This window comes from Nocardioides sp. OK12 (assembly GCF_024341885.1).
Lineage (GTDB): Bacteria > Actinomycetota > Actinomycetes > Propionibacteriales > Nocardioidaceae > Nocardioides > Nocardioides marinisabuli.
In genome coordinates this window covers 425201-482871 of sequence record NZ_BNET01000003.1, presented here as the reverse complement: position 1 = coordinate 482871, position 57671 = coordinate 425201, and the positions used below count along the sequence as shown (strand labels likewise).

Annotated in this window: 52 protein-coding genes (2 of these 52 running past the window's edge); 31 read left to right on the top strand and 21 right to left on the bottom strand. The window is 74.2% G+C overall.

Going from position 1 to position 57671, the window contains the following annotated elements; translation table 11 throughout:
* Positions 1-520, top strand: the 3' portion of a protein-coding gene (locus tag OCU29_RS09760) for a helix-turn-helix transcriptional regulator (protein WP_261819747.1). 473 nt of this gene lie to the left of the window's left edge; the window shows 520 of its 993 coding nt (coding positions 474-993); its start codon lies off the left edge, out of view; the stop codon is at positions 518-520.
* Positions 521-532: 12 nt separating this feature from the next.
* Here the strand turns inward: OCU29_RS09760 and OCU29_RS09755 are convergent, their stop codons facing one another.
* Positions 533-1459 carry a diacylglycerol kinase family protein gene (locus OCU29_RS09755; protein WP_261819746.1) on the bottom strand — a complete coding sequence of 309 codons (927 nt, stop codon included), beginning with the start codon at positions 1457-1459 and terminating at the stop codon, positions 533-535.
* A 140-nt stretch (positions 1460-1599) separates the two neighbouring features.
* Between OCU29_RS09755 and OCU29_RS09750 the strand changes: the two genes are divergently transcribed.
* The 4 genes from OCU29_RS09750 to OCU29_RS09735 all read left to right on the top strand — a co-directional run bounded on the left by OCU29_RS09750 (position 1600) and on the right by OCU29_RS09735 (position 6598).
* Entirely contained in the window at positions 1600-2883 is a 1284-nt protein-coding gene (locus OCU29_RS09750) for an adenylosuccinate synthase (RefSeq protein ID WP_306799016.1), read from the top strand.
* A gap of 53 nt (positions 2884-2936) precedes the next feature.
* Entirely contained in the window at positions 2937-4202 is a 1266-nt protein-coding gene (purD, locus tag OCU29_RS09745; protein ID WP_261819891.1) for a phosphoribosylamine--glycine ligase, read from the top strand.
* Between the two features lie 152 nt (positions 4203-4354).
* A complete protein-coding gene (gene purB / locus OCU29_RS09740) occupies positions 4355-5794 on the top strand; it encodes an adenylosuccinate lyase (protein WP_261819744.1) in 1440 nt (479 codons plus the stop codon).
* Positions 5795-5902: 108 nt separating this feature from the next.
* Complete coding sequence (locus tag OCU29_RS09735) at positions 5903-6598, top strand: type 1 glutamine amidotransferase domain-containing protein (RefSeq protein ID WP_261819743.1); 696 nt, start codon at positions 5903-5905, stop codon at positions 6596-6598.
* A gap of 44 nt (positions 6599-6642) precedes the next feature.
* Here the strand turns inward: OCU29_RS09735 and OCU29_RS09730 are convergent, their stop codons facing one another.
* Positions 6643-8136, bottom strand: coding sequence for an MFS transporter (locus OCU29_RS09730; RefSeq protein WP_261819742.1), 1494 nt, complete (start codon positions 8134-8136; stop codon positions 6643-6645).
* A 121-nt stretch (positions 8137-8257) separates the two neighbouring features.
* On the opposite strand from OCU29_RS09730, the gene OCU29_RS09725 reads away from it, so the two are divergent.
* From OCU29_RS09725 to OCU29_RS09700, 6 genes are read left to right on the top strand one after another with little or no spacing between them, the layout of a single operon-like run.
* The gene (locus OCU29_RS09725; protein ID WP_261819741.1) at positions 8258-8926 is read left to right on the top strand and encodes a CDP-alcohol phosphatidyltransferase family protein; all 669 of its coding nucleotides are present in this window, start codon (positions 8258-8260) and stop codon (positions 8924-8926) included.
* A complete protein-coding gene (locus OCU29_RS09720) occupies positions 8923-10179 on the top strand; it encodes an ABC transporter substrate-binding protein (protein WP_261819740.1) in 1257 nt (418 codons plus the stop codon). Before OCU29_RS09725 ends, OCU29_RS09720 begins: the two co-directional genes overlap by 4 nt.
* A complete protein-coding gene (locus OCU29_RS09715) occupies positions 10176-11036 on the top strand; it encodes an ABC transporter permease (RefSeq protein ID WP_261819739.1) in 861 nt (286 codons plus the stop codon). The genes OCU29_RS09720 and OCU29_RS09715 overlap by 4 nt, the downstream gene beginning before the upstream one ends.
* A complete protein-coding gene (locus OCU29_RS09710) occupies positions 11033-11830 on the top strand; it encodes an ABC transporter permease (RefSeq protein WP_218876234.1) in 798 nt (265 codons plus the stop codon). Before OCU29_RS09715 ends, OCU29_RS09710 begins: the two co-directional genes overlap by 4 nt.
* Positions 11823-12944: an ABC transporter ATP-binding protein gene (locus OCU29_RS09705; protein ID WP_261819738.1), complete on the top strand. Its 1122-nt coding sequence runs from the start codon at positions 11823-11825 to the stop codon at positions 12942-12944. Before OCU29_RS09710 ends, OCU29_RS09705 begins: the two co-directional genes overlap by 8 nt.
* Entirely contained in the window at positions 12941-13615 is a 675-nt protein-coding gene (locus OCU29_RS09700; RefSeq protein ID WP_261819737.1) for a TVP38/TMEM64 family protein, read from the top strand. Before OCU29_RS09705 ends, OCU29_RS09700 begins: the two co-directional genes overlap by 4 nt.
* On the opposite strand, the gene OCU29_RS09695 is transcribed toward OCU29_RS09700, so the two are convergent.
* From OCU29_RS09695 to OCU29_RS09685, 3 genes are read right to left on the bottom strand one after another with little or no spacing between them, the layout of a single operon-like run.
* Positions 13533-15074: an NAD(P)/FAD-dependent oxidoreductase gene (locus OCU29_RS09695; RefSeq protein WP_261819736.1), complete on the bottom strand. Its 1542-nt coding sequence runs from the start codon at positions 15072-15074 to the stop codon at positions 13533-13535. The genes OCU29_RS09700 and OCU29_RS09695 overlap by 83 nt on opposite strands.
* Positions 15071-15346, bottom strand: coding sequence for an anti-sigma factor (locus OCU29_RS09690; protein ID WP_261819735.1), 276 nt, complete (start codon positions 15344-15346; stop codon positions 15071-15073). The genes OCU29_RS09695 and OCU29_RS09690 overlap by 4 nt, the downstream gene beginning before the upstream one ends.
* Positions 15346-15966 carry an RNA polymerase sigma factor gene (locus tag OCU29_RS09685; protein WP_261819734.1) on the bottom strand — a complete coding sequence of 207 codons (621 nt, stop codon included), beginning with the start codon at positions 15964-15966 and terminating at the stop codon, positions 15346-15348. Before OCU29_RS09685 ends, OCU29_RS09690 begins: the two co-directional genes overlap by 1 nt.
* Before the next feature lie 62 nt (positions 15967-16028).
* On the opposite strand from OCU29_RS09685, the gene OCU29_RS09680 reads away from it, so the two are divergent.
* The 6 genes from OCU29_RS09680 to OCU29_RS09655 all read left to right on the top strand — a co-directional run bounded on the left by OCU29_RS09680 (position 16029) and on the right by OCU29_RS09655 (position 21713).
* The gene (locus OCU29_RS09680; RefSeq protein ID WP_261819733.1) at positions 16029-16622 is read left to right on the top strand and encodes an antibiotic biosynthesis monooxygenase; all 594 of its coding nucleotides are present in this window, start codon (positions 16029-16031) and stop codon (positions 16620-16622) included.
* A gap of 156 nt (positions 16623-16778) precedes the next feature.
* Complete coding sequence (locus tag OCU29_RS09675) at positions 16779-18434, top strand: M28 family metallopeptidase (protein WP_261819732.1); 1656 nt, start codon at positions 16779-16781, stop codon at positions 18432-18434.
* Positions 18435-18587: 153 nt separating this feature from the next.
* Complete coding sequence (locus OCU29_RS09670) at positions 18588-19460, top strand: phosphoribosylaminoimidazolesuccinocarboxamide synthase (RefSeq protein ID WP_261819890.1); 873 nt, start codon at positions 18588-18590, stop codon at positions 19458-19460.
* Positions 19457-19897 (top strand): SRPBCC family protein, encoded by a 441-nt coding sequence (locus OCU29_RS09665; protein WP_261819731.1) that lies wholly within the window; start codon positions 19457-19459, stop codon positions 19895-19897. Before OCU29_RS09670 ends, OCU29_RS09665 begins: the two co-directional genes overlap by 4 nt.
* A gap of 50 nt (positions 19898-19947) precedes the next feature.
* On the top strand, positions 19948-21519 hold the full coding sequence (locus OCU29_RS09660) for a long-chain fatty acid--CoA ligase (protein ID WP_261819730.1): 1572 nt from the start codon (positions 19948-19950) through the stop codon (positions 21517-21519).
* Positions 21516-21713, top strand: coding sequence for a hypothetical protein (locus OCU29_RS09655; RefSeq protein WP_261819729.1), 198 nt, complete (start codon positions 21516-21518; stop codon positions 21711-21713). The genes OCU29_RS09660 and OCU29_RS09655 overlap by 4 nt, the downstream gene beginning before the upstream one ends.
* A 147-nt stretch (positions 21714-21860) precedes the next feature.
* On the opposite strand, the gene OCU29_RS09650 is transcribed toward OCU29_RS09655, so the two are convergent.
* The gene (locus OCU29_RS09650; protein ID WP_179614536.1) at positions 21861-22364 is read right to left on the bottom strand and encodes a general stress protein; all 504 of its coding nucleotides are present in this window, start codon (positions 22362-22364) and stop codon (positions 21861-21863) included.
* Positions 22365-22467: 103 nt separating this feature from the next.
* Here OCU29_RS09650 and purS point away from each other — a divergent pair, with 103 nt between their 5' ends.
* From purS to OCU29_RS09635, 3 genes are read left to right on the top strand one after another with little or no spacing between them, the layout of a single operon-like run.
* On the top strand, positions 22468-22731 hold the full coding sequence (purS, locus tag OCU29_RS09645; protein WP_179614535.1) for a phosphoribosylformylglycinamidine synthase subunit PurS: 264 nt from the start codon (positions 22468-22470) through the stop codon (positions 22729-22731).
* On the top strand, positions 22728-23396 hold the full coding sequence (gene purQ / locus OCU29_RS09640; RefSeq protein ID WP_179614534.1) for a phosphoribosylformylglycinamidine synthase subunit PurQ: 669 nt from the start codon (positions 22728-22730) through the stop codon (positions 23394-23396). The genes purS and purQ overlap by 4 nt, the downstream gene beginning before the upstream one ends.
* The gene (locus tag OCU29_RS09635; protein ID WP_261819728.1) at positions 23393-23836 is read left to right on the top strand and encodes a DUF3817 domain-containing protein; all 444 of its coding nucleotides are present in this window, start codon (positions 23393-23395) and stop codon (positions 23834-23836) included. Before purQ ends, OCU29_RS09635 begins: the two co-directional genes overlap by 4 nt.
* Before the next feature lie 12 nt (positions 23837-23848).
* Here the strand turns inward: OCU29_RS09635 and OCU29_RS09630 are convergent, their stop codons facing one another.
* Positions 23849-25294 (bottom strand): glycoside hydrolase domain-containing protein, encoded by a 1446-nt coding sequence (locus tag OCU29_RS09630; protein WP_261819727.1) that lies wholly within the window; start codon positions 25292-25294, stop codon positions 23849-23851.
* A gap of 205 nt (positions 25295-25499) precedes the next feature.
* Between OCU29_RS09630 and purL the strand changes: the two genes are divergently transcribed.
* From purL to OCU29_RS09615, 3 genes are all read left to right on the top strand, one after another.
* Positions 25500-27830 (top strand): phosphoribosylformylglycinamidine synthase subunit PurL, encoded by a 2331-nt coding sequence (gene purL / locus OCU29_RS09625; RefSeq protein ID WP_261819726.1) that lies wholly within the window; start codon positions 25500-25502, stop codon positions 27828-27830.
* A 17-nt stretch (positions 27831-27847) separates the two neighbouring features.
* Positions 27848-28270, top strand: coding sequence for an alternative ribosome rescue aminoacyl-tRNA hydrolase ArfB (arfB, locus tag OCU29_RS09620; RefSeq protein WP_179614530.1), 423 nt, complete (start codon positions 27848-27850; stop codon positions 28268-28270).
* A gap of 139 nt (positions 28271-28409) precedes the next feature.
* On the top strand, positions 28410-29273 hold the full coding sequence (locus tag OCU29_RS09615; protein ID WP_261819725.1) for a S9 family peptidase: 864 nt from the start codon (positions 28410-28412) through the stop codon (positions 29271-29273).
* Between the two features lie 12 nt (positions 29274-29285).
* Here OCU29_RS09615 and OCU29_RS09610 read toward each other — a convergent pair whose 3' ends face one another.
* The gene (locus tag OCU29_RS09610; protein WP_261819724.1) at positions 29286-30098 is read right to left on the bottom strand and encodes a DNA-formamidopyrimidine glycosylase family protein; all 813 of its coding nucleotides are present in this window, start codon (positions 30096-30098) and stop codon (positions 29286-29288) included.
* 18 nt (positions 30099-30116) lie between these two features.
* Entirely contained in the window at positions 30117-30965 is an 849-nt protein-coding gene (locus tag OCU29_RS09605; protein WP_261819723.1) for a hypothetical protein, read from the bottom strand.
* Positions 30966-31018: 53 nt separating this feature from the next.
* On the opposite strand from OCU29_RS09605, the gene OCU29_RS09600 reads away from it, so the two are divergent.
* The 5 genes from OCU29_RS09600 (at position 31019) to OCU29_RS09580 (ending at position 37481) form a co-directional block, all read left to right on the top strand.
* Positions 31019-31378: a sterol carrier family protein gene (locus tag OCU29_RS09600; RefSeq protein ID WP_261819722.1), complete on the top strand. Its 360-nt coding sequence runs from the start codon at positions 31019-31021 to the stop codon at positions 31376-31378.
* A gap of 30 nt (positions 31379-31408) precedes the next feature.
* Entirely contained in the window at positions 31409-33049 is a 1641-nt protein-coding gene (locus OCU29_RS09595; protein ID WP_261819721.1) for a phospholipase, read from the top strand.
* Positions 33050-33099: 50 nt separating this feature from the next.
* Entirely contained in the window at positions 33100-34479 is a 1380-nt protein-coding gene (locus OCU29_RS09590) for a dipeptidase (protein WP_261819720.1), read from the top strand.
* Positions 34480-34622: 143 nt separating this feature from the next.
* Positions 34623-36989, top strand: a complete 2367-nt coding sequence (locus tag OCU29_RS09585) for a molybdopterin cofactor-binding domain-containing protein (RefSeq protein WP_261819719.1) — start codon at positions 34623-34625, stop codon at positions 36987-36989.
* A gap of 12 nt (positions 36990-37001) precedes the next feature.
* Positions 37002-37481, top strand: coding sequence for a (2Fe-2S)-binding protein (locus tag OCU29_RS09580; protein WP_261819718.1), 480 nt, complete (start codon positions 37002-37004; stop codon positions 37479-37481).
* Positions 37482-37496: 15 nt separating this feature from the next.
* Here OCU29_RS09580 and OCU29_RS09575 read toward each other — a convergent pair whose 3' ends face one another.
* Positions 37497-39281, bottom strand: coding sequence for a cell wall metabolism sensor histidine kinase WalK (locus OCU29_RS09575; RefSeq protein ID WP_261819717.1), 1785 nt, complete (start codon positions 39279-39281; stop codon positions 37497-37499).
* Positions 39282-39403: 122 nt separating this feature from the next.
* Complete coding sequence (locus tag OCU29_RS09570) at positions 39404-41161, bottom strand: ATP-binding protein (protein WP_261819716.1); 1758 nt, start codon at positions 41159-41161, stop codon at positions 39404-39406.
* Positions 41162-41276: 115 nt separating this feature from the next.
* Between OCU29_RS09570 and purF the strand changes: the two genes are divergently transcribed.
* The 3 genes from purF to OCU29_RS09555 all read left to right on the top strand — a co-directional run bounded on the left by purF (position 41277) and on the right by OCU29_RS09555 (position 44234).
* On the top strand, positions 41277-42824 hold the full coding sequence (gene purF / locus OCU29_RS09565; RefSeq protein WP_261819715.1) for an amidophosphoribosyltransferase: 1548 nt from the start codon (positions 41277-41279) through the stop codon (positions 42822-42824).
* 20 nt (positions 42825-42844) lie between these two features.
* The gene (purM, locus tag OCU29_RS09560; RefSeq protein WP_218877379.1) at positions 42845-43924 is read left to right on the top strand and encodes a phosphoribosylformylglycinamidine cyclo-ligase; all 1080 of its coding nucleotides are present in this window, start codon (positions 42845-42847) and stop codon (positions 43922-43924) included.
* 130 nt (positions 43925-44054) lie between these two features.
* Positions 44055-44234 carry a DUF3073 domain-containing protein gene (locus OCU29_RS09555; protein WP_179614518.1) on the top strand — a complete coding sequence of 60 codons (180 nt, stop codon included), beginning with the start codon at positions 44055-44057 and terminating at the stop codon, positions 44232-44234.
* Positions 44235-44472: 238 nt separating this feature from the next.
* Here OCU29_RS09555 and OCU29_RS09550 read toward each other — a convergent pair whose 3' ends face one another.
* From OCU29_RS09550 to OCU29_RS09505, 10 genes are all read right to left on the bottom strand, one after another.
* Positions 44473-45573, bottom strand: a complete 1101-nt coding sequence (locus OCU29_RS09550; RefSeq protein ID WP_261819714.1) for a Glu/Leu/Phe/Val dehydrogenase — start codon at positions 45571-45573, stop codon at positions 44473-44475.
* Between the two features lie 85 nt (positions 45574-45658).
* Entirely contained in the window at positions 45659-47098 is a 1440-nt protein-coding gene (locus OCU29_RS09545) for a hypothetical protein (protein WP_261819713.1), read from the bottom strand.
* 17 nt (positions 47099-47115) lie between these two features.
* Positions 47116-50418, bottom strand: coding sequence for a response regulator (locus OCU29_RS09540; protein ID WP_261819712.1), 3303 nt, complete (start codon positions 50416-50418; stop codon positions 47116-47118).
* Positions 50419-50526: 108 nt separating this feature from the next.
* A complete protein-coding gene (locus OCU29_RS09535; RefSeq protein ID WP_261819711.1) occupies positions 50527-50874 on the bottom strand; it encodes a hypothetical protein in 348 nt (115 codons plus the stop codon).
* Between the two features lie 79 nt (positions 50875-50953).
* On the bottom strand, positions 50954-51157 hold the full coding sequence (locus OCU29_RS09530) for a hypothetical protein (protein ID WP_261819710.1): 204 nt from the start codon (positions 51155-51157) through the stop codon (positions 50954-50956).
* 374 nt (positions 51158-51531) lie between these two features.
* Positions 51532-53982, bottom strand: a complete 2451-nt coding sequence (locus tag OCU29_RS09525; RefSeq protein ID WP_261819709.1) for a hypothetical protein — start codon at positions 53980-53982, stop codon at positions 51532-51534.
* A 10-nt stretch (positions 53983-53992) separates the two neighbouring features.
* Complete coding sequence (locus OCU29_RS09520; protein ID WP_261819708.1) at positions 53993-54856, bottom strand: hypothetical protein; 864 nt, start codon at positions 54854-54856, stop codon at positions 53993-53995.
* A 139-nt stretch (positions 54857-54995) separates the two neighbouring features.
* Positions 54996-56015 carry a hemolysin family protein gene (locus OCU29_RS09515; RefSeq protein ID WP_261819707.1) on the bottom strand — a complete coding sequence of 340 codons (1020 nt, stop codon included), beginning with the start codon at positions 56013-56015 and terminating at the stop codon, positions 54996-54998.
* A complete protein-coding gene (locus OCU29_RS09510; protein WP_261819706.1) occupies positions 56012-57427 on the bottom strand; it encodes a hemolysin family protein in 1416 nt (471 codons plus the stop codon). Before OCU29_RS09510 ends, OCU29_RS09515 begins: the two co-directional genes overlap by 4 nt.
* A gap of 51 nt (positions 57428-57478) precedes the next feature.
* On the bottom strand, positions 57479-57671 hold the final stretch of the coding sequence (locus tag OCU29_RS09505; protein WP_261819705.1) for a hypothetical protein. The gene runs 602 nt beyond the window's last position; 193 of the gene's 795 nt are visible here — the last part of the coding sequence; the start codon falls outside the window, past its right edge; it ends in the stop codon at positions 57479-57481.

Sequence of the window (57671 nt, the reverse complement as noted above, 5' to 3'; positions counted from 1 at the left end):
GCCCCGCGAGGACGCGATGGCCCACGTCGTGGGGGAGGCCATCCGCACCGGGCGCCAGTCGCGGGCGATCTACCCGGTCCGGGCGGTCAGCGAGGTGCCCGACACGCTGCGGCTGCGCGCCGAGGTGGGCGAGCAGATCCGGCTGCTGCCCGACCTGCCGACCCGGATGTTCATCATCGGCACCACCCACGTGATCCTGCCCGAGCCGCTGGGCTTCATGGACGAGCCGCGGACGCTGGTGCGCCAGCCGGGCTGGGTCGAGGCGATGATCCTGTGGTTCGAGTCGATGTGGGACCGCGCCGTGCCGCTCGACCTCGACGGTGCCCGCGACAACGGCCCCGACATGCGTGATTTCCTGCTCGAGCAGCTGGCCTCGGGCGCCCAGGACGAGCAGATCGCGCGGCGGCTGGGGGTCAGCCTGCGCACCGTGCGCCGCCGGGTCGCCGAGCTCCTCGCCGAGTTGGGCGCCGACTCGAGGTTCCAGGCTGGCGTCGAGGCGGCCAGGCGGGGCTGGCTCTGAGCCCCTGACGGCTCAGGAGGAGCGGCGCCGGGGCAGCACCATCGTGTACGCCGCCGGCTCCAGGCGCCAGGTGCGTCGCCGCTCGGGGCCGTAGATCTCCCCGTCGGCCGCGCACCAGAACTCCTCGCCCGAGACCGAGACCTCGGTGCCGCGCAGCGAGATCACGTCGTCGCGCTCGGGGTGGCGCCCGCGCACCAGCCCGGCGACGTACCCGAAGCGGGCCACGGGGCCGACGGCGCGCGAGATCATCACGTCGAGGCGACGGTCCTCGGTGTCGGCGTCGGGCACCAGCTCGGTGCCGCCGCCCACGCTGGAGCCGTTGCCGACCGCCACCATCAGCACCGGCTGGTCGAAGCCGATCACGCTGCGCCCGTCGACCTCGACGTGCAGGCGCACGTAGGGCGGCCGGAACGCCGCGAGCGCGGCGCCGACCGGGTAGCCGAGCTTGCCGAGGTTGACCCCCTTGACGCCGACCGAGCCCAGGCGCTCCTTCCAGCGCGCGCCGCGCCGGCTGGCCTGCGCCCCGGCGCCGACGTGGACGCTGTTGACCACGACCTCGCCCACCTCGTCGACGACGAGGTCGACCGGGCGCGGCTCGCCCGAGAGCACCAGGCGTGCGGCCTCCTCGATGTCGAGGGGGATGTCGTTGCCGCGGGCGAAGTCGTTGCCGGTGCCCAGCGGGAGCAGCGCGAGCGTGCGCTCCGCGAGCTCGTTGCGCCGGTGCAGCGCCGAGACGACCGCGTGCAGGCTGCCGTCGCCGCCCGCGACGACGATGCGTCGCGAGCCCGCCCGGTGCAGGACGCCGTTGAGCTCGCCGGGGTTCGACGTGCCGGCCACCTCGACGGAGGTGCGGGCGCGCAGGACCGCCAGGCCCCGCTCGAGCGTCTCCTCGTCGGCGGTGCCCGCGTCGCTGTTCTTGATGACGAGCAGGGGTTCCATCGCCGGTGACCCTATCCGCCCGTCCCGACGACCGGCGGCGAAAGGGGAGGCCGGCGCCCGTTTTGGTAGCGTGACTGCGCAAGAGGCCCCGGTGCGCTTGTGCCGGGGTTCTTCGATTTCCACGGAGAGTGAGCGAGCAGATGCCCGCTATCGCCATCATCGGAGCCCAGTGGGGCGACGAGGGCAAGGGGAAGGCCACCGACCTCCTCGGTTCCAGCGTCGACTACGTCGTGAAGTTCAACGGCGGCAACAACGCCGGCCACACCGTGGTCATCGGGGACCAGAAGTACGCCCTGCACCTGCTGCCCAGCGGCATCCTGACCCCGGGCTGCACCCCCGTCATCGGCAACGGGGTGGTCGTCGACCTCAACGTGCTGTTCCAGGAGATCGAGGGCCTCGAGGCCCGCGGCGTCGACACCGGCAAGCTGGTCGTCAGCGCCAGCGCGCACGTGATCGCCGACTACAACCGCACCGTCGATAAGGTCACCGAGCGCTTCCTCGGCTCGCGCCGCCTGGGCACCACCGGGCGCGGCATCGGCCCGACGTACGCCGACAAGATGAACCGCATCGGCATCCGGGTGCAGGACATCTTCGACGAGAAGATCCTGCGCCAGAAGATCGAGGGCGCCCTCGAGCTCAAGGGCCAGGTGCTCACCAAGATCTACAACCGCCGCGCCCCCTCGGTCGACGAGACCCTCGAGGAGCTGCTGCAGTACGCCGACCGGCTGCGCCCGATGGTCGCCGACACCGGCCTGCTGCTCAACCAGGCCCTCGACCGCGGCGAGACCGTGCTGCTCGAGGCCGGCCAGGCCACGCTGCTCGACGTCGACCACGGCACCTACCCCTTCGTGACCTCCTCGTCGGCGACCGCCGGCGGCGCCTGCACCGGCTCGGGCATCCCGCCGATGCGGATGGACCAGGTCATCGGCATCGTCAAGGCCTACACGACCCGCGTCGGCGAGGGCCCGTTCCCCACCGAGCTCTTCGACGACAACGGCGCCCACCTGGCCAGCGTCGGCGCCGAGTTCGGCACCACGACCGGTCGCCAGCGCCGCTGCGGCTGGTACGACGCCGTCATCGCCCGCTACGCCGCCCGGGTCAACGGCGTGACCGACTTCGTGCTCACCAAGCTCGACGTGCTCACCGGCCTCGAGACGATCCCGGTGTGCGTGGCCTACGACGTGGGCGGGGTCCGCCACGACGAGATGCCGGTCAACCAGACCGACTTCCACCACGCGCAGCCGATCTTCGAGGAGCTGCCCGGCTGGACCGAGGACATCAGCGGCGCGCGGACCATGGACGACCTGCCCGCCAACGCCCAGGCCTACGTGCGCCGCGTCGAGGAGCTGTCGGGGGCGCGGATCTCCGCGGTCGGCGTCGGTCCGGACCGTGAGGCCACCGTGGTCGTCCACCCGCTGATCTGAGAGAGTCAGGGCCCGTGAGCACCGCCCCCTCCGCGACCGCGCCGACCGGCCCCCTGACCGTCCTCGTCATCGGCACCGGTGGCCGCGAGCACGCGCTGTCGCGGGCCCTGGCCCACGACGCCGGCGTCGCCGCGGTGCACTGCGCCCCCGGCAACCCGGGGGTCGCGGCGGTCGCCGAGCTCCACGACGTCGACCCGATGGACGGCACGGCGGTGGCCGACCTGGCCGAGCGCCTCGGCGCCGACCTCGTCGTGGTGGGTCCCGAGGCGCCCCTGGTCGCCGGCGTCGCCGACGTCGTGCGCGAGCGCGGCACCGCGGTCTTCGGCCCCTCGGCCGCCGCGGCGCAGCTCGAGGGCTCCAAGGCCTTCGCCAAGGACGTGATGGCCGCCGCCGGGGTGCCGACCGCCGCCGCCACCAGCTGCACCACCGCCGACGAGGTCGCCGCCGCGCTCGACGCCCACGGGGCGCCGTACGTCGTCAAGGACGACGGCCTGGCCGCCGGCAAGGGCGTCGTGGTGACCTCCGACCGCGACGAGGCGCTGGCCCACGCCGCCGGCTGCGAGCGGGTGCTCGTCGAGGAGTTCCTCGACGGCCCCGAGGTCTCGCTCTTCGCGATCTGCGGCTGGGACGAGGAGCAGGGCGCCGTGGTGCACCCGCTGCAGCCCGCCCAGGACTTCAAGCGCATCCGCGACGGCGACGAGGGCCCCAACACCGGCGGCATGGGCGCCTACACGCCGCTGCCCTGGGCGCCCGAGGGCCTCGTCGACGAGGTGCTGGCCACCGTGCTGCGACCGACCGTCGAGGAGATGGCGCGCCGCGGCACCCCCTTCACCGGCCTGCTGTACGCCGGCCTGGCGCTGACCTCGCGCGGCGTGCGGGTCGTGGAGTTCAACGCCCGCTTCGGCGACCCCGAGACCCAGCCGCTGCTGGCGCTCCTCGACTCCCCGCTCTCCCCGCTGCTCCTCGGCTCCGCCACCGGCACCCTGGCCGACGTGCCCGCCCCGCAGTGGCGCTCCGGCGCGGCGGTGGGTGTCGTGATGGCCAGCGCCGGCTACCCCGAGTCCTCCTCGAAGGGTGACGTCATCGGCGGCCTCGAGGCCGCCGAGGCGCTGCCCGACGTGCACGTCATCCACGCCGGCACCGCGCTCGGCGGCGACGGCGAGGTCGTCACGGCCGGCGGTCGCGTGCTGGCCGTCGTCGGCACCGGTGACTCGCTCACCGAGGCCCGTGCGGCGGCGTACGCGGGGGTCGGGGCGATCTCCTTCACGGGCGCCCAGCACCGCACCGACATCGCGCTGAAGGCCGCCGAGCAGGGCTGACCCCCCTCGCCCGCCCTGCGTCGGGTCGTGGCCTGGGTCGTGGCCTGGGTCGTGGGTCCGGGCCGCGCCCTGGCGCGTCCTCAGGCACACGACCCGAGCCACGACCCGGACCACGACCCGCGAGTGGGAGCCGGCGCGGCGCATCGGTGAGAATGGGGCCCGTGACCGTCCCGAACGTCCTCGCCACCCGCTACGCCGCCGCCGACCTGGCCCAGATCTGGTCGCCCGAGCACAAGATCGTGCTCGAGCGCGAGCTGTGGGTGGCGGTGCTCAAGGCCCAGCGCGACCTGGGCATCTCGGTGCCCGAGGGGGTCGTCGAGGCGTACGAGCGGGTGGTCGCGCAGGGTGCCGACGCGGTCGACCTGGCCTCGATCGCCGCCCGCGAGCGGATCACCCGCCACGACGTGAAGGCCCGCATCGAGGAGTTCTCGGCGCTGGCGGGGCACGAGCACATTCACAAGGGCATGACCAGCCGCGACCTGACCGAGAACGTCGAGCAGCTGCAGGTCAAGCAGTCGCTCGAGCTGCTGCGCGACCGGGCCGTGGCCACGCTGACCCGCCTCGGGAGGCTGGCCGCCGAGCACGAGACCACCGTGATGGCCGGCCGCTCCCACAACGTCGCCGCGCAGGCCACCACCCTGGGCAAGCGCTTCGCCAGCGTCGCCGACGAGATGCTGGTCAGCCTCGAGCGGGTCGAGGACCTGCTGGGGCGCTACCCGCTGCGCGGCATCAAGGGCCCGATGGGCACCGCCCAGGACATGCTCGACCTGCTCGACGGCGACGAGGACAAGCTGGTCGACCTCGAGCAGCGCGTCGCCGCCCACCTCGGCTTCGAGCGGGTGCTGACCAGCGTGGGCCAGGTCTACCCGCGCAGCCTCGACTTCGACGTGCTCTCCGCGCTCGTCCAGCTCACCGCCGGCCCCTCCAACCTGGCCACCACGATCCGGCTGATGGCCGGCAACGAGATCGTCACCGAGGGGTTCAAGGAGGGGCAGGTCGGCTCCTCCGCGATGCCGCACAAGATGAACACCCGCTCCTGCGAGCGGGTCAACGGGCTGGCCGTCGTCACCCGCGGCTACCTCTCGATGGTCGGCGAGCTCGCCGGCGACCAGTGGAACGAGGGCGACGTCTCCTGCTCCGTGGTGCGCCGCGTCGCGCTGCCCGACGCGTTCTTCGCCGTCGACGGCCTCTTCCAGACCTTCCTCACGGTGCTCGACGAGTTCGGTGCCTTCCCCGCGGTGATCCAGCGCGAGCTCGACCGCTACCTGCCGTTCCTGGCCACCACCAAGGTGCTGATGGCCGCGGTGCGCAACGGGGTAGGTCGCGAGAGCGCCCACGAGGCGATCAAGGAGGCCGCGGTCGGCACGGCGCTGTCGATGCGCCAGGGCCAGGCCGAGAACGACGTCTTCGCCAAGCTCGCCGCCGACGAGCGGCTCGGGCTCACCGAGACGCAGCTCGAGAGCCTGGTCGCCGAGCCGATCGCCTTCACCGGCGCCGCGGTGGCCCAGACCCAGGCCGTCGTACGCCGCGTGGCGGCGCTCGCCGAGCAGCACCCCGTCGCGGCGGCGTACGCACCCGGCGCGATCCTGTAGGTCGCCCACGCAGGCTTTGCCCGGCCTCACCCCTGAGGTCGGAACACGTGCGTCGGGGCACCTGTTGTGACGGGGTACGCAACTTCAGCTGATCGAAGGAGCAACCCCATGAGCAAGATCCTCTTCGTCGTCACCGGCGCCCGTCACTGGACCCTCAAGGACGGCACCCAGCACCCCACCGGCTACTGGGCCGAGGAGCTCGTCGCGCCCTTCCAGGTCTTCACCGGCGCCGGCCACCAGGTCGTCGTCGCCACCCCCGGTGGCGTGCAGCCCGTGGTCGACGAGGGCAGCCTCGCCGCGGAGGTCAACGGCGGGCAGGAGAACGCCGACGCGCTGCGCAAGGCCATCGACGAGATCGAGCAGCTGCGCTCGCCCGAGTCGCTCGACCTGGTCGACCCCACCGCCTACGACGCGGTGTTCTACCCCGGCGGCCACGGCCCGATGGAGGACCTCTCCGGCGACGCCGACTCCGCCCGCCTGCTGGTGCAGACCCTCGAGTCGGGCAAGCCGCTGGGCATCGTGTGCCACGCGCCCGCCGCGCTGCTCGCGACCGAGGGCGAGGACGGCTCGCCCTTCTCCGGCTACCGGTTGACCGGCTTCACCAACGCCGAGGAGACCCAGGCCGGGCTGGCCGAGGGTGCGCCGTGGCTGCTGCAGGACCGGCTCGTCGCCCTGGGTGCCGACTTCCAGGAGGCGGACCCGTGGTCCGAGAACGTCGTGGTCGACCGCTCGCTGTTCACCGGCCAGAACCCCGCCTCGTCGGGGCCGCTGGCGAAGCGGATGCTCGAGTCGATCGGCTCCTGAGGGCCTGACGACGCAGTGACCGACCGGCGCGCCGGTCGCGGGGCTCAGGCCTCGCGGCCGGCGCGTTCGTCGCGCAGGGCCACGACCGCCGCGACCAGCGCCAGCGACACCAGCGCCGCCGAGGTCAGGAAGGCCGTGCGCAGCCCCGCGTCGGGGCCCCAGGTCCCCAGCGCCACCGTGTAGGCGGTGACGCCGAGGGCCGAGCCCACGGCCGAGCCGATCCGCTGACCGGTCTGCAGCGCGCCGCCGGCGGCGCCGCCCATCCGCGGCGGCACCCGGTCGAGGGTGAGGGTGAAGTTCGGCGAGATCACCGCGCCGCCACCCAGGCCGCCCACGAAGAGCAGCGGCGGCAGCAGCGCCCACAGGGCGGCCCCGTCGCGCCCGGGCACCAGCACCGCCATCACGAGCACCGCCGCGACGACGGTCACCAGCGCGGCGACGCTGAGCTGGCGACCCACCGTCGTCACCACCCGCCCCGCCAGCGGGGCCGAGATCGCCGAGCCGAGGGCGAAGCCGGTGAGCAGCAGCCCGGCCGTCAGCGGCGCGAGCCCCATCTCGGTCTGCAGGTGGATCGAGAGCACGAGCACCAGGCCGGTGAACCCGGTGAAGTAGAGGGTGCCGACCGCGATGCCGTTGGCGAAGCCGGGCGTGCGGCGCAGCAGGGTGACGTCGAGCAGCGGCGCGCCGCCCCGGCGTACGACGCGGTGCTCCCAGCGCACGAACACCGCGCCCACCACGGGCGCGAGCGGCAGCAGGAGCAGCCACAGGTAGTTGCCGCTCTCGGCCCGGACCACCGGGTAGAGCAGCAGGAGGACCGCGGCGCCCAGCAGCGCCGAGCCCAGCGGGTCGAGCCGCGGACGGGTCTCGCCGGCCCCGCGCGCAGGGGTGTGCGGCACCAGCCGCAGCACCGCCACCAGCGCCGCCAGCCCGATCGGCACGTTGACCAGGAAGATCCAGCGCCAGCCGTCCTCCTCGCCGAAGAGCGAGATGATCAGCCCACCCAGCACCGGGCCGAGGGCCGCGGAGACCGAGACCGTCAAGCCGAAGATCCCGAAGGCGCGCCCCCGCTCGCGACCCGAGAAGAGCTCCTGGATCAGCCCCGAGTTCTGCGGGGTCAGCAGGCCCGCGGCCGCGCCCTGCAGCAGCCGGGCCAGGATCACCAGCTCGACGCCGGGCGCGAGGCCGACGGCCGCGCTGGTGAGCACGAAGAGGCCCAGCCCGACCAGCAGCAGCCGCCGGCGCCCGTAGGCGTCACCGAGCCGGCCGCCGGTCACGAGCACCAGCCCGAAGCTCAGCGCGTAGCCGGAGACCACCCACTGCACGGTGCCGGTCGAGGTGTCGAGGCCCTCCTGGATCGAGGGGATCGCCACGTTGACGATGGTCACGTCGAGCAGCGCCATGAAGCCGACCACCAGCGAGACCGCGAAGATCCGCCAGCGCCGCGGGTCGGGCTCGTCCCCGCCGTCGCCGCCGGACCAGGGTGCGAGGGCGTCGCTGCGCCCCCTGGTGGCGCGCGGGACGTCCTGCTGCTCGACCATGCCCCCAGCCTGACGCACCACCCCAGACCCGCGGGGGTGTGCTGGGCGCGGGATGATCCTGGGGGTCCCACCGGGTTCCCGGTCCAGGACGCCCCCGATCCCGGACCCAGGAGGAGCCACCGTGCTCGACGCACCCGCGCGCCGCGCCCTCGGGCCGGGCCTCGACGCGGCCGCGGCCGGCCTCGACCGGCTGGGCGTGCGCCCGCTGGCCGTCACCGGTCTCGGCTGGCTGGTGGGCCTCGCCGCGTGCGTCGCCGTGGCCACCTCGCACTGGTGGACGGCGCTGGTCCTGTGGTTGGCCAACCGGCTCCTCGACGGCCTCGACGGCCCCCTCGCGCGCCGCCGCGGCGCCACCGACCTGGGTGGCTACCTCGACCTGCTCGCCGACTTCAGCGTGTACGGCGGCTTCGTGCTCGCCGTCGGGGTCGCCGTGCCCGAGGCGCGGCTCGCCTGCCTGCTGCTGCTGCTGACCTACTACGTCTCGGGGACCGCCTTCCTCACCCTCGCGCCGCTGCTGGAGAAGCGCGGCGCCCGCGGTGACGGCCGCTCCGTGCTCTTCGTCGGTGGCCTGGCCGAGGGCACCGAGACCGTGCTGGCCTACGCCGTGCTGTGCCTGCTGCCCGGCCACGCCGAGACCGTGCTGTGGGTCTTCGCCGCGATGGTCGCCCTGACCGCCCTCCAGCGCATCGCCCTGGGGGTGCGGAGCCTGGGTGAGCGGAGCCCGGGCATCCAGGACCGGCGGCCGCTCCGAACGACCCCCGAGACCCGCCCTGCCGAGGAGACCCCGTGACCCGCCCCGCCCGCGCCGCCGCCCTGACGGCGACGCTCGCCGCCACCGCCCTGCTCGCCTCCGCGTGCGGCGGCGGGCCGGAGGAGGCCGTCGCCGTGGACACCTCCGACTGGGACGCCGTCCTCGCCCAGGCCGAGGGCCAGAGCGTCGACTGGTACATGTACGGCGGCGACCAGCGGCTCAACGACTTCGTCAACGGCGAGGTGGCCGACCGGCTGGCCGCGCTCGGCATCACGCTCAACCAGGTCAAGATCACCGACACCGCCGAGGCGGTCAACAAGGTGCTCGGCGAGCAGCAGGCCGGACGCACCTCGGGCGGGTCGGTCGACGCGATCTGGGTCAACGGCGAGAACTTCGCCACCGGTGTGCAGGCCGACCTGTGGGCCTGCGGCTGGACCGCCGACCTGCCCAACGCCCGGTACGTCGACCTCGACGACCCGGCGGTCGCCACCGACTTCGGGGTGCCGGTCGAGGGCTGTGAGGCGGCCTGGCAGCAGGCCAGCTCGGCGCTGGTCTACGACAGCGCGGTGCTCGACGAGGCCGACGTCGAGTCGGTCGAGTCGCTGCTGGCCTGGACCGCCCGGGAGCCGGGGCGCTTCACCCACCCCGCCCCGCCCGACTTCACCGGCTCGATGGCGGTGCGCACCTTCCTCTACGACACCCTCGGCGCCGAGACGGTCACCGCCGCCGCCGAGGACGGCGGGCTCGACGACGCCGTCTACGAGCAGGCCCGCGACGAGACCTTCGACCGCCTCCTGGCGGCCTCCGACGGCTTCTGGCGCGGCGGCGAGACCTACCCGGTCAGCCAGGAGGAGGTCGAGAAGCTCTACGCCGACGGCGAGATCAGCGCCTTCCTGACCTACGGCCCCGGGGCGGTGAGCAGCCTGGTCGCCGACGGCGTCTTCCCCGGGAGCACCCGCGAGACCGTGCTGTCGGTCGGCAACATCTCCAACGTCTCCTTCGTCGGCGTGCCCGCCAACGCGGAGGACCGGGCGGGGGCGATGGTGCTCGCCGACGTGCTGCAGGACCCCGAGGTCCAGCTGGGGCTCTACGAGGCCACCGGCATCTTCCCGGTCGTCGACCTCGACACCCTCGACCCCGCCCTGGCCGAGCGCTTCGCCGCGGTCGACGCGGGCCCCTCGGTGCTGACCCCCGCCGAGCTCACCGCCGACGCCCTGCCCGAGCTCGACAGCACGACCCTCGCCCGCATCGAGGACGACTGGAGGGCACAGGTCCTGCGGGGCGAGGAGTGAGCCCACGCCTGCGCATCGCCCTGCTCCTGGCCCCGGCCCTGCTGGTGGTCGGCGTCTTCGTCGTGGGCGGGGTGCTCCAGGCCGTGCTCCAGAGCCTCGGGTACGCACCGGTCGTGGGGGAGTCGCAGTGGACGCTCGACGCCTACCGCCGCGTGGTCGCCGACCCGGCGGTGCGCGCCTCCCTGCTGCTCACCGCCCGGGTGTCGCTGATCTCGACCGCGGCCGCCGCCGTCCTCGGCACCGCGCTCGCCCTGCTGGTGCGCCGCCTGGGCGGACGCCGCCGGCTCGCCGCGCTGTTCCACGGCACCCTGGCGGTGCCGCACCTGGTGGGGGCGCTGGCCATCGGCCTGCTGCTCTCGCCCTCCGGCCTGCTCTCGCGGGCGGCGTACCGCCTCGGGCTGGTCGACTCGGTGCAGGACGTGCCCGCGCTGACCCAGGACGCCTTCGGCTGGGGGATCATCGCGGAGTACACCTGGAAGGAGACGCCCTTCGTCGCGGTCGTGGCGCTCGCGGCGCTGAGCCGCCGCGTCGGCGACCTCGAGGACGTCGCCGCGACCCTGGGCGCCACGCGCTGGCAGCGGCTGCGCGAGGTGACGCTGCCGGTGCTCGCCCCGCCGGTGGCGGCCGCCTCGGTGCTGGTGCTGGCCTTCGTCACCGCCTCCTACGAGGTGCCGCGGCTGCTGGGGCGCCCCTACCCGGCGACGCTGTCGGTGGAGGCCTTCCAGCGCTACCGCGACATCGACCTGACCTCGCGGCCCGAGGCGATGGCGCTCGCGGTGCTGATCGCGCTGCTGACCACCGTCGCGGCGCTGGTCTACCTGCGCCTCGTCGGCGGGCTCACGAGGCGGTCGCTGTGACCCGCAGCCCGTGGCGCGGCGCGGCCGTGGCCGTCGTCGCGGTCGTCACCCTGCTGCCGATGCTGCCCGTGGTGCTGTGGGCGGTGGCCGGCGCGTGGCGCTACCCCGACCTGCTGCCGCCCGAGCTGAGCCTGCGCGGCCTGCGGCTGCTCGGCAGCGAGGGCGTCGTGGGTGCGCTGGGCACCTCGGTGCTGGTCTCCACCAGCGTCGCGGCGCTGGCCTGCCTGGTCGGCCTGCCCGCGGGCCGGGCCCTGGGCCTGCACCGCTTCCGGGGCCGCCGCCTGGTGCAGTTCCTGCTGCTGGCGCCGATCATCGTGCCGCCGCTGGCGGTCACCCTGGGCCTGCAGGTCTTCTTCGTGCGCTACGGCCTCTCCGACACCGTCGCCGGCGTGGTGCTGGTCCAGCTCGTGCCGACCGTGCCGTACGCCGCCAGCCTGCTCGCCGCCGCGCACGCCGACCTCGACACCGACCACGAGAAGGCCGCCCGGGTGCTCGGTGCCGGCCCGGTGGCGACCCTGCTCCACGTGAGCCTGCCGCTGCTGCGCCCGGCGCTGGTGACCGCCTTCCTGCTGACCTTCCTCATCTCCTGGAGCGAGTACGTGCTGACCCTCCTCGTCGGCGGCGGCCGGGTCACGACCCTGCCGCTGCTGCTCTTCTCGGCCATCGAGTCCTCCGACCGCACCGCCGCCGCGGCCCTCGGGCTGCTCGTCGTGGCGCCCCCGGTGCTGCTCGTGCTGGCGCTGACCCGGGTGGCCGGGCGCGACGTCGCGTGGATGGGGGTCTCCCGTGCGTGAGCCCCGACCGCGTCCCGGCGACGCCTCCGCCCCCGCAGCCCGGGTGGTCGCCCGCGACCTGGTGGTCCGCTTCGGCGAGACCGTCGCCGTCGACCACCTCGAGCTCGACCTCGAGCCCGGCAGCTTCACCGCCCTGCTGGGCCCCTCGGGCTGCGGCAAGAGCACCACGCTCGGGGTGCTCGCGGGGCTGCAGCGCCCCGACTCCGGGGGCGTGAGCATCGACGGCGTCGAGGTGCTCGGCAGCCCGCCCGAGCGCCGCCCGGTCGGGCTGGTGCTGCAGAAGCCGCTGCTCTTCCCGCACCTCGACGTCGCCCGCAACGTGGGGTTCGGGCTGCGGATGGCCGGCGCCTCGAGGTCCCACGAACAGGCCGAGGTCGCCGACATGCTGCGCCGGGTCCGTCTCGACGACCTCGGGACCCGCCGGCCCCACGAGCTCTCGGGCGGGCAGGAGCAGCGCGTCTCGCTGGCCCGCGCCCTGCTGCGCCGCCCCCGGGTGCTGCTGCTCGACGAGCCCTTCAGCCAGCTGGACCCCGAGCTGCGCGCCGACATGCGCACCCTCGTGCGCCGGCTGCACGACGAGCTCGGGGTGACCACCCTCTTCGTGACCCACGACCGCGACGAGGCCGTGGACGTCGCCGACCGGGTGCTGGTCCTCGACCACGGCCGGGTCGTCGGGGGCGGCACCCCCGAGGAGGTCTACACCCGGCCCGCGACCCTGGCCACGGCGCGCTACTTCGGCCCGGTCAACGAGCTCGCCGGCGAGGTCGCCGACGGCTGCTTCACCAGCCCCGACGGCACGCTGCGGGTGCCGACCGGCGCCCCCGCCGGACCGGCGGTGCTCGTCGTGCGGCCCGAGGCGCTGCTCCTGGCAGACCCGACCCCCGGGGCCGCCCGGGCCGGTGTCGTCGACGCGGCCGTCAAGGAGGTCCGCTTCGCCGGGACCCACCTGGTCGTCGAGGTCGCCCTGGCCGACGGCACGCCGCTGCGGGCCCACCTGCCGGTGGGCTCCGCGGTCGTGCCGGGCGAGCCCGCGCGCCTGGTGCTGCCCCCCGACCGCTGCCACGTGCTGCCCCGGCAGCCCCAGCAGGCCCAGCAGGACGGAGGAGAGCGATGAACCGCGCGACCCTCGTCAAGGCCGGGGTGCTGCTCGCCCTCGTCGCGCTCGCCGTCGGGCTCCAGCTGAGCGTCGGCCTGCCCAGCCAGGCCGAGCTGCGCTCGACGCTCGACGGCCTCGGTGCGTGGGCGGTGCCCGCCTTCGTGGCGGCCTACGCCGCCGTCAGCCTGCTGCCGGCCGGCCCGACCGCGGTGATGACGGTGCTCGGCGGCCTGCTGCTGGGCTTCGGCACCGGGCTGGCCGCCGTGCTCGCCGCGGCGGTGCTGGGGGCCGTCGCCGCCTTCTTCGTCAGCCGGCTCCTGGGCCGCGACGCCGTGCGCAGCCTCACCGGCCAGCGCTTCGCCAGCCTCGACGACCGGGTGCGCGACAACGGCTTCGCGACGGTGCTGCTGGCCCGGCTGATCCCGCTGGTGCCGTTCAGCACCGCCAACTACGCCTTCGGCCTGACCTCGGTGAGCACCCGCTCGTACGCCGGCGCCACGGCGCTGGGCATCGTGCCGGGCTCGGCGGTCTACGTGGCGGTCGGCGCGTTCGGCACCGACCCCGGCTCGCCGCCGTTCCTGCTGGCGATCGCGGCGCTGGTGCTGCTCACCGTGCTGGGGGTGTGGCGGCAGCGGCGGACGCGCGGTGCTGCACCCAGCGGCGCCGACCACGCGCCAGGACCCGGGTGACGGTCGCCGGCACCGGCTTCGCCAGCTCCTCGCGGGTCCGCGAGAGCGCGGCCTTGGAGACCCCGTCGCTCCACGCCGGGTAGGGGTGGATGGTGCCTGCGACGGTGCGCAGGCTGACGCCGGCCTGGGCGGCCAGCGTGAGCTCGGCCAGCACCTCCCCGGCGCGGGGCCCCACGACGCGGGCGCCCACCAGCCGGCCCCGGCCGTCGAGCACCACCGCGACCTCGCCGTCGGTGTCGTCCTCGGCGACGGCCCGGTCGACCTCGCCGGCGTCGATGCGGTGCACCGTGTGGGACGGGTCGTCGCTCTCGGTGCCGACCCCGAAGGAGGCCACCTCGGGCTGGGTGTAGGTCACCCGCGGGACCGTGTCGAGCCGGACCTTGCGGCGCAGGCCCAGCACGGCGTTGGAGGCCGCGAGGCTGCCGTGCATGCCGGCCACGTGGGTGAAGGCGGGGTGGCCGGTCAGGTCGCCGGCCGCCCAGATGCGGGGGTTGGTGGTGCGCAGCGCGCCGTCGACGACGACGTGGCCGCGCTCCGTCAGCTCGACGCCGGCGACCGCCAGGCCCAGGTCGCGGGTGCCGGGCGCGCGGCCGACGGCCACCAGGACCCGGTCGGCCTGCAGGCGGGTGCCGTCGGAGAGGTGCGCGGTGACCCCGCCCGGTGCGCCCTCGACGCGCTCGAGGGAGACGTCCTCGTGCAGCTCGACACCGTCGGCGCGCAGCGAGGCGCGCACCAGGTCGGCGGCGTGGGCGTCCTCGGGGCCGAGGATCCGTGGGCCGGCCTCGACGATGGCGACCCGGCTGCCGAGCCGGGCGAAGGCCTGGCCGAGCTCGCAGCCGATCGGACCGCCGCCCAGGACCAGCAGGCGCCCCGGCAGCTCGGTGAGGTCCCAGACGTCGTCGGAGGTCAGCGGGTCGGAGTCGGCCAGGCCCGGGATCCCCGGCACGCTCGGTGCGGAGCCGGTGGCCAGCAGCGCCTGGGCGAACCGCACCGGCTCGCCGTCCACGACCGCGCTCTGCGGCCCCGTCATCACCACGCTGCCGTGGGCCACGGCGACCCCGGCCCCGCGCAGCCGCTCGGGGGAGTCGACGGGCTCGATGCGCTCGATCGTCGCGTGCACGTGGCGCATCACCTCCGCGAAGTCGACCCGCACGTCGCCGACGTGCACGCCCAGGCGCGGCGCCTGCCGGGCCGCGGCGGCGGCGTGCGCAGCGGCGAGCAGCGCCTTGCTCGGCACGCAGCCGGTCCACAGGCAGTCGCCGCCGGTGCGGTGCCGCTCGACGAGCAGGGTGCGGGCGCCGAACCCGGCTGCGGTGTGGGCGGCCACCAGCCCGGCGGTGCCGCCGCCGACGACCAGCAGGTCCCAGGGTGCGCCGTCGGGGGCGGTGAGCGGGTCGGAGCGGCGGGCCGCTGCCTCGGGGCTGCCGGGGCTGCCGGGGGTCCGGGTGGTCGCTGTCATCGGGTGTCTCCGTGGGTCAGGTCGCGGACGACGTCGTGGGCCCGGCGCAGGGAAGCCGGGGGAGGGGTGTGCCCGGCGCCGAGGCGGTCGAGCGCGGCGTGCACCCGCCGGCGCTCGGCGGCCGAGGAGGCGCAGCGCCCGCATACAGCCAGGTGGCGCTCGAGACGTTCGCGCTCGGCCCGGCCCAGCGGTGCGGCGGGCTGCTGCTCGACGTAGCGGTCGAGGACGCGGCCCGACCACCAGCACTCCAGCATCGATCGTGGTCCTTGCATCAGGCACCTCCTGCGGGACGACGGTGGGCCAGGGCGGTGCGCAGGCGGGAGCGGCCCCGGCTGACCCTGGAGACGACCGTGCCGACGGGCACGTCGAGGGCCGCGGCGGCCTCCTCGTAGGTGAGGTGGTCGACGTCGACGAGCAGCACCGCCCGGCGGAACTGCTCGCCGAGGCCGGCCAGGGCGGCGGCCACGTCGGTGTCGAAGCCCTGCTCGTCGACGATCTGCTCGGGCGAGGCGGCCCGGGCGCTGCCGAAGGCCGGGCGCCGGGTGGTCAGGACGTCGTCGCCGACCAGGTCGGGCCGGGTGCGGCGCAGGCTGTTGAGGTGGGTGCGCCGCAGGATGGTCAGCAGCCAGGCGCGGGGGTGGCGGCCGTCGAAGCGGTCGGCTGCGCGCCACGCCCGCACCAGCGTGTCCTGCACGACGTCGTCGGCGTCGCTCCAGGAGCCGGTCAGCGTGTGGGCCACCCGCAGCAGCACCTCGACCTCGGGCTCGACCCACCGGGCGAACGCCTCGGCCCGGGCGGCGGCCGGGTCCTCGGTCGTCGGGTGGGTGGCGGCCGGGGTCATGTCCTCGGAACCCGTCGGGCCCTGTTGTTCCTTCCCGTCGCTGGGGGTCATCGGCCCATCCTGTCGCACCGCCCGGTTTGGCGCCCCGGGGGCCGGCCGGGAGGATCCGGGGCATGAGTGCCCCCGTCACCGTCTCGATCACCCGGCACCTCGACCCCGGCCGGGAGGCCGAGATGGCCAGCTGGCTCCAGGCCGGCACCGCGCTGGCGCAGCGCTTCCCCGGCTTCCTGGGCGCCGGGTGGGTGCGGCCCGAGGCCGACTCCGAGACCTGGCACATGCTCTACCGCTTCGCCGACGCCGAGGCGCTGGCGCGCTGGGAGGACTCCCACGAGCGCGAGTGGTGGCGCCACGCGGCGGTCGGGCTGGGCGTGCGCGAGTCCCGCGTCGAGCGGCGTACGGGCATCGAGGGGTGGTTCGACGAGCCCACCAGCCGCGACGTGCGCGACCTGCGGCTCAACCCGCCGCCCCCGCCGCGCTGGAAGCAGGCGGTGACGATCTTCCTGGTCTTCTACCCGCTCAGCGTGCTGGTCAACTGGCTGGCCGGCTCCTACGTCGCCGACCTGGCCCTGCCGGTGCGGATCCTGCTGACCGTGCTGGTGATGACCCCGGTGATGACGTACGCCGCGCTGCCCTGGATCACCCGCAGGATGCAGTGGTTCCTCCAGGGCCAGCCGCCGCCGTGGCGGCGCACCAGCGCCGGGGGCTGACCGATCGGTCGGGAATCTTCGGCGCGCCTCTTGTGGGCTGGGTCACACGCTGCCTAGGGTGACGCGCACATGACATGCCCGCCCCTGGACGACCGGGGGAGCGGGCGGACTTTCTCGGAGGAACTCGTGCGTCTCAGTTCACTGTCCCGTGCCGCCGTGCCGGCACTCGCCGTCACCACGGCCGCAGCACTCGTCGCCGGCGGCGTCGGCTTCACCGCCAGCGCCGACGACACCACCACCATCCAGGCCGCCGAGCGCGGCAAGCCCAAGGACAAGGGCTTCGACCTCCCCAAGCAGCTGACCAAGCGGGTCAAGGCCGAGGGCATCGACGTGCACCTCGACAAGCTCCAGGCGATCGCCGACAAGTTCGACGGCAACCGTGCCTCGGGCACCCCCGGCTACAACGCCAGCGTGCGCTACATCGTGCGCACCCTCGAGCGGGTCGGCTACGAGCCCGAGGTGCAGGAGTTCGAGTTCCCCTACTTCGTCGAGAACGCGCCGGCCACGCTCGCGCAGACCGCCCCGGACGCGACGACGTACGACTCGCCCGAGGACTTCTCGATCATGACCTACTCCGGCTCGGGCGAGGCCAGCGGAGCGGTGGCCCCCGTCGACACGACGGCCACCCCCGGTGCGGGCACCAGCGGCTGCGAGGCCACGGACTTCACCGACTTCCCCGCGGGCTCGATCGCGCTGATCCAGCGCGGCGGGTGCACCTTCGGCACCAAGGCCACGAACGCGCAGGACGCCGGTGCCACCGGCGTCATCATCTTCAACTCCGGTGCGGAGGGCGCGACCGACTCCTTCGCCGGCACCCTGGGCCAGCCCGGCTACACCATCCCCGTCGTGGGCACCTCCTTCGCCGTCGGCCAGGACCTCTATGACCCGGCCGGCACCGAGGTCACCCTGACCACCGACACGACGTCCGAGATCCGCACGACCTACAACGTCCTGGCCGAGACCCGCGGCGGCGACAAGGACAACGTCGTGATGGCCGGCTCGCACCTCGACTCGGTGCCCGAGGGCCCCGGCATCAACGACAACGGCTCCGGCTCCGGCGCGATCCTCGAGACCGCGGTCAAGCTGGCCAAGTTCGACGCCAAGGAGAAGAAGAAGGGCAAGAAGGCCAAGGGCAACGGCGGCAAGGGCCGCCTGACCAACCAGGTGCGCTTCGCCTGGTGGGGTGCCGAGGAGCTCGGCCTGCTCGGCTCCGAGTACTACATCGACCAGCTGGTGGAGGCCGGGGAGACCGACGAGATCGCGCTCTACCTGAACTTCGACATGGTCGGCTCGCCCAACTACGTGCGCTTCGTCTACGACGGCGACAACTCCGAGGGTGGCGGCGCGGTCGGCCCCGCCGGCTCCGACGACATCGAGGCGATGTTCAACGAGTACTTCGACAGCGTCGACCTGCCCTCCGAGGCGACCCCGTTCAGCGGCCGCTCCGACTACGGCCCGTTCATCGCCGAGGGCGTCGACATCCCGTCCGGTGGCCTGTTCACCGGCGCCGAGGGCGTCAAGACCGAGGAGCAGGCCGCGATCTACGGCGGCACCGCCGGCGAGGCCTACGACCCCTGCTACCACCAGGAGTGCGACGACCGCGACAACGTGAGCAGCGACGCGATCGCGGAGATGTCCGGCGCGATCGCCCACGCCGTGGCGACGTACGCCGTCAGCACCGAGGGCCTCGGCGAGGGCTCGCCCGCCCCCGAGCCGCGTCCCAGCGGCTCGGAGCGCAAGGCGGCCCAGGAGGCGGCCCGCAACGCCGAGCTGCACCCGGCGCACGACCACCGCGACGACCTGCGTCGCTGACACCCAGCACCACCCAGCAGCACCAGCAGCACCGGCGGGGCCGGTCCGGAGGAGCGATCCTCTGGGCCGGCCCCGTCGCCGTTCCTGGGGCAGCCCTAGGCTGGGCGGGTGAGCGCCGACCTCAACATCCCGCCCGCCCCCGCCCTCGACGGCATGCGCCACCTGCACTCGGGCAAGGTGCGCGACCTCTACGAGGTCGAGGCCGGCGAGCACGCCGGGCAGCTGCTCGTGGTGGCCAGCGACCGCCTCTCGATCTTCGACTTCGTGCTCGACACGACGATCCCCGACAAGGGCGAGATCCTGACCCGGATGTCGCTGTGGTGGTTCGAGCAGCTCGCCGACCTGGTGCCCCACCACGTGCTCTCCACCGACGTGCCGGCCGCGGTGGCCGGCCGCGCGGTCATCTGCGAGCGGCTCGACATGTTCCCCGTCGAGTGCGTGGCCCGCGGCTACCTGACCGGCTCGGGGCTGCTCGACTACGACGCGACCGGCGAGGTGTGCGGGGTCGCCCTGCCCCCCGGTCTCGTCGACGGCAGCCGGCTGCCCGAGCCCGTGTTCACCCCCGCGACGAAGGCCGAGCTGGGCGAGCACGACGAGAACGTCTCCTACGCCGCGGTCGCCGGGCGGATCGGCGAGCAGGACGCCGCCCACCTGCGCGAGCTGACCCTGGCGGTCTACCGGCGCGCCGAGGAGCTGGCCCGCGAGCGCGGCATCCTGCTGGCCGACACCAAGCTCGAGTTCGGGCGCTCCGTCGGCGCGGCCCGCAACCCCGCCGGCGCGGTCGTGCTCGGCGACGAGGTGCTCACCCCCGACTCCTCGCGCTTCTGGCCCGCCGACGACTGGCAGCCGGGGCGCACCCAGCCGTCGTACGACAAGCAGATCGTGCGCAACTGGGCGCTCTCGCCCGAGTCGGGCTGGGACCGCGCCTCCGGCGAGGCGCCGCCCGCGCTGCCGGCCGAGGTCGTCGAGCGCACCCGCGCCCGCTACGTCGAGGCCTACGAGCTGCTCACCGGGCAGGCGTGGTGAGCCGCGAGCGCACCGTGGGCGGCACCGTCGCCTTCCCGTGCTCGGCCGAGGCCGCCTTCGACTACCTGGTCGACCCGCGCCACCGGGCGCAGTGGCAGTCGAGCCTGGCCGGCGTCGAGCAGGTCGAGGGCGAGGTGGGGGTCGGCCAGCGCTGGGTCGACGTGACCCGCCCGGGCCTGCGACCGGCGATGGAGACCACGGCGTACGACCGGCCGCGGCGCTGGGCCGAGGTCGGCACCTGGAAGGCGGTGCGCGCGAGCCTCGAGCTGTCCTTCGCCCCGACCGCGACGGGCTGCGACGTCACCTACGGCTTCCGCATCAGCGGGCCCGGGCCGCTGCGCCCGCTCGGGCTGCTGCTCAGCCTGGGCTCGGTGCTCCCGGTGCGCGCCGACCTGCGCCGGGCGGCCAGGTTGTGCCAGGGGGCCTCGTCCGCCTGAGGACCCGTCGGTAGGTTGGGGCCATCCACCAACGTGACGGAGGCCACCGCGTGACCAGCTACAACCTTGCGACCCTGCTCGAGAGCACCGCCGGCGAGTTCGGCGACCGCGACGCGATCATCTTCGGCGACACCCGGCTCAGCTACGCCCAGGTCGACGGCGCCGCCAACCAGGTCGCGAACCTGCTCGCCTCGCGCGGCGTCCAGCCCGGCGACAAGGTGGCCCTGAGCTGCCCCAACCTGCCGTACTTCTCGATCGTCTACTACGGCATCCTCAAGGCCGGCGCCACCGTGGTGCCGCTCAACGTGCTGCTCAAGGGCCGCGAGGTGGCCTACCACCTCGCCGACTCCGACGCGAAGGCGTTCTTCTGCTTCCAGGGCACCCCCGAGCTGCCGATCGGCACCGAGGGCCACGCCGGCTTCAGCGAGACCGACTCCTGCGAGCACTTCTTCATGATCACCGCCGACCCGGCCGCCGAGTCGCCGATCGAGGGCACCGAGACGATGGGCCGTGCGATGGCCCAGCAGCCGCCGACCTTCGAGACGGTGGCCACTGACGAGGACGACACCGCCGTCATCCTCTACACCTCCGGCACCACCGGGCAGCCCAAGGGCGCCGAGCTGCGCCACCGCAACATGCGCGACAACGCGCTCGCCGGCACCGACCTCTTCGGCGCCGACCCGGCCAAGCCCGACACCTACCTGTGCGTGCTGCCGCTGTTCCACTCCTTCGGCCAGACCGTCATCCAGAACGGCGCCTTCGCCTTCGGCGGCACCGTCGTGATGCTGCCGCGCTTCGAGGCCGAGCCGGCCCTGTCGCTGATGCTCAAGGAGAAGGTGACCTTCTTCGCCGGCGTGCCGACCATGTACTGGGGCCTGCTGGGTGCGCTGACCCCCGAGCACGACGTCTCCTCGCTGGCCGCCAACCTGCGCGTGGCCGCGGCCGGCGGCTCGGCGCTGCCCGTGGAGGTGCACAAGGACTTCCAGAAGAAGTTCGGCGTCACCATCCTCGAGGGCTACGGCCTGTCCGAGACCAGCCCCGTCGCCTCCTTCTCGCCGTACGGCGAGGAGCCGCGCCCCGGCTCGATCGGCACGCCCATCCCCGGCGTGGAGATGAAGCTGATCAGCCCCGAGCCCGGCGACTGGAGCGACATCACCGAGACCGGTCCCGACGCCGTCGGCGAGATCGCGATCAAGGGCCACAACATCATGAAGGGCTACTACGGGCGCCCCGACGCGACCGCGGAGTCGATCCAGGACGGCTGGTTCCGCTCCGGCGACCTGGGCCGCAAGGACGAGGACGGCTGGTACTACATCGTCGACCGCTCCAAGGACATGATCATCCGCGGCGGCTACAACGTGTACCCGCGCGAGATCGAGGAGGTGCTGATGAGCCACCCCGACGTCTCGCTGGCCGCCGTCATCGGCGTGCCGCACGAGTCGCACGGCGAGGAGATCAAGGCCGTCCTGATCATGAACGAGGGCTCCACCGTCACCGAGGACGACATCGTCGCCTGGTGCAAGGAGCAGATGGCCGGCTACAAGTACCCCCGCATCGTGCAGTTCAGCAAGGACCTGCCGATGACCGCGACCGGCAAGATCCTCAAGCGCGAGCTGTCGTGACCGGTGCCCGGATCCTCGGGCTGGCCGTCGCGGCCGTGATGCTGGTGGGAGGGGCCGTGGTGACCTACCTCGGCCTCTCCTACGACGGCGCGGCAGGGGAGTCCGGCGGCGACCGCACCCTGGGCACCCTCGGTCCGATCCTGGCCGGCCTCGGCGTCGCCCTGGCCATCGTGGTCCTCCAGCGCCGCCCCTGACCCGGCTCAAATCTCACCCTGACCCGGCGCAAACTTCACCCTGACCCGGCGCAAACATCACCCTGACCCGGCCCGAACTTCTCGACGAGAGGTTCGGGCCGGGTCAGTGCGAGATATGAGCCGGGTCAGCGCGAAATTTGGGCCGGGTCAGGCGAAGGGGTTGGGCAGCGCGCCGGGCAGGTCGGCGAGCTGCTCGCGGGCCCGGGCGAGGTGCTTGTGCTCGACGAGCACCTCGTAGCGGGTCGCCACGACCTGGGTGACGGAGGAGAAGTCGCGCCGCCCGCGCGAGGCGGCGTACCCGACCAGGGCGAAGACCATGCCGAAGAGCGCGCCGATCACCACGACCGGCAGGAAGGTCGCCAGGAAGCCCTCCTCGGTGAAGATCGTGAAGACCAGGCCGATGAAGGTGCCGAACCAGGCTCCCGAGGCCAGCCCGCCGGCGGCCACCCGGCCGGTGGTCAGGCGCCCGGTGATCCGCTCGACCCGCTTGAGGTCGGTGCCGACGATCATCAGGTGCTCGACGGGGAACTTGTTGTCGGAGAGGTGGTCGACGGTGCGCTGGGCGTCGGCGTAGTCGTCGTAGACGGCCAGCGACTGGGGGAACTCCAGCGGCAGGGCCGTGCGGGCGCGGGACGCTGCGTTCATGCTCATGGCCCCATCATGCCGCGGTGGGGGTGGGACCGAGCGGGTGAGCCGTCGGGGCGGCGCCTAGGATCGGGGTGTTCTCCGACCCTTCCTCCTCCAGGAGCGCCCCGTGTCCCGAGTCGTCGTCGACGTGATGCCCAAGCCCGAGATCCTCGACCCCCAGGGCAAGGCCGTGCTCGGCGCCCTGCCGCGCCTGGGCTTCTCCGGCGTCGCCGACGTGCGCCAGGGCAAGCGCTTCGAGCTCGAGGTCGAGGGCGAGGTGACCGACGAGGTGCTCGCCGAGGTGGCGCGGATGGCCGAGACCCTGCTGTCCAACCCCGTCATCGAGAACTTCACCGTGCGCGTCGAGGAGACCGCCGAGGTGCAGGCGTGAAGATCGGCGTCGTCACCTTCCCGGGCTCCCTCGACGACGTCGACGCCCAGCGCGCCGTGCGCATCGGCGGCAACGAGGCCGTCGCGCTGTGGCACGGCGAGCACGACCTCAAGGGCGTCGACGCGGTCGTCCTGCCGGGCGGCTTCTCGTACGGCGACTACCTGCGCTGCGGCGCCATCTCGCGGTTCTCGCCGGTGATGGCCGAGGTCGTCGAGGCGGCCCAGCGCGGCATGCCGGTGCTGGGCATCTGCAACGGCTTCCAGATCCTCTGCGAGTCGCACCTGCTGCCGGGCGCGCTGATCCGCAACGACCACCGCAAGTTCGTGTGCCGCGACCAGCGCCTGCGCATCGAGCGCGCGGACACCCCCTGGACCTCCGCCTACGAGGCCGGCCAGGAGATCACGGTCGTGCTCAAGAACGGCGAGGGCGGCTACGTCGCCGACGAGGCCACCCTCGACCGGCTCGAGGGCGAGGGGCAGGTCGTGGCCCGCTACCTCGACCACAACCCCAACGGCTCGCTGCGCGACATCGCGGGCGTGAGCAACGAGCGCGGCAACGTGGTCGGCCTGATGCCGCACCCCGAGCACGCCGTCGAGGACCTCACCGGCTCCGGCACCGACGGGCTGGGCTTCTTCACCAGCCTCGTCGAGGCCGTGCTCGCGTGAGTCCACGCCTGCTCTTCCGCGGCCTCGCGGGCGCCGAGGCGGTGACCTGGTCGCTGCTGCTGGTCGGGATGTTCCTCAAGTACGTCACCGAGACCACCGACGTCGCGGTGAGCGTCTTCGGGATGCTGCACGGCGTGGTCTTCGTGGCCTACGCCGTGGCGACCGTGGTGGTCGCCGTCGACCAGCGCTGGGGCGCCGGTCGTACCCTGCTCGGCCTCGCCAGCGCGGTGCCCCCGCTGGCCACCCTCCCCTTCGAGCGGTACGCCGACCGGCGCGGGCTGCTCGGGAGCGCGTGGCGGCTGCGGACCGCCGACCCGGTGGGGCTGGAGCGCCCGGTCTCCTGGCTGGTGCGCCACCCGGGCCGGGGCGCGGTCACCGGCGCGGCCGCGGTCGCGGCGCTGACCGGCGTAGCGCTGCTGGCCGGCCCCCCGGTCGGCTGACCGCCCGGGGCCTCAGCCCCGGGCGCCGGCCTGCAGCTTCTTCCAGGTCTTCGCGTTGACGACCCCGGAGGCGCTCATCCCGACGCGCTTCTGCCAGTCCTTGACCGCCGTCTCGACCGCGGGGCCGTAGACGCCGGTCACGACGACCCGGGCCTTCGGCGAGGCGGCGTTGAGGGCGCGCTGGAGCCGGCGCACGGCGTCGCCGCTGGAGCCGTACTTGGTGGTGACCTTCGAGCCGGAGGCCAGCAGCGACATCCAGTGCTTGCGCGACCAGAGGTCCTGCTCGGCGAAGCCGTGGTCGCGCTGCCAGGCCTTGGTGGCGGTGACGACGCGGCCGCCGTACGTGCCGGTGATGTCGGTGTCGAAGTAGCCGCGCTGCTTGAGCAGGCACTGCAGGGCCGCGACCTTGTCGGGGTCGGACTTCTTGGTGCCCCCGCTGGTCTCGCGCGGCGGGCGCAGCAGCTCGTAGGAGGTGTAGTTGACGCGGGTGCCGCCGCACATCTCGGCGGCCGGTCGGGCGGTGCTGCCCTTGCCGAGGTCGAGGAAGTTGGAGTCGATGTTGATCCGCACCCCGCCCCAGGTCTCGTCGTGGCCGCCGCGGTACTGCTTGACGCGGCCGCCGGGGCGCCAGCCGTCCTCACGGATGTAGCTGCTGGAGGTGTTGGCGACGCCGTCCCAGCGCGCCAGCCAGATGGCGTCGGGCAGCTCGAAGCGGTCGGGTCGGCTCACCCGGGCGTCGTCGAGGGCCTTGATGCCCGAGGAGACGCTGGAGTAGACGCCCGAGACGTAGTCGAGGCGGTGCAGCTTCTGGGTCCAGCCGGAGAGGAAGGACAGCGCCGACTCGCGGCAGGCGGTGTTGTTGTGGTCGAAGCCCTCGAGGTCGTACCACAGCGTGCTGCCCTCGGCGATCTTGAGCGCCTTGGCGGCGGCGACGGCCGAGACGGCCTCGCGCCGGCCCATCTTGAGGGCCTTGACGTACTGCCCGTTCTTGCCGGGGCGGGGATCGATGGTGACGTCGTCGTCGTAGCGCGGGAAGCGCGGCTGGCACGAGGCCTGGGGGCCGAGGGTGATCGGCAGCAGCCGCCAGCCCTTGGTGGCCTGCTTGACCACCCAGGTGGGGGTCAGGTTGGGCTGGTCGCGGCAGGCGCGGGACTTGCCGGAGATGTAGATGCCGACCGCCGAGAACGGCGAGGTGCGCCACCAGGTGTTCATCGACTTCTGGGTGGGCGCCAGGCACTGGTCGAAGCCGTAGCCGGTGAAGTCGCCGGGGGTGACCACCTGGCCCTCCTCGACCGTCGGGGCCCGGCGGTCGCCGGTGCTGCTCGTGGGGGCCGACGCGCTGCCCTGGTCGGCGGCGGAGGCGAGCGGGACCAGGGCCAGGACCCCGGTGGTCGCGAGCGCGCCGCTGAGTGCGCCGGCGAGGGCGAGGCGGACCCGGGGGGAGGTCTGTCGGGGCATCAGGGGGCTCCTACGAGGCGGGGAAGAACGACGCCCGACGGGTCGGGCTGCGCCACCTTAACCACTCCAGTCACACGAGTAACAGCCTTCGCCGTGAACTACAGACGTGTAGTTTCCCCAGGTCAGAGGGGGTGCCGTGGTCCGACGACCCGTCACCCGACGGTCGGGCGCAGCCGCGGTCGGGGGCGCCGGTAGATTGACCCTCGTGCCTGAGGACTCCCCGCAGCCCCGCGTCTCCGCTCTCGACACCGTCGCGGTCGCGACCGACGACCCGGGCCGTGAGCAGCCCTGGTCCGACCTCGGTCTCAAGGCCGACGAGTACGCCCGGATCCGCGAGATCCTCGGGCGCCGGCCCACCTCCAGCGAGCTGGCGATGTACTCGGTGATGTGGAGCGAGCACTGCTCCTACAAGTCCTCCAAGGTGCACCTCAAGCAGTTCTCCGAGATCCCCCAGGAGACCCCCGCCGGCAAGATGCTGGCCGGCATTGGCGAGAACGCCGGCGTCATCGACGTCGGCCAGGGCTACGCCGTCACCTTCAAGGTCGAGTCGCACAACCACCCGTCGTACGTCGAGCCGCACCAGGGTGCCGCCACCGGCATCGGCGGCATCGTGCGCGACATCCTGGCCATGGGGGCGCGCCCGGTCGCGGTCATGGACCCGCTGCGCTTCGGCCCCCTCGACGCCCCCGACACCCACCGGGTGCTGCCGGGCATCGTCGAGGGCGTGGGCCACTACGGCAACTGCCTGGGCCTGCCCAACATCGGCGGCGAGGCCGTCTTCGACGAGACCTACCTCGGCAACCCGCTGGTCAACGCGCTGTGCGTGGGCGTGCTGCGCCACGAGGACCTGCACCTGGCCAAGGCCTCGGGGGCCGGCAACCAGGTGATCCTGTACGGCGCCCGCACCGGCGGCGACGGCATCGGCGGCGTCTCCGTGCTCGCGAGCGAGACCTTCGACGCCGACGGCCCCGCGAAGCGGCCGAGCGTGCAGGTCGGCGACCCGTTCATGGAGAAGCTGCTCATCGAGTGCACCCTCGAGATCTTCGCCGCCGGCCTGGTCGCCGGCATCCAGGACCTCGGCGGCGCCGGACTCTCCTGCGCCACCTCCGAGCTGGCCAGCGCCGGCGACGGCGGCATGCACGTCGAGCTCGACCGGGTGCCGCTGCGCGACTCGACCCTGGCTCCCGAGGAGATCCTCATGAGCGAGAGCCAGGAGCGGATGATGGCCGTCGTCGAGCCCGGCGACGTCGAGGCGTTCATGGCGATCTGCGCCAAGTGGGACGTCGAGGCCGTCGTCGTCGGCGAGGTCACCGACACCGGCCGCCTCGAGATCGACTGGCACGGCGAGCGCGTGGTCGACGTGCCGCCGCGCTCGGTGGCCCACGACGGGCCGACGTACGAGCGCCCCTTCGCCCGCCCGGCCTGGCAGGACGCGCTGCAGGCCGACGCCGCCGAGGCGCTGCCCCGGCCGACCACCGGCGAGGAGCTGGGCGAGACGCTGCTGCGTCTGGTCGCCAGCCCCAACCTCTGCGACAAGTCGTGGATCACCGACCAGTACGACCGCTACGTGCGCGGCAACACCGTGCTCTCCCAGCCCTCCGACTCGGGCATGGTGCGCATCGACGAGGAGAGCAACCTCGGCGTCGCGGTCGCCACCGACTGCAACGGCCGCTTCGCCAAGCTCGACCCCTACACCGGCGCGCGCCTGGCGCTGGCCGAGTCCTACCGCAACGTCGCCACCGGCGGCGCGGTGCCGCTGGCGATCTCCGACTGCCTCAACTTCGGCTCGCCCGAGGACCCCGACGTGATGTGGCAGTTCGCCGAGGCCTGCCGCGGCCTCAAGGACGGCTGCCTCGAGCTCGGCATCCCCGTCACCGGCGGCAACGTCAGCCTCTACAACCAGACCGGCGAGACGGCGATCCTGCCCACGCCGGTCGTGGCCGTGCTGGGCGTCATCGACGACGTCACCCGTCGTACGCCGACCGGCTGGCGCGCCGTCGAGGGTGACGACCGCGGCGAGAGCGTCTTCCTGCTCGGCGAGACCCGCGAGGAGCTCTCCGGCTCGGAGTGGGCCCACGTCGTGCACGGCCACCTCGGCGGCCTCCCGCCGCAGGTCGACCTGGCTGCCGAGCAGGCGCTGGCGCGGGTGCTGCACGAGGGCGTCGGGCTGCTCACCAGCGCCCACGACGTCTCCGACGGCGGCCTGGCCCAGACCCTGGCCGAGTCCGCGATCAGCAACATGTGCGGCGTCACCGTCGACCTGGCCGCCGTCGCCGGCGGCGACCCGTTCCTGGCGCTCTTCGCCGAGTCGGCCGGGCGCGCGGTGGTCACCGTCGCCGACGCCGACGCCCCGGCGCTGCTCGAGCTGGCCGGGCGCCACGGCGTGCCGGTGACCGAGCTGGGCCGCACCGGCGGCGACGAGCTGGTCGTCGAGGGCTCGTTCACCCTCAACCTGCTCCGGCTCCGCTCGGCGTGGACCGCGACGCTGCCGGCCGCGCTGGCCGGCGACCCCGCCGTGGTCGCCGCGACCCTGTGACCGGCTGACGATGAGCGGTGGCTGACGACCTGCCGGTGACCCGGACCCTGGTGATCCCGGGGGCCGAGCTCACCGAGCGCTTCTCGCGCTCCTCCGGCCCCGGCGGGCAGGGCGTCAACACCACCGACTCCCGCGTCGAGCTGTCGTACGACGTCGCGGCCTCGTCGCTGCCCCCGGTGGTGCGCTCCCGGGTGCTCGACGCGCTCTCGGGCCGGCTGGTCGACGGGGTGCTGACGGTGGCGGCCTCGGAGTTCCGCACCCAGCTGGCCAACCGCCGGGCCGCCCGCGAGCGGCTCGCGGCCCTCGTGCGCTCGGCGGCCGGGCCACCTCCCCCCAAGCGCCGGCCCACCAAGCCGACCCGCGGCTCCCAGCGCCGCCGGCTCGAGGCGAAGAAGCAGCGCAGCCAGACCAAGCGCCTGCGCCGCGGCCCCGACGAGTGAGGCACGAGCAGTCACTTGTGAACCATCGAGCAGTCACTTTCGCCCCTCGTGGTGGTAGGGGAAGGTGCAAATGTGACCGGTGGGTGGTTCGAAAGTGACTGCTCGGCATCGGGGGTGGCCGCGGCTACGAACCAGGGGTGTGCGCCGACGTAGCCTGCTGACCCTGCCCGCCCTCGCCGGCCTCACCGCCGTGGTGGGGGCCTGCGCCACCGGCTCCCAGGAGGTCCCGACCGTGCCCGCTCCCGCCGACGGCTCCACCACCGAGCGACTGACGTACGGCGACGACCCCAGCCAGTACGCCGTGCTGACCCGGCCCGCGGGCACCCCGCGCGGGGTCGTGGTGGTCGTGCACGGCGGGTTCTGGAAGGCGGAGTACGGCATCGAGTACGCCGAGCCGCTGGTGCCGAGCCTGGTCGCGGCCGGCTGGGCGGCGCTCGCGCTGGAGTACCGCCGCGTCGGCGGCGGGGACGGCGGGGGTGGTGGGGTCCCCGAGACGCTCGACGACGTCGCCGCCGGGATCGACCTGCTCGCGACCACCGACCTCGACCTGGCCACCGCGCCGGTGGTGGCCGTGGGCCACTCCGCGGGCGGCCACCTGGCGACCTGGGCGGCCTCGCGCACCCGTCACGACCGCTGGGCCGGTGGCGTCGAGCTGACCCACGTCGTCTCGCAGGCCGGGGTGCTCGACCTCGCCGGGGCGCACGCCGCCGGGCTCGGCGGGGGTGCGGTCGCGGCGTTCCTCGGTCATGCCCCCGACGTCTCCGACCCCGCGGACGCCGCGGTCGACCCGCTGAGCCAGGTGCCGCTCGAGCAGCCGGTGTGGTGCGTGCACGGGCGCGACGACACGATCGTGCCGCCGCCCCAGTCGCAGCGCTACGTCGACGCCGCGCTCGCCGCGGGCGCGCAGGCCGAGCTGGTCCAGGTCGAGGGCGACCACTTCACCGTCGTCGACCCGGCCTCGGCCGCCTGGACCCGCACCCTGGAGATCCTCGACGCCCTCTGAGGCGACAGGAGGTCAGCGCGCCGGGCGGGCCGGGCCGGGCTGGCAGTGCGGGCACCACCACGTACGCCGGTTGGCCGGGTCGTTCGGCACCTCGTCGACCATCTGCACCACGGTGCCGCAGCGCAGGCACGGTCGGCGCTGGCGCCCCGCGACCCAGTGCGACTCGCCGCGGCGACCCGTGCCGGTCGTGACCTGGTAGGCGCCCGGCACGGTCGCGGAGTGCCGCAGGGCCCGGGCCGCGAGCGTGACCAGCCGCTCGACGTCGACCTCGCCGACCGGCGTCCAGGGGCTGCGGCCGAGGACGAAGGCCAGCTCGTTGGCCCACAGGTTGCCCAGCCCGGCCACCTTCGTCTGGTCGAGCATCGCGCTGACCAGCGGCACCTCGGGGTCGGCGCGCAGCCGGCGCACCGCCTCGCCGGCGTCGAGGTCGTCGTGCAGCAGGTCGGGGCCCAGGTGGCCGACCACCTGCGCCTCCTGCGAGGTGGCCACCAGCTCGAGCTGGTGCAGGCGCAGCCCCCAGGCCGTGGAGCCCTCGGTGGTCTCGAGCACCACGCGGACGTCGGGCTGCAGGCGTCGTGGCAGCTGGCGGCCCGGCCGGGTCACCGACCACTCGCCGTCCATCAGCAGGTGGCTGTGGAGGGTGACGTCGCCCGAGAAGCGGGTCAGCAGGTGCTTGCCGTGGGTGGCGTGCTCGAGCACCTCGCGCCCGGCGAGGTCGCGCGTGGCCAGCCGCGGCACCCGCAGGTCCGAGCGCGCCACGGTGCGCCCGCGCAGCGCCCGGTCGAGGCGCCGCGCGAGCTTGTGGACGCTGTCACCCTCGGGCACGTCGCCCCCGGACGGCGCTCAGGCCAGCACGCCGGTGGGGAAGACGCCCCCGGCGACCATCTGCTTGACCCACGGACGCCCCAGGGTGCGCAGCCGGTCGGCGCCCTCGTCGCCCAGCGCCGCCCACGGGGCGTGCCCGAGCTCGTCGGTGGCGGTCTCGACCGAGGTGCGCAGCGCCACGCCCTGGTCGGTCAGGGCGCCGTCGGCGCCGAGCAGCCCGCGCTGCTGCAGGTCGGTCGAGCAGGCCGACCACTCCTCGTCGGACCAGCCCCGGGTCGCCTGGGCGGCCGGCACCGTGAAGCCGGTGCCGGTCGCGGTGTGGGTGACCAGCGACTCCAGGCCGGTCAGGCCGTGGCCCAGCAGGGTCGCGACGTGGCCGTCGCCGCGGTGCTCGCGCACGAGCGTGAGGGCGTGGAAGAGCACCAGGTGGGGCGCCTCGGGCCAGGGCAGGTCGGCGTGCGCGGCGTACAGCGCCCGACCCTCGGGCGTGCACGCCCCGGCGGCGGTGCGGGCCAGCTCGGCGGCCTCGGCCATCTCGGGGGAGTCGAGGACCTCCTGGCCCAGCAGCCGCCGGTACGCCGCGTCGACGCCGCGGTAGCGCGCCGCCAGCACGTCCTCGGGCGAGGCCGCCTCCCAGCAGGCCGGGACGAAGTGGGCCACCAGCGAGGGGGAGAAGACGAAGAAGGTCGCGGTGACCGGGCCCGGCCCGACCCGGCCCATCGCCGCCGAGCGGGAGGCGAAGTAGGCGCCACGGCCGCGGCGGACGCCGAGGGCGGTGACCTCCTCCTCGACCTCGGGCACGAAGTAGCCCAGCGCGTGCAGGGTCTCGAGCGAGCGGGCGGTGCGGCCGGAGGAGTGCGGGTGCATGCGCCCTGTCTACCCGATCGCACCGACCGGCCCGGCGGGACTAGGCTGCCGCGGTGCCCGTCCGACTCCGCCCCGCCGACCCCGACGACGTCGCCGAGGCCCTCGAGCGCCTCGCCGCGGGGGCCGAGGAGCGCGCCGATCTGCGGCTGCTGGTCAAGCACTTCCTGGCCGTCCTCGACCAGCGCGCGCCCGGGGCCTCGGTCGAGGTCCGGGTCCCGCCGTACGCCGCCGTGCAGGTCATCCCCGGCGTGCGCCACACCCGGGGCACCCCGCCGGCCGTGGTCGAGACCGACGCGGCCACCTGGATCGCGCTGGCCACGGGCGCGCTGACCTGGGCCGAGGCCGAGGACGCCGGGCGGGTCAGCGCCTCCGGTCAGCGCGCCGACCTGGGCCCGCACCTGCCGCTGACCTGAGCGGAGGAGGTGGAGGTCTAGCCTCCACCCATGCCCCCGATGCCCGACCCGCGTGACTGGTTCCTGTCCCGCGACGAGCGGGGCAACCCCGCGACCCGTCTCGACGAGGCGCACCCCGACGCCGCCTTCACGACCGGCAACCTGGCCCGGCCGCTGGTGCACGGGGCCACCTACTTCGCCGAGCTGCGCCGCTGCGTCGAGGCCACCGGCGAGGGCGACCTGGTCTGGTTCACCGACTGGCAGTCCAACCCCGACCAGCGCCTCGACGACGACCCGGCCAGCGAGCTGGTCGAGGTGCTCGGGCGTGCGCTGGAGCGCGGCGCCGACGTGCGGGCCCTGGTGTGGCGCTCGCAGTCGGGGCTCTTCGGCTACGCCCACGACGAGCACCGCGACCTCGGGGCGCTGCTGCAGGAGCGTGGCGGCGACGTCCAGCTCGACATGCGGGTGACCCGGGTGGGTGCGCACCACCAGAAGTTCTGCGTGGTCCGGCACCGTGACGACCCCACCCGCGACATCGCCTTCGTCGGCGGCATCGACCTGTGCCACGGCCGCCGCGACGACGCGCTGCACCACGGCGACCCGCAGAGCATCCACGTCGCCGACGAGTACGGCGAGCGCCCGCCGTGGCACGACGTGCAGCTGGCCGTGCAGGGACCCGTGGTGCACGACGTCGAGACCGTCTTCCGGGAGCGCTGGGAGGACTCCACGCCCACCTCGCGCAACCCCGTACGCCGCTGGCGCGACGCCCGCGCCGACCTCGACGAGGCCCAGCGCCCGCTGCCGCCGCAGGCCCCGCCCCCGCCGGAGGTGCCCGGGGCCGACCACGCCGTGCAGCTGCTGCGCACCTACCCCGTGCTGGGCGCCGGGTGGGCCTTCGACTTCGCCCCCCGGGGCGAGCGGTCGGTGGCCCGCGGCTACACCAAGGCGGTCCGGCACGCCCGCGAGCTCGTCTACGTCGAGGACCAGTTCCTGTGGGGCCACGAGATGAGCAGCGTGCTGGTCGACGCGCTGCAGGAGAACCCGGGGCTGCACCTGGTCGCCGTCCTGCCGCAGTACCCCGACCAGGACGGCTGGTTCGCCCGCGACCCCCAGGTGCTGGGGCGGCTGCGCGGGGTGCAGCGCCTGCTGCTCGAGGCGCCCGACCGCGTCGCGTTCTACGGCCTGGAGAACCACGCCGGCACCCCCGTCTACGTGCACGCCAAGGTCTGCGTGCTCGACGACTCGTGGGCCTCGATCGGGTCCGACAACTTCTGCCGCCGCTCCTGGACCAACGACTCCGAGCTCTCGGCCGCCGTCATCGACCGCGGCACCGACGGCGACCGCGCCGGCTTCGCGCGCCGGCTGCGGCTGACGCTCGCCGCCGAGCACCTCGACCGGCTCGACCCCGACGAGCTGACCTGCCTCGACGACATGGACGACGCCGGGCTGCTCGAGGTGATGGCCGACTGCGTCGACCCGGCCGAGATGTTCGCCCGGTTCGCGGCGAGCGCCGACGCCCTCGAGGCCTGGCACGACGGCGGCCGCGTGGGCGAGCGGCCCCCGGGGCGCCTGCGACGCCTGCCCGAGCCGCGGCTGCCGCTGGCGCGCCAGCTGCTCGCCGTGCCCGGCTACCAGCTGCTCCACGACCCCGACGGCCGCTCGCTGTCGATGCGCCGGCGCAAGCGCTTCTGAGCCGCCCTGCCGGCGTGCCCGCGGCGTCGCGGCCCGGCTACGTTGACGCCATGAGCTCCCACGCCGACACCACCGACCTGCGGGCCCGCGTCACCGACGTGCTGCCCGGCCTGCGCAGCGACCTCGAGGACCTCGTGCGCATCGAGTCCGTGAGCGCCGACCCCGCGCGCGCCGACGAGGTACGCCGCAGCGCCGAGGCCGTGCGTGCGCTGCTGGCCGCGGAGGGCATGGACACCGAGGTGGTGAGCATCGAGGGCGGGGCGCCCGCGGTGATCGGGCACAAGGCCGGCCCGGAGGGTGCGCCGACGGTGCTGCTCTACGCCCACCACGACGTGCAGCCCGAGAACGACCACGCCGACTGGGACTCCCCGCCCTTCGAGCCCACCGAGCGCGACTCCCCGAGCGGGCGCCGGCTCTTCGCCCGTGGCGCGGCCGACGACAAGGCCGGCATCGTGGCGCACCTGGGTGCCCTGCGGGTCTTCGGCGACGACCTGCCGGTGAGCGTGACGGTCTTCGTCGAGGGCGAGGAGGAAGTCGGCTCCGAGACCCTGCCGGCCCTGCTGGCCGCCCACCAGGAGCGGCTGCGTGCCGACGTGATCGTGATCGCCGACTCCGGCAACTTCGACGTCGGCGTGCCGGCGCTGACCACGAGCCTGCGCGGCCTGGTGCGCGCCGACGTCGAGGTCCGCACCCTGACCCACGCCGTGCACTCGGGCATGTGGGGCGGCCTCGTGCCCGACGCGCTGATGACGCTGAGCCGGCTCATCGCCACCCTGCACGACGACGCCGGCGACGTCGCGATCGAGGGCCTGCACTCCGGGCCCGCCGCCGACGTGGCCTACCCCGAGGAGCGGCTGCGCGCCGAGTCGGGCGCCTGCGCGGGCACCGAGTGGATCGGCACCGGCTCGGCGGTCGAGCGGCTGTGGACCAGGCCGGCGCTGAGCATCACCGGTCTCGACGCGCCCAAGGTCGAGGGGGCGAGCAACACCCTGGTGCCCGCCGCGCGCGCCAAGGTCTCGCTGCGCATCGCCCCCGGCGACACCGCCGCCAACGCGACCGCCTGCCTGCGCCGCCACCTCGAGCGCCACGTCCCGTGGGGCGCCGAGCTCACCGTCACCGTCGTCGACACCGGCGAGGCGACCGACATCGACGCGACCGGGCCGGCGTACGACGCGGCGCGGGCGGCCTTCACCGAGGCCTGGGACGGCACCGAGCCGATCGACATGGGCGTGGGCGGCTCGATCCCGTTCATCGCGGAGTTCCTCGAGGCCTTCCCGCGCGCGAGCGTGCTGGTGACCGGTGTCGAGGACCCCGACACCCGCGCGCACGGCGCCAACGAGGGCCTGCACCTCGCCGAGTTCGAGCGGGTCGTGCTGGCCGAGACGCTGCTGCTGGCGCGGCTCGCGGAGGCGGGGCGTCCCACTCCCTGAGATGCCCCACCGGGTAAAAATCCGTCCATCTGACAGGAACGAACGCCAGATGTGCGTGACGACGCTCACGCGCGGGTAGAAAGGAGGCGCCCGGTCTAGACCGGGGCCTTGCCCGACCACGACATGGGGAGCTTCTCGGTCACATGACAGCGCCTGAAGACAGCACCGGACCCGCCGGAACCAACCACACCAGCACCCCGGACACCGGGCCTCCCGGAGGGGTCCGCCGCCGCTCCTTCCTCGGCTACGTGGTCGCCGGCACCACGCTGGTCGCGGCGGCCGACCTGACCATGGCCCGGCCCGCGCGCGCGGCGATCCCCTCGCTGCCGCAGGTGCCCGAGCTCTACGACCTCGAGGACCTGCAGACCGACGCGGCGCTGCCGACCTCGCAGCTGATCACCATCGAGATCAACGAGGACGGCACCGCCTCCTTCGCGCTGCCGCGCATGGAGGTCGGCCAGGGCATCACCACCTCGACCGCGATGATCATCGCCGAGGAGCTCGACCTGCCGGTCGAGAAGGTCACGGTCACCCTGGCCCCCGCCCGCCCCGAGCTGGTCTTCAACCAGCTCACCGGCGGCTCCAACAGCACCGTGTCGACCTACACCCCGATCCGGGTGGCCTCGGCCATCGCGCGCGGCGCCCTGCTCGACGCCGCCGCGCGCCAGCTCGGGTACGCCGTCGAGCGGCTGCGCACCAAGGACGGCGTCGTGATCGGCCCCGGCGGCGAGACGCTGGGCTACGGCGAGCTGGCGACCCTGGCGGCCAGCCCGGTCACCGAGGTCGTCGACGTGCTGCTCAAGGACCCCGAAGAGTTCACCCGCATCGGCAAGCCGCGCAACCGCGACGACGCGCGGCTCGCGGTGACCGGCAGGAAGGACTTCACCCTCGACCTCGAGGTCAAGGGTGCGAAGCCGACGATGCTGTGCCGTCCGCCGACCCTCAACGGCTCGCCGAAGCGGCTGCGCAACAAGAAGAAGATCCTCAAGATGCCGGGCGTCAAGCAGGTCGCGGTCGTCGACACCGGGGTGGCGGTGCGCGCCACGACCTTCGGCCAGTGCATCGACGCCATCCGGGCCATGGACGTGGTGTGGAACGACGGGCCCGTCGAGGGGGAGTCCGACCAGACCATCCTGGCGCGTCTGAAGAAGGCCGAGCTGCCGCTGGCGGTGCCCGAGGTGCCGCTGCTGGCCAAGACCGTCGAGGAGCGCTTCGAGTTCATGTTCCGCTCCAGCGCCGCGCTGGAGCCCAACTGCGCGATCGCCGACGTCCGGGAGGACTCCGCCGAGATCTGGGCGGGGCTCAAGGTCCCGATCCTGGCCCAGCAGAACATCGCCCAGGCGCTCGGGATGAGCCAGGACCAGGTGAAGGTCAACGTCGTCACCGGTGGCGGGTCCTTCGGCCACAAGCTCTTCAGCGACGCCGCCATCGAGGCCGCCAAGGTCTCGCAGGCGATGGGCAAGCCGGTCAAGCTGATGTGGCACCGCGCCGACGAGCCCCGCCAGGGCCGGTTGCACCCGATGGTCACCTCGCGCATCCGCGCGACCGTGCTGGCCGGGCAGGTGCTCAGCTTCGAGCAGCGCAACACCAGCGTCGTCACCGACTTCAGCCACGGCCTGGGCGAGATCATCACCTCGACCATCGACGAGGCGCCGACCGAGGTCGGCAAGAAGGTCGGCGGCCTGGGCTTCTCGCAGACGATCTTCACCCTGACCCAGGAGCTCGGCTACAACTTCGGTGTCGTCACCCAGCTGCTCAACGAGACCGACGACCGGTTCAACACCGGCAGCATGCGCAACATCTACTCGCCCGACACCCGGGTCGCCGTCGAGCTCGTCGTCGACCGGCTCGCCGCCGAGGTCGGCATGGACCCGCTGGAGTTCCGGCTCAAGCACGCCAAGAGCGCCAAGGTCCGCAAGGCGCTGGAGAAGGTCGCGGAGGAGGGCGACTGGGGTCGCAGGATGCCCGCCGGTTTCGCCCAGGGCATCGCGATCCACCAGGAGTACAAGGGTGCGACGGCCTGCCTGGTCGAGATCGACACCCGGCCCGAGACCGTCAACCGCAGGATCCGCAACGCCGTCACCGGCCCGCGGGTCACCCGGGCCACCTTCGCGGTCGACGCGGGCCTGGTGATCAACCCCCAGGGCCTGAAGGCCCAGATGATGGGCGGCTTCTCCGACGGGCTCGCGCTCACCCTGACCAGCAGCGTGCACCTGCGCGACGGGCACTTCCTCGAGGCCAGCTGGGACAACTACTACTACACGCGGCAGTGGAACATCCCGCCCCGCTTCGAGTGCTTCGTGCTGCCCTCGGAGGACCGGCTGCCCGGCGGTGCCGGCGAGGCCGGCGTGGCCGCCTCGGCGGCGTCCGTGGCCTGCGCCTACGCCCGGGCGACCGGGACGATGCCGACCCGGTTCCCCATCAACCACGGCAAGGTCACCTTCAAGCCCAAGTCGTTCGTGCCGTCGGTCCCCGAGTCGCCGACCAACGGCCTCAAGTTCACCTACTAAGGAGAGGCCGACATGCCCAAGCAGACATTCATCCTCAACGGCAAGCCGGTCACCGTGAACGTCAAGGACGACGTGCGGGTGCTCTGGGTCCTGCGCGACCTCCTCGGGGTCACCGGTCCGAAGTACGGCTGCGGCATCAACGTGTGCAAGGCGTGCACGTCGCACATCAACGGCAAGGCGTTCAACCCGTGCTCGGTGCGGGTGGGCGACCTCGGTCGCGACGACGAGGTCACCACCATCGAGGGCCTGCCCGACACCGTGGGCGAGGACCTGCACCCGATGCAGGAGGCATGGATCGACCGCGACGTCCCGCAGTGCGGCTACTGCCAGCCGGGCCAGATCATGGCGGCGGTCGCGCTGGTCAAGAAGGTGCGCCGCGAGGGACGCGAGATCAGGGACGCCGACCTCGACACCATCCGCAACATCTGCCGGTGCGGCACCTACACCCGCATCCGCGAGGCCGTGGTCCAGGGCGCGCGCGGGATGGCCTGAGCGACCCCGCCGGCCTCAGGCCGGGGACCCGCTGCCGGGGAGGGTGACGGTGAAGACGCTGCCCTCCCCGGGAGCGGACTCGACGGCGATGTCGCCGTCGAGGCGTCGTACGACGCGCTGCACGATGGCCAGGCCCAGGCCGGTGCCCGGCTGGCTGGCCGCGGCAGGGTCGGCCGAGCGGTAGAACTCCTCGAAGAGCCGCTGCTGCTCGGCCGCGGCGATGCCGATGCCGTGGTCGACGACCCGCAGCACCACCTCGGTCGTGGCGGGGACCGGGCCGGGGCGGGTCTCGAGGTGCACCTCGACCTCGCCGCCCTCGTGGGAGTACTTCACGGCGTTGCTGACCAGGTTGACCAGCAGCCGCTCCAGGTCCGCGGCGTCGGCGCTGACCAGCACTCCTCTGGACGGGGCGTGCACGCGCACCCGCACGTCACGGGCGTCCGCCTGCACGGCGAGGCCCTCGACCACCTCGTGCAGCAGCGCGCCCAGCTCCTGCGGCGCCACCAGCGCCGGGTCGGCCGCCTCGTCGAAGCGCGCCAGGGTCAGCAGGTCGGCGACGATGTCGTCGAGGCGCCGGGTGGCGCGCCCGATGCCGCGCAGCGAGCGCTGCACCTCGGGGCCGGTGGCGGGCTCCTCGGCCAGGAAGTCCTCGAGCATGTCGAGGTAGCCGCCGACGGCGGCCAGCGGGTTCTTCAGCTCGTGGGCCATGGTCGCGATCAGCTGCTGGCGGTACGCCGCCGCCTGCTGCTCGCGCTCGAAGCTGCGGGCGTTGAGCACAGCGCGGCCCAGGTCGTGGCCGATGTCGAGGGCCGCGCTGGCCTCCTCGTCGGACCAGTCGGTGCGGTCGCGGCGGAACATCAGCAGCCGGCCCACGCACTCGGGCCCGGCGCCGAGCGGGGTCAGCAGCAGCGAGGTGTCGCCCTGGCCGTGCAGGCCCTCGAGCAGCAGCGCGTGCTCCTCGGCGCTGAGCAGGGCCGGCGCAGCACGGCGGTGGGAGACGATGGCGACGCGCTGGTCGCGCCAGCAGCGCTCGGCCAGCCGCCGCGACAGCAGCGAGACCTCGTCGAGGTCGGCCTCCTCCTCCTCGGCGAGCAGCTGCACCCGCACGTCGTCGACGGTGAACCCCTCGCAGACGGTGTCGATGACCGTCTGCACCAGGCGGGCCAGGTCGAGGTCGGCGGTGGCGCTGCGCACCACCCGCCGGGCGGCGTCGGCGAGCCGCACCTGCTCGAGCAGGCGCTCGCGCTCGAGCACGTCGAGCATGGCGCTGTTGGCGCGCTCGGCGTAGCCCCCCAGGCGCCGTCGCTGCTCGGTGCCGGGGCGCAGGCCGTCGAGGGGCAGGTCGACCCACACGATGCCGTGCAGGGTGCCGTCGGTGTCGGTGAGCGGGGCCATCAGCAGGTCGCAGGGCTGCCAGGCGTCGGGGTGCGCGGGCGCCGTGGACTGCGCCGAGCCTACCCAGATGTGGTCGAGCAGCTCGACGGCCTGCTCGTGGGGCAGGAAGCGCAGCGGCCCCCACTGCTCGGCGCGCTCGAGCATCGTCATCGCCACGGGGGTCGGGGTGACGTCGCCGGTCAGCTCGGCCACGGCCTCGGGGTCGCCGTCGACCACGACGAACTCGAGCTCGTCGGTGGCCCGGAACAGGCTGACCGCCGAGACCCGGAAGCCACCGGCCTGGGCCATCTCCGCCGCGATCGAGCGCAGCACCCGGGTCAGCTCGGACGTCGCGGGGACCGGGCTCGCCGGAGCGACGGGGGTCGCCGCGAGGGGCTGGTGGGTGGTGCCCTGGGTCGGGGTCACGTGGGGGCTCCGGCAGGTGGGTCAGAGTGCGGCCCTGCCTGCACGAGCCGCCGTCCCCTTCACCTTAAAGGGGGGTCCTGAACCCTGCCGCGGCTTTCCACAGGTCGGTCCGGCCGGGACGGTCAGCCGGCCACGGGCAGCCGCACCCGGAAGGTGCTGCCCTCGCCGAGCCGCGACTCGACCTCGGTGCGCCCGCCGTGGCGGCTGACGATCCGGTGCACGATGCTCAGCCCGAGCCCGGTGCCCGGCTGGGCCAGGGCGAGCGGGTTGGTGGAGCGGAAGAACTCCTGGAACAGCTGCTCCTGGTCCTCCGCGGAGATGCCCAGGCCGGTGTCGGTGCACTCGAGGACCGCCTCGTCGCCCTCGACCGCGAGGCAGACCGTCACCCGGCCGCCGCTCGGGGTGTACTTGCCGGCGTTGCTGACCAGGTTCGTCACCAGGCGCTCGATCTCCTCGGCCTCGGCCATCGCCACGACCGGCTCCTCGGGCTTTTCGACCACCACCTCGATGCCCTTGCGGGTCAGGCTGTGCTCCTGCAGCGCGAGGACGTCGGCCACCACGTCGGCCAGGTCGACCGGTCGCGGCACGACGGGGTGGTCGGGGTCGCCGACCTTGGCCAGCAGCAGCAGGTCGTCGGCCACCCGGGCCAGTCGCCGGGCTCCCCGGTCGATGGCGTCCACCGACGCCGACACGGCCGGGTCGGTGGGCTCGTCCTGCAGGATCTCGAGGTGACCCACGATCGCGGTCAGCGGGTTCTTCAGCTCGTGCGAGACCGTGGCGATCAGCCGGCCCTTGTAGGAGTCGAGGGCACGCAGCTCCTCGACCATGCGGTGCTCCCGCTCGAAGGAGCGGGCGTTGAGGACGACGCGTCCCAGGTCGTGGCCGATGTCGAGGGCCGCCTCGCGCTCCGCGGCCGTCCACCCCGGCGCCCCCGCGAGCCGTGTCAGCACCAGGTTGCCCAGGGCCTCGTGGGCGGCCCCGATCGGCACGAAGAGCAGCGAGCCGACCCGGATCTCGTCGAGGAAGTCGACGATCTCGGTGGCCTCGCGCGCGCTCAGCGCCGGCGCCTGGAGGTGCTCGCGGGAGACCACGTCGACGCGCTGCGCGGCCCACGAGGCGCGCGCCGAGCGCTCGGCGGTGCGCACCAGCCGGCCCGGCAGCGCGACCTGGGTGCCGTCGGCGGCCACGAGCCGACCGGTGCCCAGGCCGTCGTCGGCGAAGATCTGCAACCAGGCCCCGACGGCCCGGAAGCCCTGCATCAGCGCGTCGGCGCTCGCCGCGAGCACCTCCTCGACCCCGAGCTGGGCCGGGGCGTCACGCACGATCTGGCGCGCCGCCGAGGCCAGGCGCACCTGCTCGGCCAGCTGCTCGCGCTCGAGCGCGAGCAGGGCCGCGCGCGTCGCCTGGTCGGCGTACGCCGCGAGGACGCGCTGCGCCTCGGGGCCCGGCCGGCGCCCGTCGTCGGGCAGGTCCATCGACAGCATGCCCAGCATCTCGCCGCTCCCGCTGTGCAGCGGGGCGCACAGCGCGTCCATCGGGTGCCAGGCGTCCGGTCCCTCGAGCGGCAGCAGGTCGGGGACCCAGCCCCAGACCTGCAGGTCGACGGGCAGCGACTCGTGCGGCACGAAGCGCAGCGGGCCCCAGTGCTCGGCCAGCTCGAGCTCGGCGAGGATGGAGTCGAGGGGGGTGCGGGCGCCGAGCAGGGCGGTGCGGGCCTCGTCGTCACCGGCGACCGCGACCGTCTCGAGCTCGTTGCCGCGCACCAGGCCGACCGTGGCGACCCGGAAGCCGGCGACGCGCGTGACGCCCTCGGCGATCAGCGTGAGCGCGTCGACGGCAGGGCTCGCGGCGTCCGCGCCCAGCCAGGCTCGCTCGCTCACAGGTCCCAGTCCTCCGCACGTGACGTCTTGCCCCCCAGGCCCGGCGATCCTACGGTCCGGGGGGCCTCGCGGGAGGCGAATCGGCCAGGAGGTGGACGGTGCGTAGACTGCGGTCGTGCCCTTCCAGAGCAGTGGCAGCACCCGCCGAGGCGGCGACGGGCGGCTGACGACCGCCCTCGACCCCCAGGACCAGGGACCCCAGGACGCCTGCGGCGTCTTCGGCGTCTGGGCGCCCGGTGAGGACGTCGCCAAGCTGACGTACTTCGGGCTCTACGCCCTCCAGCACCGTGGCCAGGAGGCCGCCGGCATCGCCGTCAGCAACGGTCGCCAGATCCTGGTCTACAAGGACATGGGCCTGGTCTCGCAGGTCTTCGACGAGACCACCCTCGACTCGCTCAAGGGGCACCTGGCCATCGGCCACGCCCGCTACTCCACCACCGGGGCCTCGACCTGGGAGAACGCCCAGCCGACCTTCCGGCCCACGCCCGACGGCTCCATCGCCCTGGGCCACAACGGCAACCTGATCAACACCCATGAGCTGCGCGAGCAGGTCGCGGCGCTGCCCGGGCCTGACGACGAGCTCGACCTCCAGCGCCCCGGGCACGTGTCCACCAACGACACCAGCCTGGTGACCGCGCTGCTGGCCCACCACCCCGACTCGACGCTCGAGGAGCGCGCGCTCGAGGTGCTGCCGATGCTGCGCGGTGCGTTCTGCTTCGTGTGGATGAACGAGGACACCCTCTACGCCGCGCGCGACCCCCAGGGCATCCGGCCGCTGGTGCTGGGCCGCCTCGACCGGGGCTGGGTGGTGGCCTCCGAGGACGCCGCCCTGGCCACCATCGGCGCCAGCGTGGTGCGCGAGGTCGAGCCGGGCGAGCTCATCGTCATCGACGGCGACGGCCTGCGCTCGCACACCTTCGCCGAGCCCGAGCGCAAGGGCTGCGTCTTCGAGTACGTCTACCTGGCCCGCCCCGACGCCAAGATCGCCGGGCGCTCGGTGCACGAGGCGCGCGTCGAGATGGGCCGCGAGCTGGCCCGCCAGTTCCCCGTCGACGCCGACATGGTGATGCCGGTGCCCGAGTCGGGCACCCCGGCCGCGTCCGGCTACGCCGAGGAGTCCGGCATCCCCTTCGGCCAGGGCTTCGTCAAGAACGCCTACGTGGGCCGCACCTTCATCCAGCCCAGCCAGACGCTGCGCCAGCTCGGGCTCCGGCTCAAGCTCAACGCCCTCGAGCACATGATCCGCGGCAAGAAGCTCGTGGTCGTCGACGACTCGATCGTGCGTGGCAACACCCAGCGCGCCCAGGTGCGGATGCTGCGCGAGGCCGGGGCGCTCGAGGTGCACGTGCGGATCTCCTCGCCGCCGGTGAAGTGGCCGTGCTTCTACGGCATCGACTTCGCCACCCGCGCCGAGCTGATCGCCAACGGCCTCGACGTCGACGAGATCGCCGCCAGCGTCGGCGCCGACAGCCTCGGCTACATCTCCCTCGACGGCATGGTCGAGGCGACCGGTCAGCCGCAGACGGCGCTGTGCACCGCCTGCTTCACCGGCGACTACCCCGTCGAGCTGCCCGACGAGTCGCTGCTCGGCAAGCACCTGCTCGAGGTGAGCCTGAGCTCGCCCACCCTGGGCCGCGCGCTGCCCGTCCTCAACAACCCGTGAGCCGGCCAGGAGGCCCCGACGTGACCGAGACCAACGCCTACGCCCGGGCCGGCGTCGACATCGAGGCGGCCGACACCGCGATCGAGCTGATGAAGGGCTGGGTCGCCAAGGCCACGCGCCCCGAGGTGATCGGCGGGCTCGGCGGCTTCGCGGGGCTCTTCGACGCCTCCGCGCTGACCCGCTACACCCGCCCCCTGCTGGCCACCTCTACCGACGGGGTCGGCACCAAGGTCGCGATCGCGCAGGCGATGGACGTGCACGACACGATCGGGCGCGACCTGGTCGGGATGGTCGTCGACGACCTCGTCGTGTGCGGCGCCGAGCCGCTCTTCATGACCGACTACATCGCCACCGGCCGGGTCGTCCCCGAGCGGATCGCCGCGATCGTCAAGGGCATCGCCGAGGGCTGCGCCGAGGCCGGCTGCGCGCTGGTCGGCGGCGAGACCGCCGAGCACCCCGGGCTGCTGGCCCCCGACGAGTACGACGTCGCCGGCGCCACCACCGGCGTCGTCGAGGCCGACCGGCTGCTGGGCCCGGCGCGGGTCCGCCCGGGCGACGTGGTGCTGGCCATGGAGGCCAGCGGCCTGCACTCCAACGGCTACTCGCTGGTGCGCCACGTGCTGCTGGGCAGCGCCGCCGACGGCGGGGCCGGCTGGGCCCTCGACCGCGACGTGCCCGAGCTGGGCCGCACCCTCGGCGAGGAGCTGCTCGAGCCGACCCGCATCTACGCCAAGGCCTGCCTCGACCTCGCCGCCCGCACCGGCGTGCACGCGATGTCCCACGTCACCGGCGGCGGCCTGGCCACCAACCTCGAGCGCGTGATGCCGGTCGAGCTGGCCGCCACCATCGACCGCGCCACCTGGACCCCGCAGCCGGTCTTCGACCTCGTGCGCCAGGTCGGCTCGGTCTCCCAGCCCGACCTCGAGGCCACCCTCAACTGCGGCGTCGGCATGGTGGCGCTGCTGCCCGCCGACGACGTCGACACCGCGGTGTCGGTGCTGGCCGGCCACGGCGTGCGCGCCTGGGTGGCCGGTGAGGTGAGCGCCTCGGCCGACCGTGGCGGGCGCGTCGACCTGGTGGGCCAGCACCCCGGTTGGTGAAGCCTGGGGGCGCCTCCGCGAGCCGGGTGTGCGTGAACGACCCCCCAGCAGGTAGCGTTGCCCCCACGAGATTGCAGAGACAGCCCGGGAGCCATAGCGCCCCGGCCAAGCGTGCGAGGGGGCTGACCCTATGGGGCGCGGCCGTGCAAAGGCCAAGCAGACGAAGGTCGCCCGCGACCTGAAGTACCGCACTCACGAGACGGACTTCGGGGCGTTGGCGCGAGAGCTGCATGGCAGTGAAGAAGCAAGTGACACCGAGCAGGGCGACGAGCCCGACGAGTGGTCGGACTACGACCCTCGTCGCGACTGACCCCACCGGCGGCCCTCGGGCCTCGCACGGTCTCCCCGGTCATCCGGGTGGGCCACCGGACGTGCCGACGCGCCCGGACACCGGCTTCTCGGGGCCGGGTCCGGGCGCGAGCCGGCGCCAGTTCCTGCGCGAGCCGGCGCCACTTCCCGTCGTTGACGTCGTACGACGGGAAGTAGCGCCGACTCGGTGAGGAACTCGCGCCGGCTCGGTGAGGAACTGGCGCCGGCTCGCGGGTGGCTCAGCCGACCCAGATCGAGCGCAGCCGACCCACGTCGCGCATCCGCGCCTCGGCGATCCGGTCGGCGGCCAGGGCGGGCGAGACGTGCTCGGCCTCGGCGTGGGCGAGGATCGCGAGGGTGGTGTCGAAGATGCCGGTGGCGCGCTGCTGGGCGCGCTCGAAGCTGAAGCCGGCGGGGTCGAGCTCGTCGGCGACCTGGATCAGCCCGCCGGCGTTGACGCAGTAGTCGGGGGCGTAGACGATCCCGCGGTCGGCGAGCGCCTTCTCGACGCCGGGGTGGGCCAGCTGGTTGTTGGCGGCGCCGCAGACGACGCGCGCGCTGAGCACCTCGACGACCTCGTCGCTGATGGCGCCGCCCATGGCGCAGGGGGCGTAGACGTCGAGCGGCGAGGCGACGAGCTCCTCGGTGGTGGCGACCGCGCGCACCCCGGGGTGCTCGGCGACCACGGCGTCGACGGCGGGGGCGTGCACGTCGGTGACCACGACGTCGGCGCCGTCCTCGACGAGGTGGCGCACCAGGTGCCGACCGACCTTGCCGACGCCGGCGACGCCGACGGTGCGCCCGGCCAGCGTGGGCTCGCCCCAGGCGACCTGGGCGGCGGCGCGCATGCCCTGGAAGACGCCGTACGCCGTGAGCACCGAGCTGTCCCCGGCCCCGCCGTGGGCGACGGTGCGCCCGGTGACGTAGTCGCACTCGCGCGCGACGTGGTCCATGTCGGCCGAGAAGGTGCCGATGTCGCAGGCGGTGCGGTAGCGACCGCCCAGGGTCTGCACGAAGCGGCCGTAGGCGCGCAGCAGGGCCTCGGACTTCAGCGTCGCCGGGTCGCCGATGATGACGGCCTTGCCGCCGCCGAGGTCGAGGCCGGCCAGCGCGGCCTTGTAGGACATGCCGCGCGAGAGGTCGAGCACGTCGCGCACCGCGTCGTCGGTCGAGGCGTAGGGGTAGAAGCGCGTGCCGCCCAGCGCCGGGCCCAGGGCGGTGGAGTGGATGGCGATGACGGCGCGCAGCCCGGTCGCCGGGTCGTTGGCGAAGACGACCTGCTCGTGCTCGGCGCCGAGCTCGAAGACGTCGACGGGGCTGCTGCTGGGGGTCACGGACATGATGGGCCGCTCTCTGCTCGGGCCACAGGGGTGGTGTGGCGGTGGTGGTGAGGCCCGCAGGGGTGGCGCAGGTCTCACTCCCAGCCTACGACGAGACGCCGGGCCCGGTCGCTTCGGCGGCCGGCGCCCGCATGACGATGACGTCGCCGTGGCTGCCGTAGCCCACCACCCGGCCGCCGAGCCCGCGCCCGTTGAAGGTGACCATCAGCCACCCACCGTCGGGCAGCGGCGCGAGCGTGGGCCACGGGATGTTGGTCGGGTACGCCGCGTCGAGCGGCGCGCCGGCGGGTTGCAGGTCGAGGTCGAGCACGGGGTGCTGCTCGCGGTGGCGGCGCGGGTTGTCGCGCCCGTCGCTGGCCAGCACCCGCCACTGGTCGTCCCAGCGCACCAGGGTGGTGCCCTCGGTGGCGCACCGCGTCAGCGAGGCGGCGCGCAGGGACAGGTGGTCGAGGCCGGGGCCGGTGGCCAGCACGGGGTGGAAGTCGAAGAACCTCCGCGCGCTGACGTAGCCCACCAGCCAGGTCGGGCCGGCGCCGAGGTCGGTGCGCACCAGGTGGGGGTCCCACACGCCCACCGAGGCGAACCCCTCGACCGGCAGCGGCAGCGGCTGCGTGTCGAGGACGTGCCGCCCCCGCAGCAGGTCGGCGTCGGTGCGCGCCAGCGTCACCCCCACGCCCGCATCGTCGGCGTCCCGGTCGAAGTCGCCCCAGGTGCTGGTCGCCACCAGCCACCCGTCCCCGTCGCGCACGACGTGGGTGGCGTGGTCACCGAAGACCCCGGGCCGGTCGGGGCGGCGGAAGAACAGGTCGGCGCGGTGCTCGAGGCGGTGGTCGTCGAGCGCGAGGCGCCACACCGAGGTGTGGGCGGTGCCGAAGAACCCCGGGCCGGCGCTGGTCGCGCTGAGCCACAGCACCCGGCCCTCCTCCTGCGCCCCGTCGGCGTACGCCGTGCCGTCGGCGTGGGTGACCAGCCGCAGGTCGCGCAGCCCGAGCTGGCCGAAGCCGCCGGCACGCAGGCGGGCCACGTCGCCGGTGTGCTGCACCTCGACGCCGGCGAGCCAGGCCTCGTCACGGCACAGACCGGGCGGGACCCCTGCCGCCTCGCGCAGGTCGACGCGGGCGTGGCCGCGCCACCCGCTGCCGTCGTGGCCCAGCACCACGGCCTCGGTGCCGGTCAGGGTGAGGGCGAGCCGCTCCAGGCCGGGAGCGCGGGCCGAGCGCCGGCTGCGGTGCACCTGGGTGCCGGCGGGCGTGGTGACCTCGAGGGCGCAGACCCCGTCGGCCCAGGTCGCGGCCACCACCAGCGGGGCCAGGCCGAGGGCGAGGCGCACCGCGCCGGGGCCGCGCACGACCGCCTCCACCGCGGTGCTGGGCGCCACCTGGGGCAGCGGTCGCCGCGAGTGCGCGCCGGGGGAGGCGTCGTCGACCTGCACCGCGCCGGGCGCGACCAGGTCGACCGGGCGGTGCCGGGCGACCTCCTCGAACCGGCCCGGGGCCGTGGGGCCCGGGGGCGGCGTCGCAGGCACAGGCGCAGGCACAGGGGTCAGGACCGCACCACGCGCTGCAGCTCGTCGACGGCGCGGGCGACCTCCGCCTCGAGCTCGGCGAGCATCGGCTCGGCGTCGTCGGTGCGCCCGCCGTGGGCGTGCGCCTCGAGCGCGGCGGCCACGGCCGAGACCCGCGGTAGGCCCAGGTTGAGCGCGCTGCCCTTGACCAGGTGGGAGGCGGTGAAGGCGCGGTTGGCGTCGCCGGCGGCGACGGCGTCGCGGATCGCGGCGACCTGGTCGTCGATGCGCGAGGAGAACGAGAGCGCGGTGCGGTCGAAGAAGCTGACCCCGTCCTTGACGAGCTCGTCGAGGAGCCGGCGGCGGGCCTGGTCGACGACCGGCAGCCCGGGGTCGGTCACGGTCGCGGGGTCCCCGGGGTCCCCGGGGGCGCCGGGGTCCCCCGCGGGTGCGGAGGCGACAGCCGGCTCGTCGGCCGGGGGCTGCGGCCGGGTCCAGCGCCGCACCACCTCCTCGAGCGAGGTCGGGTCGACGGGCTTGGTCAGGAAGTCGTCCATCCCGACCTCGAGGCAGCGCTCCCGCTCGCCCTCCAGGGCCGAGGCGGTCATCGCGATGATGGGCACCCGGCGCCCGGTCGACTCCCGGGCCCGGACCACCTGGGTGGCCTCGAAGCCGTCCATCTCGGGCATCCGGCAGTCCATCAGCACCAGCGCGTAGTCGTGGTCGCCGCGCAGCGCCTCGACCGCGGCCAGTCCGTCGTCGGCGACGTCGACGTGCAGGCCCAGCGACTCCAGGAGCCCGGTGGCGACCAGCTGGTTGACGGGGTTGTCCTCCACGACCAGCACCGACAGGTCGAGCGAGGGCACCACGACGCGGCGCACGGAGTGCCGCACGGGCTCGCTGGTGCGGCCGGTGGCGGTGACCATGGCGTCGTGGAGCTCGGCGTGGCGCACCGGCTTGTTGAGGGTGGCGCTGATGCCGGCGGCGCGGGCGTCGCGGGGGCTGACCGCCTGGTCGGAGGTCAGCAGCAGCATCGTGAGGCCGGCGAGGTCGGTGTCGGCGTGGATCATGCGGGCCAGCTCGAGACCGTCGACGCGGGGGAGCACCAGGTCGAGCAGGGCGACGGTGAAGGGCTCGCCGGAGGCGTGCGCCTCGCGCAGCGCGGCGAGCGCCTCGGCGGGTGTCGAGACCGCCACCGGGCGCAGGTGCCAGGCTGCGAGCTGCTCGGTGAGGATGAAGCGGTTGGTCTCGTTGTCGTCGACCACCAGCACCCGCTCGTCGCGCAGCGGCTGGCTGCGCGGGGTGGTGCGTCGCGGGGCGACCGAGGTGTGCTCGAGCAGGGCGCTGAAGCTGAAGGTGCTGCCCCGGCCCGGTTCGCTGGCGACCTCGATGGCGCCGCCCATCGCCTCGACCAGCTGCTGGGAGATCGCCAGGCCCAGCCCGGTGCCGCCGTGGCGGCGGGTGGTGGACAGGTCGGCCTGGGTGAAGGCGTCGAAGAGCCCGGCCTGGGCGGCGGCCGGGATGCCGACACCGGTGTCGCTGACCTCGACGCGCAGCAGCACCCCGCCCTCGTCGCTGCGCTCGACGTGGGCGCGGATGGCCACCTCGCCGCTCTCGGTGAACTTCACCGCGTTGGAGCCGAGGTTGGTCACGACCTGGCCCAGCCGCGTCGGGTCGCCGCGCAGGAACTCGGGCACTTCGGGGTGGCAGCCCACCACCAGCTCGAGGCCCTTCTCGTGGGCGGGTCCGCTCAGCACGGCCGCGGTCTGCTCGAAGACGCTGCGCACGTCGAAGTTGACGTCCTCGAGCTCGAGCTTGCCCGACTCGATCTTCGAGAGGTCGAGGATGTCGTTGATGATCGCCAGCAGCGACAGCCCGGCGCTCTGCACGCCGGCCGCCAGCCGGTGCTGGTGGTCGTCGAGCTCGGTGCGCAGCAGCAGCTCGTTGAGCCCGATGACGCCGTTCATGGGGGTGCGGATCTCGTGGCTCATCGTGGCCAGGAACTCCGACTTCAGCCGGGAGGCCTCCATCGCCGCGTCCCGGGCGGCCAGCACCTCGGCGGCGTCGCGCTCGCGCAGGGCCACGAGCCCGAGCTGGTCGGCCACCTGCACGGCCAGGTGCCGGTCCTCCTGGTCGACGCCGGGGCCGGTGAGGGCCTGCAGGACCGCCACCACGTGCTCGCCCGCCGACACCGGCAGCGCGACGAGGCGCCGCGCGGACGGCCCCGGGGCGTCGTACGGCGCCGGCGCGGGCCCGTCGACGATGGTGCGGGTGCGGCGCGCACGCTCGGCGAGCGCCGGGTCGGGCTCGCACGCCGGGCGGATCAGCAGGTCGATGGAGCGCAGCGACTCCTCGCCGGGGACGGCGCGGAAGCCGGCGACGGGTCGCCAGGCGGTGTGCTCGACCAGGGCGGCGCCGGCCACCTCGACGGCCTCCTCGAGCGTGGTGGCGCTGTTGGCGGCCACGGCCAGCTCCTGCAGCAGGCGGATCCGCTCGGTCGCCTCGGCGGCCAGCTCCTGGGTGCGGTGCAGCTCGGTGACGTCGGCGCTGGTGCCGCTGAGGCGCAGCGGTGCGCCGGTGGCGGGGTCCCGGGTCACCCGGCCCCGGCCCAGGGTCCAGCGGACCTCGCCGTCGGGCCGCAGCACCCGCGACTCCAGCTCGAAGTCGCCCTCGCCCTCGAAGGTCTGCTGCACGGTGGCCTGGACCCGCTCGCGGTCGTCGGGGTGGGTGCGGTCGAGGAAGCCCTGGTAGGTCGCGACGTGGTCGGCCGGGTCGATGCCGTAGATGCGGTACAGCTGGTCGGACCAGGTCACGACGTCCTCGACGACGTCCCAGGACCAGCTGCCGAGCCCCGAGATCTCCTGGGCCTCGGCCAGCTGCCGCTCGCGCTCGGTGACCTCCTCGAGGCGCTCGCGCAGCAGCTCGTCGACCGGAGTGCTCGTCGGCTCCGCCGCCGCCGCCGCCGCCGGCGCCGGCGCCGGGGTGAGCCGGTGCAGCCAGCGGGTCGGGGCCGAGGGGTCACCGTCGCGGACGGGGGCGTAGCTCACGAGCACCGGCACGCGGCCCCCGTCGGCGCGCTGGAGCTCCATAGCGACGTTCTCGCGGCCGCGGCTGGCCCGGGCCAGCTGGGCGAGGTGGCCGCGCACGCGCTCGCGCGCCTCGGGCGCGAACGCCTCCGGTGCCGCCATGCCGGTCAGGTCGTCGTCGCGACCCAGGAGCTCGCCGAGGCGGGCGTTGGCCCACGCGGTGGTGCCGTCGGTCCCGAGCAGCCACAGCGCGTCGGTGCTGGCCTCGACGAGGGAGCGCCAGACCGTGGGCGGCAGGTCGGGCGAGTCAGCCACGTGTCCCCTCCCCGGATGGTCGTCGCTGTGCCGCGGGACATCGCGGCTCGGTGCCGGGTCCCAGGGTCCCACGTCGCGGCACCACCCGGGCGGGTTCGCCGGTGTCGGTCACGTCAGGGTGACGGCGAGCCCGACCAGGGTGGGCACGACGCCCAGCAGGAGCCACGGCGAGAGGACCGGCACGCGGTGGATCGCGCGGGCGAGCCCGACGGCGATCACCGCGAAGATGCCGGCGATGACCTCGAGGCCGACGACCGGCACCAGGTCGTCCTGGTCGATCACCCACGCCGCCAGCACCAGCCCCACGCTCAGGTGCAGGATCGTGGTGGTGACCAGCACCGACATCACCCACTGCTGCACCCGGCCCAGCGAGGCGTTGCTGGGCGGCGGCGGGGGGTTGTCGGGATCGATCAGGTGGCGGCGTCGCGGGCGCGTGGCGGGCTGCGGGGTCGTCATGGTGCTGCCATGCTCCCACGCCGGCCCGAGCCACCCCAGGGACCGAGGTCCCGACCCGGACGGCTCGGCCCCCGGCGGCTCAGCTCGACGGCTCAGGCACCTCGCAGTCGACCTTCGGGTTGGCCCCGACGTAGTTGAGCGGGCCGGCGAGCACGGTGACGGCGGTGGTGCCGGCGGTCGCGCAGCTGACCTCCTGGTCGTCGCCGAAGTAGCCGCGCTGCACGGCGGCGGCGACGCCGATGACGAGCCAGATGACGACGATGGCTCCGAGGATGCCTCGCATGGTGGTGCCTCCCTTCGCGCCGGCGGCGCTCCCTGGGAGGTTCTCGTCTCCGGGCCCCGGGCGCACCGCCCGTGCGGGTGAGGAGCGGCCCGTGGGGTCGCTGGGACGGGTGTGTCCGAAGGGGTGGGCCGCGTGGCGGCGTGACACTGGCAGGTTGGTGCCCCCACGATCAGGGGTAGGGGTCCGACCGGACGCCTGGCACCCCGTCACCAGGAGGAACCATGAACACTCGCACCATCGCCATCGCCGCCCTCGTCATCGCCCTCGTCATCCTGCTGTTCCTCGTGCTCTGAGCAGACGGGCCCCGTGGCACGGGCCCCCACCCTCCCGCCGGTACGCCGGCGGCGGGGGTGGGGGCCCGTCGCTGTGCGGGGTCAGGGCGTGGCGCTGCCCGACGGGCTGACCGAGCCGCTCGGCGAGGGTGTGCTCGACGGTGTGGGCGACGACGTGCCGGACGACGTGCTCGACGACGCGGCGGTGGGGCTCGGCGTGGTCGAGCCCGAGGGGCTGGTCGACGCGCTCGACGACGGGCTGCCGGACGGGGTCGTCGAGCCCGAGGGGCTCGCGCTGGTGCTCGCTCCGGGGGAGCCGCTCGGGCTGGCGCTGGTGCTCCCGCCGGGGGTGCCGCTGGGGCTCGCGCTGTCGCCGGGGCTGGGCGAGCCGGTGGCGCCACCGGGGGTCAGCGGCCCCTGCTCGGCCTCGATGACGGCGAGGATCTGCTGCTCGAAGTCGGTGAGCCGGGCCTGGATCTGGTCCAGCGGCACCGAGCCGATGTCCTGCCCGAAGGTGACCGCCTCCGCCCAGATCTCCTCGATGCGCGCGGTGGACTCCTCGCTGAGCGGCCCGTCGAGGGTGACGAAGAGCTGCACGGCCGCCGAGAACGTCAGGCAGCTGGTGCAGTCGTAGTTCACCGACACCGCGGTGTTCTGCGGCACGGCCACGTTCGCCTCGCCCACGACGAGCACCACCTGGAACGCGACCGCGACCGCGGCACACCGGTCGCAGCTGGCGGCCGCGAAGGCCTCGTTGGTGTTGGTCAGCGGCTGGTCCCCGTCTGCCCAGACCAGCGCGAAGGCCACGGAGTAGCCGGCCGTCCCGTCGGTGGTGTTGGTCGCCAGGGCCTGGTTGTCGCCGGCGTCGGGAGCCAGCGGCTCGTCGAAGGGGAAGATCCAGGTGCCGTCGTCGGCCTGCTCGACGTCACCCTGCTGGAGGTCGGTGGTCCCGGTCGCCGCGGCCTCCCCGGCCGCCGGGTCGGTGGCCCCGCCCCCGGCGGGGACCAGCACCGCGGCGAGCGTCGGGCGCTCACGGGTGGGTGCCTCGGCGCCGTCGGGCAGGTAGATGGTGCCGCTGCCACGGGCGCCGACCTCGTAGCCGGCGGGCGGGCGGGCGAGGCTCACCGCGTCGCCGAGGGTGCCGCCCTCCCAGGCCTGCACCGGACGGTAGCGGTCCTCCTGGGGCCACCACGCCAGCGCGAGCCCGGCGGCGAGCGCGAGCGCGAGGAGCACCGCCAGCGCGCGGCGTACGGGGCGGCCGTCGGTGCGTCGCCACGTCGCGGCGCCGACCTGGCGCACGACCCGGGTCAGCATGTAGCCGATGGCCAGCACCGGCAGCGCGACCACCACCATCGACACGGCGTGCCCGGCCGACTCGAGCAGGGTCGGGTCGCCGGTGGCGCCGCCGAGCACCATCCGGCGCTGCGCGTCGGCGGCGGCCAGGGCGGTGCCCACGATGCGGGGCAGGGTCAGCACGAGCAGCACCACGACGCCCAGCAGCACCGGCACCACCGTGAGCACCCAGACGGTGACCACCACGCGGGCCCAGGTCTTGAGGTCGCGCGCCTGCGGCTCGGTCTCGCGCCAGGGCACCAGGGCGCGCAGCGTGGGGCCGATGCGGGCGAAGAGGTCGGGCACGCCGGTCAGGTCGGCGAGCACGTGGTAGCCGTCGAAGCGCACCAGCGGCAGCAGCTGGCGCAGCATCTGGAGGATCTGGGTGGCCACGACCAGCAGCACCGCGTCGTAGCCGGTGGCCCACCACACGCCCATGGTGGCCACCACCACGATGGCGTTGAAGTAGAGCCCGCCCAGGTCGGTGCGCAGTCGCCCGACCCGGCCGAGGCGGTAGGAGTCGGTGACGTCGGTGTAGAAGGCGGGCCACACCAGGTAGAGGCCCGCACCCATCACCCCCGGGTCGGCGCCGCCCCGCCGCGCCGCCGCCGCGTGCCCGAACTCGTGGAAGCCGCCCGAGAGGATCGTGACGGCCAGGATGGCGAGCAGCAGGCCGGGCCGCGCGAAGGCCTCGTGGGTGGCCGAGGCCAGTCCCTTGACCACCAGGACCCACACCGTGATGGCGGCGAAGCCCAGCACCACCGGCACCACGAGCAGCGGGTGGAAGAGCCGGGCGAAGGGGGTGGTGAGGCGCCGGGTGCGCTCGGGGTCGGTGACCGCGACCTTGAGCCGCAGCGCCAGCAGCGGGTTGCTGCGGCGCACGACGGGCTCGCTGCCGTCGGCGCGCACCGCGAGACCGAGCTCGCGCAGCTTGTCGACGAGGGTGGCGACGTTGTCGGGGCTGACGGGGCGACCCGTGGTCTCCCGCACCGCCGCCGCGACCGCCTCGGGGTCGCGGCGACCGTCGAGCGCGGCCAGCACGGCGTACAGCAGCGCGGTGAGCTGGACGGTTTGGCCGTCGGAGCGCCGGGCGAGGGCCGGAGGGGTCCGGTAGCCGGACCCCTCCATCTCGCCGATCAGCTGCACCCCGTCGGCACGCCGCAGACCGGCCGCCGGGTCGGCGAGCGCGGTCTGCGGCGGCGGGTCGGTCTGCTGGGTCACCGGGTCTCCGTCAGGGCTGCGAGATGTCGGAGGTCTGGTCGGAGGTGGCCTCCGCCGAGCCCTCGATGTTCTGGTTGATGATCGCGTCCTGCTGGGCCAGGGCCACCGCGTCGCTGTCGACCGAGCCGACGTTGGCGGCCACGGCGGCGTCGATCGGCGCGGCCACGTTGGCGTTGGCAGCCACGGCGCCGTTGATCGGGGCCGCGAGGTTGGCGTCGGCGGCCAGGTCGACGTTGACGTCGAGCAGGTTGCCGTCGGCCAGGTCGCCCACCGAGGGAGCGCCGCTGGTCACGCCGCCCACGGCGCCGCCCGCGTCACCCACGGCGCCGCCCACGGTGTCGCCCACGGTGTCGTCGAGCCCGTCGGTCGCGCCGCCCGTGGCGCCGCCGGTGGCCCCGTCCACCGCGCCGGTCGCACCGTCGACGGCGCCGCCGATCGTGCCGGTCGTGCCGGTCGCGTCGGGTGCGGTCGGGGTGGTCGACTCCTGGCCGGTCGGGTCGCCCGCCGCGGTGGTCACCGGGTCGTTCGAGGCCGAGGCGTCGGGCGAGGCGCCCTGCTCGAGGGTGCTGTCCTGCGTGGCGTTGGCGATCGCGTCGGCCTCGACGTTCTGGTTGATGACCGCGCCCTGGTCGGCCATCGCCTGGGCGGTCGAGCCCTCCGAGAGCACGTTGGCGCCCACCGCGGCGTCGATCGGGGCCGCGACGTTGGCGTTGGCCGCGACACCGAGGTCGATGGGGGCCGCGGCGTCGATCGCGAGGTCGAGGTCGGCGTTGAGGTCGAGGATCGAGACGACCTCCTTGTCGGGGAGGGCGGTGCCGGTCTCGGCGGCCAGCTCCTCGTCGGACAGGCCCTGCGGCTCGCGGTGCTCGCTCATCTGGTGTCTCCTCAGGTCGGGTGCGGTGCACCGTCCTGTGCCCGCACCCGAGCCGGGTAAAACACCCGTGCACCGACCTGCTCGCCAAACCACCCGATCAGGTAGTCCTGACTCCCTAATGGGCTCCCTGCCGGGCTCCCTACTGCTCGACCTTCTCCGCGCGCGCGGTGGCCGGCATCAGCCGCGACAGCAGGTCGGCGATCGTCACGACGGCGGGACTCGCGCCCTCCCGCACGACCAGGGCGATCTGGGTGCCCTCCTCGCGCAGCGCCGAGAGCGCCTCCAGGACGGTCGTGCTCCCGTCGAGGCGGTGCAGGTCGCGCACGAACGGCTCGACCGCGTCCTGTCCGGACGCCGTCAGCGTGTCGCGCACGTGCACGACCCCGGTGGGGGCGTGCTGGTTGCCGACGAGGATGCGCAGGTGGCCGGTGCTCCGGGCGCGCTCGTGCACGTCGGCGACGCTGGCCCCGGCGTCGACCACGACCAGCTCCCGCTCGCCGATGACCTCGTCGACCGTCGCGCGGGAGGTCTCCAGGGCGCCGACGAGCTGCTCGGAGGAGCCGGCGTCGAGCTCGCCGGTCTCGGCGGAGTGGCGCACCAGCTCGCGCAGGTCGTCGGGGTCCTGCTCGATCGCCACCTCGGCGACCGGCTCGACCCCCATCCGCTGCACCAGCCGGTTGGCGGCGTCGTTGAGGACCGTCAGCACCGGCCGGAAGGCCCACATGAAGCCCCGCATCGGCAGCGCCAGCAGGGTCGCGGAGCGCTCGGGGTGGCTGATCGCCCACGACTTCGGGGCCATCTCGCCGACGACGAGGTGCAGGAAGGTGACCAGCAGCAGCGCCAGCGCGAACGACGCCGGTGCGGCGACGTACGCCGGCAGGCCGACCTGCTCGAGCACCGGCTCGAGCGCGTGGTCGACGGCGGGCTTGGTGACCGCGCCCAGGGCCAGGGTGCAGGCGGTGATGCCGAGCTGGCTGCCGGCGAGGAGCAGCGGCACCTCGGAGGCGCTGCGCAGCGCGGCGCGGGCCGAGCGGCTGTCGGTGGCCGCGGCCTCGAGGCGGGTGCGGCGGGCGGCGATGACCGAGAACTCGGTGGCGACGAAGAAGGCGCTCGCCGCGATGATCGCGATGGTGACGGGGATGGCGGCCAGACCGGTCATCGGGCGACCTCGCTCTCGGTCTCGGCGTGCTCGTCGGGGGCGCCCGGGTCCGTGGCGTGCAGGGCGACGGCCAGCTGGGTCGGGACGTGGCGGGCGACCTCGAGCACCTCGACCTCCAGGCGGCGCCGGGGCGGGTGGTCGTCGTGGGCCAGGTCGGCCGGGTCGTCGGGCAGGGGCACGACCACCTGCTCACCCACCCGGGGCAGCGCGCCGTGGGTCGCGATCACGAGTCCGCCGACGGTGACGTAGTCGCCCTCGGGCAGCACCACGCCGATCTCGCGCTCGACCTCGTCGAGGGGCGCGTCGCCGCGCACCGTCCAGCGCCCGTCGTCGCCGACCGGCACGAGGTGCGGCTCCTCGTCGACGTCGTGCTCGTCGGTGATCTCGCCGACGACCTCCTCGGCGAGGTCCTCGAGGGTCACCACGCCGACGAAGCCGCCGTACTCGTCGACGACGCAGGCCATCTGGTCGCCGGACTCGTCCATGGCAGCCAGCGCCCCGGGCAGCAGCATCAGGGTCGGCACGACGGTCGCGGGGCGCGCCACGTCGCTGACGGGGCGGTCCCCGCCGTCCCCGGTCCCGTGCAGGGACTCCAGGACGTCGACCAGGTGGACCACCCCCACCACGTCGCCCTCGTCGTCGAGCACGGGGTAGCGGGAGTGCCCGCCCTCCATCACGTCGCGCACCTCGGTGAGCGGGGTGTCGTGGGCCAGCACGTCGACCCGCGAGCGCGGCACCAGGGCGTGGCCCACGGGGCGCTGGGGGAAGTCGAGCATCCGGTCGAGCACCAGGCTCAGCTCGGGCGGCAGCTCGCCGGAGTCGCGGGAGACGCTGACGATGCGGCGCAGGTCGTGGAGGTTGGCGGAGTGCTCGACGTCGTGCACGGGCTCGATCCGCAGGACCTTGAGCAGCGCGTTGGAGGCGGCGTCGAAGACCCGGATCAGCCACCCGAAGGCGGCCATGTAGACGAGGGTCGAGCGGGAGAGGCGCTCGGCGACCGGGTAGGGCCGGGCGATGGCGAGGTTCTTGGGGAAGAGCTCGCCGAAGAGCATCTGCACGAAGGTGGAGCCGACCAGCACCAGGACGGTGCCGGCCAGGATGCCGGTGGCGGTCGGCACGCCCACGCCGCCCAGCACCTCGCCGATCGCCGTGCCCAGCACCGGCTCGGCGACGTAGCCGACCAGCAGACCGGTGACGGTGATGCCGAGCTGGGCGCCCGAGAGCATGAAGGAGGTGCGGTCGGTGATCCGCAGGGTTCGCTGGGCCGCCTTGTCGCCGCGCCCGGCCATGGCCTTCAGGCGCGACCGGTCGACGGCCATGTAGGCGAACTCCTGGGCCACGAAGTAGCCGTTGGCCGCGATGATGACCGCGATCAGCAGGCTGCCGGCGACCAGGGTGAGGGCGACGTCCATGCCTCCACTGTGGCAGCCTCACGGCTCACCGGGAGGGTGGGTCGGTCAGGGTCAGGCGGTGGCGACCGCTCGCCGGGCCCGCGCCGCGGCCGTCGCGAGCGCGACCAGCAGCGCCGCTCCGGCGACGACGGCCGTGACGAGCACCGCGGTGGTGTCGTCCCCGGCCGCCGTCACGGCGATGCCGAGCATCGCCCAGGCGCCGGCCAACGTGTAGGTGACCACCCCGCCGGTCAGCGCGGTGACC

Excerpts from the sequence above, each read along its gene's own strand:
- OCU29_RS09755 (WP_261819746.1), bottom strand. The coding sequence starts at position 1,459 with ATGGAACCCCTGCTCGTCATCAAGAACAGCGACGCGGGCACCGCCGAC.
- OCU29_RS09750 (WP_306799016.1), top strand. The coding sequence starts at position 1,600 with ATGCCCGCTATCGCCATCATCGGAGCCCAGTGGGGCGACGAGGGCAAG.
- purB (WP_261819744.1), top strand. The coding sequence starts at position 4,355 with ATGGGGCCCGTGACCGTCCCGAACGTCCTCGCCACCCGCTACGCCGCC.
- OCU29_RS09735 (WP_261819743.1), top strand. The coding sequence starts at position 5,903 with ATGAGCAAGATCCTCTTCGTCGTCACCGGCGCCCGTCACTGGACCCTC.
- OCU29_RS09730 (WP_261819742.1), bottom strand. The coding sequence starts at position 8,136 with ATGGTCGAGCAGCAGGACGTCCCGCGCGCCACCAGGGGGCGCAGCGAC.
- OCU29_RS09700 (WP_261819737.1), top strand. The coding sequence starts at position 12,941 with ATGAACCGCGCGACCCTCGTCAAGGCCGGGGTGCTGCTCGCCCTCGTC.
- OCU29_RS09695 (WP_261819736.1), bottom strand. The coding sequence starts at position 15,074 with ATGACAGCGACCACCCGGACCCCCGGCAGCCCCGGCAGCCCCGAGGCA.
- OCU29_RS09690 (WP_261819735.1), bottom strand. The coding sequence starts at position 15,346 with ATGCAAGGACCACGATCGATGCTGGAGTGCTGGTGGTCGGGCCGCGTC.
- OCU29_RS09685 (WP_261819734.1), bottom strand. The coding sequence starts at position 15,966 with ATGACCCCCAGCGACGGGAAGGAACAACAGGGCCCGACGGGTTCCGAG.
- OCU29_RS09680 (WP_261819733.1), top strand. The coding sequence starts at position 16,029 with ATGAGTGCCCCCGTCACCGTCTCGATCACCCGGCACCTCGACCCCGGC.
- OCU29_RS09670 (WP_261819890.1), top strand. The coding sequence starts at position 18,588 with ATGCGCCACCTGCACTCGGGCAAGGTGCGCGACCTCTACGAGGTCGAG.
- OCU29_RS09650 (WP_179614536.1), bottom strand. The coding sequence starts at position 22,364 with ATGAGCATGAACGCAGCGTCCCGCGCCCGCACGGCCCTGCCGCTGGAG.
- OCU29_RS09630 (WP_261819727.1), bottom strand. The coding sequence starts at position 25,294 with ATGCCCCGACAGACCTCCCCCCGGGTCCGCCTCGCCCTCGCCGGCGCA.
- OCU29_RS09605 (WP_261819723.1), bottom strand. The coding sequence starts at position 30,965 with ATGCACCCGCACTCCTCCGGCCGCACCGCCCGCTCGCTCGAGACCCTG.
- OCU29_RS09595 (WP_261819721.1), top strand. The coding sequence starts at position 31,409 with ATGCCCCCGATGCCCGACCCGCGTGACTGGTTCCTGTCCCGCGACGAG.
- OCU29_RS09590 (WP_261819720.1), top strand. The coding sequence starts at position 33,100 with ATGAGCTCCCACGCCGACACCACCGACCTGCGGGCCCGCGTCACCGAC.
- OCU29_RS09585 (WP_261819719.1), top strand. The coding sequence starts at position 34,623 with ATGACAGCGCCTGAAGACAGCACCGGACCCGCCGGAACCAACCACACC.
- OCU29_RS09580 (WP_261819718.1), top strand. The coding sequence starts at position 37,002 with ATGCCCAAGCAGACATTCATCCTCAACGGCAAGCCGGTCACCGTGAAC.
- OCU29_RS09555 (WP_179614518.1), top strand. The coding sequence starts at position 44,055 with ATGGGGCGCGGCCGTGCAAAGGCCAAGCAGACGAAGGTCGCCCGCGAC.
- OCU29_RS09550 (WP_261819714.1), bottom strand. The coding sequence starts at position 45,573 with ATGTCCGTGACCCCCAGCAGCAGCCCCGTCGACGTCTTCGAGCTCGGC.
- OCU29_RS09535 (WP_261819711.1), bottom strand. The coding sequence starts at position 50,874 with ATGACGACCCCGCAGCCCGCCACGCGCCCGCGACGCCGCCACCTGATC.
- OCU29_RS09530 (WP_261819710.1), bottom strand. The coding sequence starts at position 51,157 with ATGCGAGGCATCCTCGGAGCCATCGTCGTCATCTGGCTCGTCATCGGC.
- OCU29_RS09520 (WP_261819708.1), bottom strand. The coding sequence starts at position 54,856 with ATGAGCGAGCACCGCGAGCCGCAGGGCCTGTCCGACGAGGAGCTGGCC.
- OCU29_RS09515 (WP_261819707.1), bottom strand. The coding sequence starts at position 56,015 with ATGACCGGTCTGGCCGCCATCCCCGTCACCATCGCGATCATCGCGGCG.
- OCU29_RS09510 (WP_261819706.1), bottom strand. The coding sequence starts at position 57,427 with ATGGACGTCGCCCTCACCCTGGTCGCCGGCAGCCTGCTGATCGCGGTC.